At 64.8% G+C, this 57,411-nt stretch carries 49 protein-coding genes and 1 tRNA gene (1 of these 50 only partly in view); 31 read left to right on the top strand and 19 right to left on the bottom strand.

Annotated elements, in window-relative coordinates; translation table 11 throughout:
- The 4 genes in view from phnD to ING15_RS16595 are tightly spaced (at most 11 nt apart) and all read left to right on the top strand, a layout consistent with a single transcriptional unit that may run on beyond the window.
- Window positions 1-791, top strand: partial view of a phosphate/phosphite/phosphonate ABC transporter substrate-binding protein gene (phnD, locus tag ING15_RS16610; RefSeq protein WP_206455959.1) — the 3' portion only. It extends 70 nt beyond the left edge of the window; only the last 791 of its 861 coding nucleotides appear in the window; the start codon falls outside the window, past its left edge; the stop codon is at window positions 789-791.
- Between the two features lie 10 nt (window positions 792-801).
- Window positions 802-1,617, top strand: a complete 816-nt coding sequence (gene phnE, locus ING15_RS16605) for a phosphonate ABC transporter, permease protein PhnE (protein WP_206455958.1) — start codon at window positions 802-804, stop codon at window positions 1,615-1,617.
- A gap of 11 nt (window positions 1,618-1,628) precedes the next feature.
- Complete coding sequence (locus ING15_RS16600) at window positions 1,629-2,627, top strand: phosphonate dehydrogenase (RefSeq protein WP_206455957.1); 999 nt, start codon at window positions 1,629-1,631, stop codon at window positions 2,625-2,627.
- On the top strand, window positions 2,539-3,495 hold the full coding sequence (locus ING15_RS16595) for a LysR family transcriptional regulator (RefSeq protein WP_232845831.1): 957 nt from the start codon (window positions 2,539-2,541) through the stop codon (window positions 3,493-3,495). The genes ING15_RS16600 and ING15_RS16595 overlap by 89 nt, the downstream gene beginning before the upstream one ends.
- A gap of 378 nt (window positions 3,496-3,873) precedes the next feature.
- Here the strand turns inward: ING15_RS16595 and ING15_RS16590 are convergent, their stop codons facing one another.
- Both ING15_RS16590 and ING15_RS16585 read right to left on the bottom strand, forming a co-directional pair.
- Window positions 3,874-4,140, bottom strand: coding sequence for a conjugal transfer protein TraD (locus tag ING15_RS16590; RefSeq protein WP_206455955.1), 267 nt, complete (start codon window positions 4,138-4,140; stop codon window positions 3,874-3,876).
- A gap of 1 nt (window position 4,141) precedes the next feature.
- Window positions 4,142-4,468, bottom strand: coding sequence for a conjugal transfer protein TraD (locus ING15_RS16585; RefSeq protein ID WP_206455954.1), 327 nt, complete (start codon window positions 4,466-4,468; stop codon window positions 4,142-4,144).
- 171 nt (window positions 4,469-4,639) lie between these two features.
- Between ING15_RS16585 and traA the strand changes: the two genes are divergently transcribed.
- The 6 genes from traA (at window position 4,640) to ING15_RS16555 (ending at window position 10,758) form a co-directional block, all read left to right on the top strand.
- Window positions 4,640-7,768 (top strand): Ti-type conjugative transfer relaxase TraA, encoded by a 3,129-nt coding sequence (traA, locus tag ING15_RS16580; protein ID WP_206455953.1) that lies wholly within the window; start codon window positions 4,640-4,642, stop codon window positions 7,766-7,768.
- A gap of 128 nt (window positions 7,769-7,896) precedes the next feature.
- On the top strand, window positions 7,897-8,115 hold the full coding sequence (locus ING15_RS16575) for a helix-turn-helix transcriptional regulator (protein ID WP_206455952.1): 219 nt from the start codon (window positions 7,897-7,899) through the stop codon (window positions 8,113-8,115).
- Window positions 8,116-8,215: 100 nt separating this feature from the next.
- Window positions 8,216-8,362 carry a hypothetical protein gene (locus tag ING15_RS19590; RefSeq protein WP_232845830.1) on the top strand — a complete coding sequence of 49 codons (147 nt, stop codon included), beginning with the start codon at window positions 8,216-8,218 and terminating at the stop codon, window positions 8,360-8,362.
- An 86-nt stretch (window positions 8,363-8,448) separates the two neighbouring features.
- Entirely contained in the window at window positions 8,449-8,745 is a 297-nt protein-coding gene (locus tag ING15_RS16565; RefSeq protein ID WP_206455950.1) for a type II toxin-antitoxin system RelE/ParE family toxin, read from the top strand.
- Window positions 8,746-8,759: 14 nt separating this feature from the next.
- Entirely contained in the window at window positions 8,760-9,068 is a 309-nt protein-coding gene (locus ING15_RS16560) for a HigA family addiction module antitoxin (RefSeq protein WP_206455949.1), read from the top strand.
- A gap of 55 nt (window positions 9,069-9,123) precedes the next feature.
- Complete coding sequence (locus ING15_RS16555) at window positions 9,124-10,758, top strand: recombinase family protein (RefSeq protein ID WP_206455948.1); 1,635 nt, start codon at window positions 9,124-9,126, stop codon at window positions 10,756-10,758.
- Between the two features lie 332 nt (window positions 10,759-11,090).
- On the opposite strand, the gene ING15_RS16550 is transcribed toward ING15_RS16555, so the two are convergent.
- Window positions 11,091-11,714, bottom strand: coding sequence for a hypothetical protein (locus tag ING15_RS16550; protein ID WP_206455947.1), 624 nt, complete (start codon window positions 11,712-11,714; stop codon window positions 11,091-11,093).
- A gap of 341 nt (window positions 11,715-12,055) precedes the next feature.
- Window positions 12,056-12,130: transfer RNA gene (locus ING15_RS16545), tRNA-Gly, on the bottom strand.
- Window positions 12,131-12,844: 714 nt separating this feature from the next.
- Here ING15_RS16545 and ING15_RS16540 point away from each other — a divergent pair.
- The 7 genes from ING15_RS16540 to ING15_RS16510 are packed head-to-tail and all read left to right on the top strand — an operon-like array spanning window position 12,845 to window position 20,897.
- Window positions 12,845-13,972, top strand: a complete 1,128-nt coding sequence (locus tag ING15_RS16540) for a transporter substrate-binding protein (protein WP_206455946.1) — start codon at window positions 12,845-12,847, stop codon at window positions 13,970-13,972.
- Complete coding sequence (locus tag ING15_RS16535) at window positions 13,969-14,589, top strand: ANTAR domain-containing response regulator (RefSeq protein ID WP_206455945.1); 621 nt, start codon at window positions 13,969-13,971, stop codon at window positions 14,587-14,589. The genes ING15_RS16540 and ING15_RS16535 overlap by 4 nt, the downstream gene beginning before the upstream one ends.
- Window positions 14,567-15,478, top strand: a complete 912-nt coding sequence (locus ING15_RS16530) for an ABC transporter permease (RefSeq protein WP_206455944.1) — start codon at window positions 14,567-14,569, stop codon at window positions 15,476-15,478. The genes ING15_RS16535 and ING15_RS16530 overlap by 23 nt, the downstream gene beginning before the upstream one ends.
- Window positions 15,475-16,395, top strand: a complete 921-nt coding sequence (locus ING15_RS16525; RefSeq protein ID WP_206455943.1) for an ABC transporter permease — start codon at window positions 15,475-15,477, stop codon at window positions 16,393-16,395. Before ING15_RS16530 ends, ING15_RS16525 begins: the two co-directional genes overlap by 4 nt.
- A gap of 47 nt (window positions 16,396-16,442) precedes the next feature.
- A complete protein-coding gene (locus ING15_RS16520; protein WP_206455942.1) occupies window positions 16,443-18,143 on the top strand; it encodes an ABC transporter substrate-binding protein in 1,701 nt (566 codons plus the stop codon).
- Window positions 18,133-19,077 (top strand): acetamidase/formamidase family protein, encoded by a 945-nt coding sequence (locus ING15_RS16515; protein ID WP_206455941.1) that lies wholly within the window; start codon window positions 18,133-18,135, stop codon window positions 19,075-19,077. The genes ING15_RS16520 and ING15_RS16515 overlap by 11 nt, the downstream gene beginning before the upstream one ends.
- A gap of 56 nt (window positions 19,078-19,133) precedes the next feature.
- On the top strand, window positions 19,134-20,897 hold the full coding sequence (locus ING15_RS16510; RefSeq protein ID WP_232845829.1) for an ABC transporter ATP-binding protein: 1,764 nt from the start codon (window positions 19,134-19,136) through the stop codon (window positions 20,895-20,897).
- Window positions 20,898-21,107: 210 nt separating this feature from the next.
- Here the strand turns inward: ING15_RS16510 and choV are convergent, their stop codons facing one another.
- The 4 genes from choV to ING15_RS16490 all read right to left on the bottom strand — a co-directional run bounded on the left by choV (window position 21,108) and on the right by ING15_RS16490 (window position 24,899).
- On the bottom strand, window positions 21,108-22,148 hold the full coding sequence (choV, locus tag ING15_RS16505; RefSeq protein ID WP_206455939.1) for a choline ABC transporter ATP-binding protein: 1,041 nt from the start codon (window positions 22,146-22,148) through the stop codon (window positions 21,108-21,110).
- A complete protein-coding gene (choW, locus tag ING15_RS16500; RefSeq protein ID WP_206455938.1) occupies window positions 22,145-22,987 on the bottom strand; it encodes a choline ABC transporter permease subunit in 843 nt (280 codons plus the stop codon). Before choW ends, choV begins: the two co-directional genes overlap by 4 nt.
- A gap of 365 nt (window positions 22,988-23,352) precedes the next feature.
- Window positions 23,353-24,300, bottom strand: a complete 948-nt coding sequence (locus ING15_RS16495; RefSeq protein WP_206455937.1) for a choline ABC transporter substrate-binding protein — start codon at window positions 24,298-24,300, stop codon at window positions 23,353-23,355.
- Between the two features lie 137 nt (window positions 24,301-24,437).
- Window positions 24,438-24,899, bottom strand: a complete 462-nt coding sequence (locus tag ING15_RS16490) for an Lrp/AsnC ligand binding domain-containing protein (protein WP_206455936.1) — start codon at window positions 24,897-24,899, stop codon at window positions 24,438-24,440.
- Between the two features lie 123 nt (window positions 24,900-25,022).
- Between ING15_RS16490 and putA the strand changes: the two genes are divergently transcribed.
- A complete protein-coding gene (gene putA, locus ING15_RS16485) occupies window positions 25,023-28,118 on the top strand; it encodes a bifunctional proline dehydrogenase/L-glutamate gamma-semialdehyde dehydrogenase PutA (RefSeq protein WP_206455935.1) in 3,096 nt (1,031 codons plus the stop codon).
- 226 nt (window positions 28,119-28,344) lie between these two features.
- Here putA and ING15_RS16480 read toward each other — a convergent pair whose 3' ends face one another.
- A complete protein-coding gene (locus tag ING15_RS16480; RefSeq protein WP_206455934.1) occupies window positions 28,345-29,949 on the bottom strand; it encodes a GMC family oxidoreductase in 1,605 nt (534 codons plus the stop codon).
- A 311-nt stretch (window positions 29,950-30,260) separates the two neighbouring features.
- Here ING15_RS16480 and ING15_RS16475 point away from each other — a divergent pair, with 311 nt between their 5' ends.
- From ING15_RS16475 to ING15_RS16445, 7 genes are all read left to right on the top strand, one after another.
- Window positions 30,261-32,450: an anthranilate synthase gene (locus ING15_RS16475; protein ID WP_206455933.1), complete on the top strand. Its 2,190-nt coding sequence runs from the start codon at window positions 30,261-30,263 to the stop codon at window positions 32,448-32,450.
- 64 nt (window positions 32,451-32,514) lie between these two features.
- Window positions 32,515-33,378: a cation diffusion facilitator family transporter gene (locus tag ING15_RS16470; RefSeq protein WP_206455969.1), complete on the top strand. Its 864-nt coding sequence runs from the start codon at window positions 32,515-32,517 to the stop codon at window positions 33,376-33,378.
- Between the two features lie 245 nt (window positions 33,379-33,623).
- Entirely contained in the window at window positions 33,624-34,679 is a 1,056-nt protein-coding gene (locus ING15_RS16465; RefSeq protein ID WP_206455932.1) for a sensor histidine kinase, read from the top strand.
- Window positions 34,680-35,024: 345 nt separating this feature from the next.
- Window positions 35,025-36,746 carry a 2-isopropylmalate synthase gene (gene leuA / locus ING15_RS16460; RefSeq protein WP_232845828.1) on the top strand — a complete coding sequence of 574 codons (1,722 nt, stop codon included), beginning with the start codon at window positions 35,025-35,027 and terminating at the stop codon, window positions 36,744-36,746.
- Entirely contained in the window at window positions 36,743-38,398 is a 1,656-nt protein-coding gene (locus tag ING15_RS16455) for a thiamine pyrophosphate-binding protein (RefSeq protein ID WP_206455931.1), read from the top strand. Before leuA ends, ING15_RS16455 begins: the two co-directional genes overlap by 4 nt.
- Before the next feature lie 12 nt (window positions 38,399-38,410).
- Window positions 38,411-39,205 (top strand): alpha/beta fold hydrolase, encoded by a 795-nt coding sequence (locus ING15_RS16450; RefSeq protein WP_206455930.1) that lies wholly within the window; start codon window positions 38,411-38,413, stop codon window positions 39,203-39,205.
- A 93-nt stretch (window positions 39,206-39,298) separates the two neighbouring features.
- Complete coding sequence (locus ING15_RS16445; protein ID WP_206455929.1) at window positions 39,299-39,916, top strand: hypothetical protein; 618 nt, start codon at window positions 39,299-39,301, stop codon at window positions 39,914-39,916.
- A gap of 40 nt (window positions 39,917-39,956) precedes the next feature.
- Here the strand turns inward: ING15_RS16445 and ING15_RS16440 are convergent, their stop codons facing one another.
- Window positions 39,957-40,907, bottom strand: coding sequence for a metallophosphoesterase family protein (locus tag ING15_RS16440; RefSeq protein ID WP_206455928.1), 951 nt, complete (start codon window positions 40,905-40,907; stop codon window positions 39,957-39,959).
- 58 nt (window positions 40,908-40,965) lie between these two features.
- Here ING15_RS16440 and ING15_RS16435 point away from each other — a divergent pair, with 58 nt between their 5' ends.
- Entirely contained in the window at window positions 40,966-41,427 is a 462-nt protein-coding gene (locus ING15_RS16435; RefSeq protein ID WP_206455927.1) for an NUDIX domain-containing protein, read from the top strand.
- Here the strand turns inward: ING15_RS16435 and ING15_RS16430 are convergent.
- Window positions 41,418-42,410 (bottom strand): glutathione S-transferase family protein, encoded by a 993-nt coding sequence (locus ING15_RS16430; RefSeq protein ID WP_206455926.1) that lies wholly within the window; start codon window positions 42,408-42,410, stop codon window positions 41,418-41,420. The genes ING15_RS16435 and ING15_RS16430 overlap by 10 nt on opposite strands.
- A gap of 385 nt (window positions 42,411-42,795) precedes the next feature.
- On the opposite strand from ING15_RS16430, the gene ING15_RS16425 reads away from it, so the two are divergent.
- A complete protein-coding gene (locus ING15_RS16425; RefSeq protein ID WP_206455925.1) occupies window positions 42,796-43,302 on the top strand; it encodes a GNAT family N-acetyltransferase in 507 nt (168 codons plus the stop codon).
- A gap of 66 nt (window positions 43,303-43,368) precedes the next feature.
- Here ING15_RS16425 and ING15_RS16420 read toward each other — a convergent pair whose 3' ends face one another.
- The 5 genes from ING15_RS16420 to ING15_RS16400 all read right to left on the bottom strand — a co-directional run bounded on the left by ING15_RS16420 (window position 43,369) and on the right by ING15_RS16400 (window position 50,882).
- The gene (locus tag ING15_RS16420; protein WP_206455924.1) at window positions 43,369-43,779 is read right to left on the bottom strand and encodes a hypothetical protein; all 411 of its coding nucleotides are present in this window, start codon (window positions 43,777-43,779) and stop codon (window positions 43,369-43,371) included.
- 210 nt (window positions 43,780-43,989) lie between these two features.
- Window positions 43,990-46,071, bottom strand: coding sequence for a hypothetical protein (locus ING15_RS16415; protein ID WP_206455923.1), 2,082 nt, complete (start codon window positions 46,069-46,071; stop codon window positions 43,990-43,992).
- Window positions 46,068-48,935: a DUF4159 domain-containing protein gene (locus ING15_RS16410; protein ID WP_210348926.1), complete on the bottom strand. Its 2,868-nt coding sequence runs from the start codon at window positions 48,933-48,935 to the stop codon at window positions 46,068-46,070. The genes ING15_RS16415 and ING15_RS16410 overlap by 4 nt, the downstream gene beginning before the upstream one ends.
- Window positions 48,932-49,858: a DUF58 domain-containing protein gene (locus ING15_RS16405; protein WP_206455922.1), complete on the bottom strand. Its 927-nt coding sequence runs from the start codon at window positions 49,856-49,858 to the stop codon at window positions 48,932-48,934. The genes ING15_RS16410 and ING15_RS16405 overlap by 4 nt, the downstream gene beginning before the upstream one ends.
- Window positions 49,859-49,871: 13 nt before the next feature.
- Window positions 49,872-50,882, bottom strand: coding sequence for an AAA family ATPase (locus ING15_RS16400; RefSeq protein WP_206455921.1), 1,011 nt, complete (start codon window positions 50,880-50,882; stop codon window positions 49,872-49,874).
- A gap of 194 nt (window positions 50,883-51,076) precedes the next feature.
- On the opposite strand from ING15_RS16400, the gene ING15_RS16395 reads away from it, so the two are divergent.
- The 3 genes from ING15_RS16395 to ING15_RS16385 are packed head-to-tail and all read left to right on the top strand — an operon-like array spanning window position 51,077 to window position 53,552.
- Window positions 51,077-51,664, top strand: coding sequence for a DUF1285 domain-containing protein (locus ING15_RS16395; RefSeq protein ID WP_206455920.1), 588 nt, complete (start codon window positions 51,077-51,079; stop codon window positions 51,662-51,664).
- The gene (locus tag ING15_RS16390; RefSeq protein WP_408628702.1) at window positions 51,661-52,314 is read left to right on the top strand and encodes a CoA pyrophosphatase; all 654 of its coding nucleotides are present in this window, start codon (window positions 51,661-51,663) and stop codon (window positions 52,312-52,314) included. Before ING15_RS16395 ends, ING15_RS16390 begins: the two co-directional genes overlap by 4 nt.
- Window positions 52,311-53,552: a CCA tRNA nucleotidyltransferase gene (locus ING15_RS16385; protein ID WP_206455919.1), complete on the top strand. Its 1,242-nt coding sequence runs from the start codon at window positions 52,311-52,313 to the stop codon at window positions 53,550-53,552. Before ING15_RS16390 ends, ING15_RS16385 begins: the two co-directional genes overlap by 4 nt.
- Window positions 53,553-53,644: 92 nt before the next feature.
- Here the strand turns inward: ING15_RS16385 and ING15_RS16380 are convergent, their stop codons facing one another.
- The gene (locus tag ING15_RS16380) at window positions 53,645-53,821 is read right to left on the bottom strand and encodes a DUF1059 domain-containing protein (protein ID WP_206455918.1); all 177 of its coding nucleotides are present in this window, start codon (window positions 53,819-53,821) and stop codon (window positions 53,645-53,647) included.
- A gap of 87 nt (window positions 53,822-53,908) precedes the next feature.
- Complete coding sequence (hemF, locus tag ING15_RS16375) at window positions 53,909-54,817, bottom strand: oxygen-dependent coproporphyrinogen oxidase (protein WP_206455917.1); 909 nt, start codon at window positions 54,815-54,817, stop codon at window positions 53,909-53,911.
- Between the two features lie 298 nt (window positions 54,818-55,115).
- On the opposite strand from hemF, the gene ING15_RS16370 reads away from it, so the two are divergent.
- Window positions 55,116-55,388: a hypothetical protein gene (locus ING15_RS16370; RefSeq protein ID WP_206455916.1), complete on the top strand. Its 273-nt coding sequence runs from the start codon at window positions 55,116-55,118 to the stop codon at window positions 55,386-55,388.
- 26 nt (window positions 55,389-55,414) lie between these two features.
- Here the strand turns inward: ING15_RS16370 and ING15_RS16365 are convergent, their stop codons facing one another.
- Window positions 55,415-57,229, bottom strand: coding sequence for a mechanosensitive ion channel family protein (locus ING15_RS16365; RefSeq protein ID WP_206455915.1), 1,815 nt, complete (start codon window positions 57,227-57,229; stop codon window positions 55,415-55,417).
- Window positions 57,230-57,411 lie beyond the last annotated feature (182 nt).

Below are 57,411 nucleotides of genomic sequence, written 5' to 3'. Positions count from 1 at the left end.
CCGAGGCCAATCCCGACACGCTGAAGGTGGCCCTGCTGCCGGATGAGAATGCGTCCGAACTGATCAAGCGCAACCAGCCGCTCAAGGATCACCTTGAGCGTGAGCTCGGGAAGGAGATTGAGCTGATCGTGACGACCGACTACTCGTCGATGATCGAGGCGATGCGCTTCGGCCGGATCGATATCGCCTATTTCGGCCCGCTCTCTTACGTGCTGGCCAAGACGAAAGCCGAAATCGAACCGTTCGCGGCGATGGTCAGCGACGGCAAGGCGACCTATCGGGCCGTGGTGATCGCCAACGCCGAAGCCGGCGTGAACACCATCGGCGACATCAAGGGCAAGAAGGTCGCCTTCGGCGATCGCGCCTCCACCTCCAGCCATCTGATCCCGAAGTCGATGATGGCGGAAGCAGGGCTGGTGCACGAGCGCGACTATCAGCAACATTTCGTCGGCAGCCACGACGCCGTGGCTATGAACGTGGCCAACGGCAATGCCGACGCCGGCGGCCTTTCCGAGGTGATCTGGAATACGCTGATCGAACGAAAGCTGGTCGACGCGAGCAAGGTCAAGGTCCTCGGCTACAGCAAGGACTACCCGCAATATCCTTGGACGATGCGGTCCGACCTCGACCCGGCGCTGAAGGACAAGATTCGCGGTTCCTTTGTCAACCTGAAGGACGCGACGGTGCTGAAGAACTTCAAGGCGGACGGTTTCGCGCCGATCGCCGACACGGACTACGACGTCATCCGCGAATTGGGCAAGCTGCTCAATCTCGACTTCGCGACGATGTGAGGGGGCGAAGATGTCGACCGCAACCGCCGAATCCCGCACGAGTCACTACTATCTGGATCAATACGGTCGGGCATGGATCCGCCAGACCGCCCAGGGTGCCGCCGTCCTCGGGATCGTGCTGATAGCGTTCTGGTATGTCGGCATCCTGGATTTCGGAGTGCTGGCCGACGGGATCCCGGCCATTCTGACGCTCGGCGGCGAAGCGATGCCGCCGGACTTCACCAATGCGTGGGACTGGATCAGGCCGCTGGTGGATACCCTGGCGATGAGCGTTGCCGGGACGGCGATGGCGGTGATCCTTTCCTTTCCGCTGGCTTTCCTGGCCGCCCGGAACACGGCCCCGCATCCGGCCGTGTTCCACCTCGCCCGCACGCTGCTCAACGCGCTCCGCTCGGTACCCGAGCTTATCATGGGCATCATCTTCGTGGCGGCGGTCGGCTTCGGCGCCCTTCCGGGCGTCCTGGCGCTCGGGCTGCACTCGGTGGGCATGGTGGGCAAGTTCTTCGCCGAGTCGATCGAGCATATGGATGAAGCACCGGTCGAGGCGGCGCGAGCGGCGGGCGCCACCCCGCTCCAGGTGCTGTTTCACGCCGTGCTGCCGCAGGTCCTACCGCAATTTGCCGACGTCTCCATCTATCGCTGGGAGTACAATTTCAGGGCGTCCACGGTAATGGGCATGGTGGGCGCGGGCGGCATCGGCTTCGAGTTGATGGGGTCGCTGCGCATCATGCAATATCAGGAAGTCAGCGCCATCCTGCTCGTCATCCTTGCGATGGTCACGCTTGTCGACGGGATGAGCGGCTACCTCCGCAAGAAGTTCAAATAAGGTTGGCTGGTGTGAAACCACGTGTCGTCATTACCCATGCAGTTCATCAGGAGGTCCTTGACCTGCTCGGGGCCGAGTGTGACCTCGACGCCAATCAGACGCCCGAGACCCTGCCCGCGGAAGAAGTCGTTCGCCGCGTCAGCCAAGCCGATGCCATGATGGCCTTCATGCCGGATCGGGTGGATGCCGCCTTTCTGGACGCCTGCCCGAAATTGAGGGTCATCGGTGCGGCGCTCAAGGGTTATGACAATTTCGATGTTGCCGCCTGTACTGCCCGGGGTGTGTGGCTGAGCTTCGTGCCCGACCTCCTGACCGTTCCGACGGCCGAACTGGCGGTCGGCCTCACGATCGGGTTGACGCGGAAGATGATCCCGGCCGACGCCAAGGTGCGCGGCGGCAAGTTCGCCGGCTGGCGGCCGGAATTCTACGGTCTGGGCATCAGCGGCTCAACCATCGGCATTGTCGGGATGGGCGCGATCGGGATGGCGCTCGCTGAGCGGTTGAACGGTTGGGGCGCGGTGCTGCTCTACGCCGACCGGACGCCGGCTTCAGACACCGTCGCGGCCCGCCTCGGGATCGCTCGGCGCAGCCTGGACGGTTTGCTGGCAGAATCCGATATCGTGATCCTCGCGCTGTCGCTCGCCGCAGACACTGTCCACGTCATCAATGAGAGGACCTTGAGGCTAATGAAACCGGGCGCCTACCTCGTCAATCCGTGCCGCGGCTCCGTCGTGAGCGAGGCGGCCGTGCTGACGGCGCTGAGCAGCGGTCGGCTGGGCGGCTACGCTGCTGACGTATTCGAGTTTGAAGATCGCTCGCGCGAGGATCGGCCCCGCGAGATCCAGGCTGGGCTGCTAAACCATCCAGATACGATATTCAGTCCGCATATCGGCTCGGCCGTGCAAAAGGTCCGTCTGGCGATTGAGTTGCGCGCGGCGGAAAACATCCTTCAAGTGTTCTCCGGCAAGAGGCCGATGGATGCCGCCAACGAACCGGGACAGGTGGCATAGTGCTGCAATGCTGAATCCCGTATGGGTCCGGACATTTCTGGCTCTCATTGACCACAGGAGCTTTCAAGCGGCGGCCGAGCAGCTTCACATTGCTCAGCCGACAGCCTCGCTGCACATCCAGAAGCTGGAAGAACAGCTTGGCGCCTCGCTGTTTCATCGATCCCGGACCGGCTGCGACCCGACGCGCGAGGCGCTGAACTTTCTGCCCTATGCCCAGAGCATCCGCCGAGCAAACGAGCGTGCGCTCGCCGCGATTTCTGGGGAACGGCTCCGAGTCGGCGCCAGTTCGAACATCGGCATCTACCTTCTCCAGCCCCACATCCGATCCTATCTTCAGGCCCGTCACCCCTCCGCTTTCGAAATCGTGATCGACCGCAACCCAAGCATCGCAGCGAAGCTGGAACACGGCGAGGTGGATGTGGCCGTAATGGAGTGGTGGGACAACCGCTCAGGATTCCGCTCCAAGCATTGGCGACGCGAACCGGTCGTGGTGATCGTTCCACCGGACCATCCGCTGGCGGCTCGGTCCAAAATCGACCGAGAGTGCCTGGCGGGATTCGAGCTTCTCGGCGGCGAATCCGGCACCGGGACGGGAAGGCTACTCGCCAAGTTCTTCGGCGACAGTCCCCAGATGCCGCGGATTTCCCTTGAGTTGGGCAGTACGGAAGCCGTCAAGCAGGCGGTGAAGGCCGGGATCGGCATTTCCCTGGTTCTGGCCTCGGCCGTTACCGATGAAGTGACGGCCGGAACCTTGCGGGCCATTCCCTTCCTCGAACCACCGCTGCACAAGGACTTGTTCGTCATTTGGCGCATTGCGGTTTCAGGCGCGCCCGTCCCGACCTTCGCCGGACATCTCCTGGGTGTTTGATCCCATGCTTTGATGGTTCATTCTTGCTTGTCGTCCGACTCAAAGGATGCGCTATGGGCCAGATTTTGCATGGGAGTTGAGGTTAAGCTGTTCCTGTCTGTCTTCCTTTCCGGCCGTTCCGCGGGTCACGCGCTTCTCTTCGCTGTCAGCGCAAGGCTGCCGCATGACGGGGGTCAGGAGAGCGAGACGTCTCAGTGCCTAAACCCAACCGCCGACTGTCCGGCGAAACGGGGTCCACTCCAGCCACGTAGTAATGGCAAGATCGCACAAGCGACCGCAGAAGCACAACGTCCTGACGTTCGCCGTCTTTGCGCGGCGGTGCCGCGCGATGGCGGGCAGCGCTGCGATATGTGGAGTCTTCGCGCCGCCCGCCATCGGTCACGCCCGAACCTGCTGCAACTGCGAGGTGGTCGGCGTTTTAGTCTCCTGTTCCGCCGCGAACGCCTGTTTTCCCTTTTCGGCCCAGAGCGTTCGCGCTCGTTGTCCATCGTCGCTCTTGAGCTTTTCGGCGACCCAGATCATCGCGCCGTAGATCATGGCGCGATCATCGCCGGTCAGGTCCGCAATGCCGGACTTGACGACGAGGCCGCCGAGTTCAATCAGATGCCGCGTGCGTTTGCGGCGTTCGACCTGCCAGGTGCGCATGTCATGCCGCGCCCGCGCCGCCTGATGCCGATTGCGCGCTGCCCGATTGCGTCGGAGCGCCGCCAATGTCGCGGTCAGATGCTTTTGCAGATCGCCGCGATTTGCTGCGAAAGAACGCGGCCCCGCGCTTGGCCCAGGACTCCTTCCTTCCGGCATCCGTTGTTTCGGCCAGCACGATCAGCGCGCTCGCCAGTTCCTCGGGGCTGAACGCATCGGCGCCGGTGGCGATCACCAATTCGCCGAGTTGTTGCACCTTGCGGGTTTTCAGTTCCCGCGCCTTGTCTTCGAGAGCTTTCAGTTCCGCGTCATAGTCCCGTGGCTTGCGCATGGCATCCCCCATAAGCTGTCGATGCAGCGATGTTAGTTGAGCGCCTGCCGCAATGCTGTAAGGTTATCGGGACGGTCTGGCACGCGCCGGTCCATCCCGATATTTTTTCGAGGGAGGGCGCGCTTATACGTCGTTCCGACGTGCGCTTGACCGTGCCAATGCTTGATCGCGATGGCGATCTATCATCTTCACGTCAAGGTCATTGGCCGCAAGGCCGGGAGCAGCGCGGTTGCCTCCGCCGCTTACCGTTCCGCCTCGCGGATGCGCGACGAGCGGATTGACCGCGTTCAGGACTTTTCCGCCAAGCGCGGCGTCGTCCATTCCGAGGTGCTGCTGCCGGAAAACGCGCCTGAGGCATGGAGCGACCGCGAACGACTGTGGAACGACGTCGAAGCCTTCGAGGTCCGCAAGGACGCACAGCTTGCCCGCGAGGTGGAATTCGCCATCCCGCGTGAGATGAGCAAGGCTCAGGGCATCGAGCTCGCCCGCGACTTCGCGCAATCGGAATTCGTCGACCAGGGCATGATCGCCGACCTCAATGTGCATTGGGACATGGGCGAGGACAGCACGCCCAAGCCCCATGCCCATGTCATGCTTACCATGCGCTCGGTGGACGAGAACGGCTTTGGCCGGAAGGTCCGCGACTGGAACCGCACCGAGATGGTCGAGCGGTGGCGCGAACGCTGGGCGGAACTCGCCAACGAGCGGCTGGTCGAACTCGACATCGACGCGCGCATCGATCATCGCAGCCTTGAAGCGCAGGGCATCGGGCTTGAGCCGCAAAGCCAGATCGGCGCACCCGCGCAGCGCATCGAGACACATCGTGCCGAGTCACATCGCATCGAGACACATCGTGCCGAGACACGTCGTGCCGAGACACGTCGTGCCGAGGACGACGGCATCAAGACACGACGTGTCAAAGGCGAAGGGATCGAGGCGGCCGCCACCGTTGCGGATCGGGCCGAGATGCACCGGCAGATCGCCCGCGACAATGGCCAACGCATCATCGCCGATCCATCCCTTGCATTGGATGCGATCACGCATCAGCAATCGACCTTCACGCGGCGCGAGATGGCGCGGTTCGCGCATCGGCACAGCGACGGCATCGTCCAGTTCAATGCGGTGACACATGCCATAGGAAACGCGCCCGATCTGGTCGAACTGGGAGGGGACCGACGCGGCGAGGACCGGTTCACCACCCGCGACATGATCGAAGCCGAACAGCGCCTGCACCGTGCCGCCGAACTCATGGCCGGGGCCGAACGCCACGAGGTCGATGACAGGTACACAGTGGCCGCACTGGCGCATGCCGAACAGCGCGGCCTTGTCCTCTCCGGCGAGCAGGCCGATGCGCTGGCGCATGTCACCGACGGGCGCGGTCTGGGCAGCGTGGTCGGCCATGCCGGGACGGGAAAGAGCGCGATGCTGGGCGTCGCGCGGGAAGCCTGGGAAGCGGCGGGATATGACGTTCGCGGCATCGCTCTGTCCGGCATCGCTGCGGAAGCCCTCCAGAGCGGATCGGGCATAGCATCGCGCACCATCGCCAGCATGGAACATGGCTGGCGGAACGGCCGCGATCTGCTCACCAGCGGTGACGTGCTGGTGATCGATGAGGCCGGCATGGTCGGCACGCGCCAGATGGAGCGCGTGCTGTCCCATGCCGCCGACGCCGGCGCGAAGATTGTCCTGGTCGGTGATCCGCAGCAGCTACAGTCCATCGAAGCGGGCGCAGCCTTCCGCTCGATCCACGAACGCCACGGCGGCGCCGAGATCGGCGAAGTTCGCCGCCAGCGCAAGGACTGGCAGCGCGACGCCACGCGCGATCTGGCGACCGGCAGAACCGGCAATGCGATCCATGCCTATGACAGTCATGACATGGTCCATGAGGCCCAAACGCGGGAACAGGCGCGCGATGATCTGATCGACCGCTGGGACCGCGACCGGCAGGCCGAACCGCATCGCAGCCGGATCATCCTCACCCATACCAATGCCGAGGTGCGCGAACTCAATGAAGGGGCGCGGGAGCGAATGCGGAACGCAGGCGATCTGGGCGATGACGTGCGTGTCATGGTCGAGCGCGGAGAGCGTAGCTTCGCCAGTGGAGACCGCGTCATGTTCCTGCAGAACGAACGCGGCCTTGGCGTGAAGAACGGCACGCTCGGCACCATCGTTGAGGTCAGCCCGCAGAGCATGTCGGTGCACGCCGATGACGGGCGCAGTATCTCATTCGACCTGAAGGACTACGACCGCATCGACCACGGCTATGCGGCGACGATCCACAAGGCGCAGGGCATGACCGTGGACCGCACCCATATGCTGGCGACACCGGGGATGGACGCCCACGGCAGCTATGTCGCCCTGTCCCGGCACCGCGACGGCATGGATCTGCATTATGGCCACGACGACTTCGCCGGTCAGGACCGGCTCGCTCGCACCCTGTCGCGCGACCGGGCCAAGGACATGGCATCCGACTACGAGCAGATCGACCCGGCGCGGGATTACGCCGAACGACGCGGCATCACTTTCCGCGCCCGGGTTGCCGAGATCGTGCGTAAGGTCGTGCCGGAAAAGGTGCGCGGCATGTTCGACGGGTTGCGCCTGCCCGCCGATGGCGGACAGGGGCCGGAACGGGCAGCGCCGTCGCCGGGCGCTGGCGAAGCGCAGGGGCCGGTACGGGAAAGCGCTGCGGCGGAGGTCCGGCGGACGACGGATGCGCCTGAAAGAGCCGTGGCGGCGGACCGGGAGGCGGCGCTGCGCAAGGCCCGCACCGATGCGCTCATCCGTCATGCCCGCGCGGTGGACGCGATATTCGGCGCCGAAGATGCGGGCGGCAAGCGAAGCCCGGACCAGATGCGGAAACTTTCCGACGCTCGCAAGGCTTTCGAGGGCGTGCGGCCTCATGGCTGGCGCGATGCCGAAGCCGCCTACGTGAAAGAGCCCCGCCTCGCCCGAGAGGCAGGTGCACGCAAGGTCAACCGCGCCATCCGGGCGCTCCAGCTTGAAACCGAACTGCGCACCGATCCGCAACGCCGCGCCGACCGCTTTGTCGAGCGCTGGCGGAAGCTCGACCGCGCCAGCCAGCATCAATACCAGGCGGGCGACATGGCGGGCTACAAAGCCACCCGGTCGGCAATGGGCGACATGGCCAAGAGCCTCGAACGCGATCCGCAGATGGAATCTCTGCTCGCCAACCGCAAGGCCGCACTAGGCATCGACATGGAGGCTGGCCGCCGACTCGGCGCGGCCCTCGCCCTCTCTCACGGTCTCGACCTCGGGAGAGGGCGCGGACTTGGGCTGTAATCTTTCCTATGTGCCGCCGTTTCCATCCGGCGCCGCGACGATTCCCCGAGCCCTCTTGCGCCCCGGCAAGGGCCTGTCCTGACTGGCCAAAGAGCCGTCAGAAACCGCCAGCCGGAGGCATCGCATCCATGCCCGCACCAGACCGTATCGTCCGCCTGACCACCGTTCTCTCCCGGACGGGCCTGTCTCGCTCCACCATCTATCGAAAGATCGCTGAGAGTACTTTTCCGGCCCAGATCAGGATCAGCATCAACGGCGCCGGATGGCGAGAGTCCGATATCGACCGATGGGTCGAAGATCCCGTATCGTGGAGGCCCAACAGCAAGTTCGACTTCGATGACTTCTGATCGAGCGGACGACGGCGCAGGGGCAGCACCCCGTTCCCGGCGCGTCAGGCCGCCGACCGTATCGGAGCAGCTTGAAGACCTGCTCGGATACCATGTGCCCATGGGCCGACCGCCCAAACATGACCTGTCCACATGGACCGTCACCGACGACTGGCCCCATCCCGTTCCGGTCACACAGGCCGAGGTCGAAGTGTTCGAGCAATGGTTCGGTGATCTCTTCGACGAACTCTTCCGTCCCGGCGGCTGACCCGACGCTGAGCGATGGGAGATCAACAGGAAGCATTGCAATATGAGTTACAGTGTGGTACATCTGCTCAGACTTGGGGGAAGCGAATGATCGTCGGCTTTCGGGATGACTGGTTGCGGGCCTTTTTTGTGGATGATGTTCGCTCCCGCAATATCCCGTCCGATCTTGAAGCCCGGTTGTTCCGCAAGCTCCAGATGATTGACGACGCCGTAACCGATCAGGACCTGCGCGTTCCGCCCAGCAATCACTTCGAGAAGTTGCGCGGTAATCTGACGGGGTTCCATTCAATCCGCGTCAACCAGCAATGGCGGCTGATCTTTCGCTGGAATGGCAAGCGCGGGGAGGCGGACGGGATTTATCTGGACGATCACAGTTACCGATGAGAGCGAGGCAGACCATGTTGACCACGAAGCGCAAGCCGGCCACTGTCGGTGAAATCCTGACCGAAGAGTTCATGCAGCCGATGGGCCTGACCCAGGGCGCGCTCGCCGAGGCGATGGGCGTTCAGCGCAAGCATGTCAACGAGTTGTGCGGCAACCGCAGGAATGTGACTGCCGCGACCGCGCTTATCCTCGCGCGCGTGTTCGGCAACAGTCCCGACTTCTGGCTCAACGTGCAGCGGCGCAACGATCTCTGGGAAATCATGAACACGCCAGGGGAGCGCGAGCGTATCGAACGCGCCCGCCCGTTGAAGCGCGCCGCCTGAGCCTCATACGACCGGATTGTTCGGTCCCGACACTCGTTTGAGAAGGAGACCGGACATGCCCGTCGCCTCTTCCACGATCCCCCAGCGCGCCGCGCTCTATCTCCGCGTCTCGACGGCGCGGCAGGCCGAGCATGACGTGTCCATCCCAGACCAGAAGCGGCAGGGCGAAGCTTACTGCGCTTCGCGCGGCTACCAGCTTGTCGAGACCTTCATTGAACCCGGCGCATCGGCGACCACTGACCGCCGCCCCGAGTTCCAGCGCATGATCGAGGCGGGCACCAGCAAGCCGTCACCCTTCGATATCGTCGTGGTCCATTCGTTCAGCCGCTTTTTCCGCGACCACTTCGAGCTTGAGTTCTATGTCCGCAAGCTCGCCAAGAACGGCATCAAGCTCATCTCCATCACGCAGGAGATGGGCGACGATCCGATGCACGTCATGATGCGCCAGATCATGGCGCTGTTCGACGAGTATCAGTCCAAGGAGAACGCCAAGCATGTGATGCGGGCCTTGAAGGAGAATGCCCGGCAGGGCTTCTGGAACGGCTCGCTGCCGCCTATCGGCTACCGTGTCGCCGCAGCCGAGCAGCGTGGAGCCAAGACCAAGAAGAAGCTGGAGATCGACCCGCTACACGCCGACACGGTGCGGCTGATCTATCGACTCGCGTTGGAAGGTGACGGCACCAGAGGCCAGATGGGCGTCAAGAACATCGTCTCCTACCTCAACAGCCGCCGCATCCTCACCCGCGACGGCGGACGCTGGGGTATCGGGCAGGTCCACCGCATTCTGACGCGCCGCACCTATATGGGCGAGCATGAGTTCAACAAGCGTAGCAAGTCCAAGGAACTGAAGCCGGTCAGCGAGATCGTGACGGTTCCGGTCCCGCCGATCATCGACCGGGAGACGTTCGACGCGGTGCAGGCGCGGCTCAAGGCGCGCAATCCCAAGGTCATGCCCGCCCGCGTCATCAGCGGGCCGACCATGCTCACCGGCCTGATCCATTGCGCCAAATGCGGTGGGGCCATGACGATCCGCACCGGCAAGGGCGGGCGCTACCGCTATTACGCCTGCTCGATGAAGGCGCGGCAGGGACCAACCGCCTGCGAGGGCATGGCCGTGCCGATGGAGAAGCTGGACGATCTGGTCGCCGATCACCTTGAGAGCCAGCTTCTTCAGCCCGAGCGGCTGGAAACCATCCTCGCAAGCGTGCTCGACCGGCGGCAGGAGCAATCCGAGCGCCGCAGCGACCATATCGCCGAACTGAATAAGCGGGCCGCCGAATCGGAACTGCGGCTCAAGCGTCTCTACGACGCCATAGAGGCGGGCGTGGCCGACATCGACGATCCCGCGCTCAAAGACCGCATCGACGGGCTCAAGGCCATCCGGGATCAGGCCAAGGCCGACGCAGAGCGAGCGCAGGCCATGCTCGACAACTCCGGCAGCAAGGCCGTCACCCCGCAGTTGGTCCGCGCTTTCGCTAAAACCGCCCGCCAGCGCATCCGGCTCGAAGGCGGCGGCTACCGCCGCGACCACCTGCGTGCGCTTGCCCAGCGTGTCGAAGTCGCCGATGGCGAGGTTCGGATCATGGGATCGAAGTCTCAGCTGCTACGGGCGCTGATCGGAAAAAATGGCGTAAATTCAGTGCCCACTCAGGGACTGAAGTGGCGGACCGAGCGGGATTCGAACTTGTGATGTCGATGAACACATTCGCTATACCCAGTGCAAGAAATCGGAGATTGAACGCAAAGCAGCCGCCCAGAGAGCGGCCTAAATGCTTGTTATATTTGCGTGACCAGCAATTGATGATGGAACCTATTGCGGGGACAGGACTCGCACCTAAAAGTTCTCGTAACCAAGCAAATGTAGCTCAGCAAACGAATTTGGTCATAGCACTGTAATGGCGGCAACGCTCCTCCGCTACCATTTTCCGCTTTTATGTCCGAATTCCTGCACCTAAAACTTCTGCGCGGTGATCGACGCGGGAGCGTCTTGGACGTCGTTGCGACTGGGCGCCGGTTGCATCGCTATTTCGCGAAGCAGTAGAGCAAGCCGTCCCCGCCAGTGCCTTGCAACGCCTCTTGGCCGCAACCGCGCGAGGGATGCGACGAGTTCCAGGATTTGGCCTCGGCGGAATCGTCGAGCCCCGTGCGATCGTGATGGCCGACCATGGCGCTGCCTTCGCCACTCGACATCCAGTTCTCGCAGGTCGCTTCGTGCGCGGTGCCGTCCGGGAGCGATCCGGTCAGGATATCATGGCGGTTCGGCTGATCGCCGCGGCCGTTCACCACCTCGCCGTTTTCGTCTAGCGCGGTTGTCTTGGTAATGTTGTTCGCTTCGCTGTGCAGCGCGTCGAGGTTCTCGGCGATGGTTTCGCCCTGCGCGTTGACCCAAGGGCCCGTGCCAATGCGATCACGTGCGTCGGTGTCGCTCGTGCTCAGATAGGCCGCCCAGGTTTTTCCTGTTACGCCGGCAGCTTCGGCGAGATTGGTGCAATGGGTGTCGGCTCCTTCCAGTCCGCCGAGATCGGCGCCGTCGCCCGGCCCCTGGCTGGTGACGAAGAAGCTCATGGGACTGTCTTGAGCCATGGCGGGAAAAACAGCGCCCCCTGCGATAAGAGTAGCGACAAACAACACGGACGAACGCGTCATGGCTTCCTCCTCTAATGAGTCCAAAGCCAGATTAAGACAAGTCGCCGAGATAAGGGATCAAAATGTCGTGCGCCAGCATCGCGAGAAACACGCCCACCACACTGGGGCGGCGGTGACCCCGCAGATCCGAACGAGACAGGATGATGCTGCGGGTGGTATCTGGCTCCGTCGAGTTGAACACTTCAAGAAGCTTGTTCCTGCCACACTTGTAACCGGGAGGTAACCACCACCGTCCGGCGACACGAATCAGCGCCTCGCCCGGCCTCGGTTTCAACCGCTGCTAAAACGCGAGAAGCCCCGGTAAGACAGGGTCTTGAACCAGCGCTTACAATGGGAAAAATTGGAGCGGGCGATGGGATTCGAACCCACGACCCCAACCTTGGCAAGGTTGTGCTCTACCCCTGAGCTACGCCCGCCCGCTCCGGGCGGCACTTCGGTGCCGCGGACGGGCGGTATATGGCGGAAAGCGCGATCGATTGCAACAGGGAAATGACGGTCGCCCCGGATCGCGCGCGGTCGTTCGCAAGCGGCTCGCGAATGGCCATCCGCGCCCCTCGCCATGGGAGAAACTGACATGGCGCGTGCCGACGCAGATGAAGCCGCGCTCGAGGATCTCCAGCACCCACAGCGTCCTGGTTTCGAAGTAAACGATGCCATTGCAGCGTTGGCGGTCGGAAGTGACCAAGTCGAATGTCCGAAAAAGGCAACGACGTCCGTGCAGCCGAGCTTGGTGATCGAGGCCCTCCTGTCCGACTCAAGGCGCGGTCGAGATGATGCAGCCGGCAATTCGCGAGCTCGGCGCTCAACTTGATCCAAGCCGCCTTGGCCGCCACGAGGGATACGGGCTCGCTGCCCTGGCGAAGAAGATCTGCGCGACCTCGCGCATGCATCTACGAATGCGGCAATCGGCGTTACCGGCTCTCCGCAGGGAGCGGCATGGAGACTACCAAGTGCTCTCTGCTTAAAAATCATGCATGTAAAAAATAGATGCAGGTCGATTGACATTGGAAGACGCGCTGATACGCTTCTCGCTCAAATACCGGCCCTGACCGCCGGACGGCATCCGAGCCCCGCGCGCCAAGATCGACTGATCGACCTTGGCGCGCGGGGTTTTTTGTTTGAGGCTTGTGGTGAAGCAGCGGATCGAAATCGGCATCTTGTACTCACGCTCGGGCAATTACCGCCTGTTGTCGGAGGCATGTCGTGACGGTGCGATGCACGGTATCGCGACCGTTAACGCCGATCCGGCTTCGCGTACGGAATTGGTTCCGATCGAGCGTGATCCCGAAGGGCAGATCGATCGCTACGCGCCGCTCTGCGAGGACATCCTGCGCACCAGTTCGGCCCGGCATGTCGTCGGCTGCATCACGTCCTGGAGCCGCAAGGAGGTGATTCCGGTTCTGGAAAAGACCGGCGGGACGTTGTGGTATGCTTGCCCCTACGAGGGCTTCGAGTCGAACGAACATGTCGTCTACATGAACGCCTGCCCGAACCAGCATCTGGTTCCGCTGCTCGGCTATATCGTGCCGCGCTTCGGCCGCGACGCGTTCCTCGTCGGTTCCAACTACATCTGGGGGTGGGAAACCAACCGAGTAGCGCGCGACCTCGTCAGTGATGCCGGCGGCCAGATTCTCGGCGAACGCTACCTGCCGCTCGGCGATGTCGATGTCGGCCGGCTGATCGACGAAATCCGGGCCACCCGCCCCAGTTTCATCCTCAATCACCTGATCGGGCCGTCCTCTTACGCGTTCTTCGCGGCCTATGAACAACTGACGCGGGACGATCCATGGTTTTCCGCTGCAACCTGCCCGATCCTGTCCTGCAACCTGACCGAGATCGAACTGCCGGCGATCGGCGACGCCGCACAAGGGCACATCGCCGTCGGCCCGTTTTTCGATGACGGGACAACCCGGTGGCCGCAGCGAACGGCGAGTTCGGAACAGCCCGTTCAGCCCCGTCCGTCCTCCTTCTTCGTTTCGGCTTTCAGTTCGGTCATCGTCCTGGCCGACATGATGTCGGCCGGCGAAAACCAAGGCAATCTCGATTTTGCCGGCCGGACTTTTGCGACGCCGTTCGGACCCATCGCGATCGATCCCCAGACGCAGCATGCCAGCCTGCCGGTCAAGATCGGGCGCGTCGCCGGCCAGGCTTTCGAGGTGGTTGAAGAGGTCGCAAAGCGGATCGATCCCGATCCCTATTTGTCGCGCTACGATCCGCTCGCCACCTTCGGCCGCCCGAACCTGAGGGCCGTGTCATGACGCGCCGCGATCGCATTCCCAATCTCGGCGGCGCTACGGCCTACATCCTGCATCGCCCGCATGGCGCGACCGCCGCTCTAGTCCGTCAGTTGATCGCCATCGGCCTGTCGCCGTTCGGGTGCTGGCCGGATCTACCGCCCGAAGCGCTCGGTGCCGATTTCGTGTTCTTCGACGCGGATATGGGCTTCGATGCGCAATTCGCCTGGGCGCCTGGTGAGGCCCCCATGCCGATGATCGCGCTGATTGGCTCGGAAGCGCCGGGCCGGATCGAATGGGCTCTGTCGCACGGTGCCGACTCCCATCTGGTAAAGCCGGTAGGCAATTCCGGCATCTACAGCGCGTTGTTGATCGCCCGTCAGGGCTTCGAGGCCCGCCGCAGCCTCGCCGAAGAGGTGAGGAGCCTCAAGGAACGGGTGGCCGAGCGTCAAACCATCGTCAGGGCGGTGGTTACACTGGCGGCCGATGGCGTCGGCGAGGATCGCGCCTATGCGCAATTGCGGGCCTTGGCGATGAACTGGCAGACGACCATCGAGGAAGCGGCGCGGAAGTTTCTTTCGCTGCAACAGGACCAGGACCCAGCACACGGAGGGCGCGATGAGCGATTTACTCGCCTCTGAGCCGCTGCGGCCGGGGACCGTTTCTGGCGTGAAGCGAAAAGGCATTCTTGCGCAGCTCCTCGCCCGACCACTCGCGGTTGTTGGACTGGCGATCATCGTCCTGACCGTTGCGGGCGCGCTGCTCGCGCCCTGGCTCACTCCCTACGATCCGAACGACCAGCTCTTCGATGGCCTGACGTTGGAAGGTGCCCCGATGGCGCCAGGCGGCGCCTTCGCGCTCGGCACCGACCTCTTGGGGCGCGATCTCCTGACGCGCATTCTCTACGGCGCGCGCACCTCGCTGATCATCGGCATTGCCGCCAACGGCGTTGCGCTGCTGATCGGCACGCTGATCGGGGTCACCGCCGGGTTCTTTCGCGGATGGACAGGGACCATCCTCATGCGCTTCACCGATCTGATGATGGCGTTTCCGGCGCTGCTGCTGGCGATCTGTCTCGCCGCCGTGCTGTCGCCGAGCCTGTGGATCGTCGCGCTGGTGATCGCGTTGGTCAATTGGGTGCAAACCGCCCGCGTCATCTATACCGAGACGAGTTCGCTGGCCCAGCGCGAATTCATCGAGGCCGAACGCTCGATCGGCGCGGGCACGCTACGCATCCTCTTTCACCATATTCTGCCGCATCTCCTGCCGACGATCATCGTCTGGGGAACGCTCGGCATCTCGACCACGGTCCTCCTGGAAGCGACGCTCTCCTATCTCGGCGTCGGCGTGCAGCCGCCGACGCCCTCCTGGGGCAACATCATCTTCGAGAACCAGACCTATTTCCAGGCCGCGCCGTGGCTGGTGTTCTTTCCCGGCGCGGCGATCCTGACACTGGCGCTGGCCTTCAACCTCGTCGGCGACGCGATGCGCGACATCCTCGACCCGACCCAGCGCGGGAGGTTATCGTGATCGCCTACCTCGCCCGGCGTCTCTTCCAATCCATCCTGATTCTGCTCGGCGTGTCGCTGATCACCTTCGCGCTGTTGTATCTGCTACCGGCCGACCCGGTGCGCCAGATCGCCGGGCGTAGCGCGACGCCGCAGACGGTCGCGAACATCCGCCGCGAACTCGGGCTCGACCAGCCCTTCCTCGTGCAGTACGGCCGTTACCTTCTCGGCCTCGTCCAGGGCGATCTCGGCCGGTCCTATCTGCAACGCTCGGAAGTGACCACGCTGGTCATGGCACGGCTGCCGGCGACCCTCTTGCTGATGGCCGGGGCAATCGTCTGCGAACTGGCTCTCGGGCTGACCATGGGGCTGATTGCCGCTGTAAAGCGCGGCACGGCGACCGATCAGGCGCTGATGGTCGGCTCCTTCATCGGGGTCTCCGCGCCGCAATTCGTCGTCGGCCTGCTGCTGCTCTACGTTTTTGCAGTGCGGCTCGGCTGGTTTCCGATCGGCGGCTACGGCACGTTCTCGCATCTCGTCCTGCCCTCGGTGACGCTCGGCATTCTGGGCGCCGGCTGGTACTCGCGGATGATGCGCTCCTCGATGATCGACGTCCTGCGCCAGGACTATATTCGCACCGCCCGCGCAAAGGGCCTGCCACGCGCCACGGTGCTGTTCCGTCACGCGCTGCCCAACGCGATCTTGCCCGTGATCGCCATGATCGGCATCGACATCGGCCTGTTCATGAGCGGCATTGTTGTCGTGGAGAGCGTCTTCGGCTGGCCCGGTATCGGCCAACTGGCCTGGCAGGCGATCCAGCGCGTCGACATCCCGATCATCATGGGTGTGACGCTGGTCTCGGCCTGCGCCATCGTCCTCGGCAATCTGCTTGCCGACATCGTCACGCCCTTCATCGACCCGCGCATCAAGCTGCGCTGACCACGCATTTCAACCCATCCTCTCGAACCAAGAAAAGGATTGACCCGATGAAAGCATGGCTCACCTCCACGGTCGCAGCCTCGGCGCTCAGCCTCGCGCTGGCAACCGTTCCCGCCGCCGCTCAGGATAGTCCCGCCAAAGCGCCGGACGCAACGAACGCCGCAGCGGCAGCCGATGCCGCCTACACGCCCGATCCAGATGCCAAACAGGGCGGCGCGATCGTCATCACCTACAAGGACGACGTCGCGACGCTCGATCCGGCGATCGGCTACGACTGGCAGAACTGGTCGATGATCAAGAGCCTGTTTGGCGCGCTCATGGACTATGTGCCGGGAACGACCACCCTCCGTCCCGGCCTCGCGGAAAGCTACGACATCTCGGAAGACGGAACCGTCTTCACCTTCCACCTGCGCGAAGGTGTCAAGTTCCACAATGGCCGCGAGATGACGGCGGACGACGTGAAATATTCGCTTGATCGCGTGACCAACCCGAAGACCCAGAGCCCCGGCGCCGGCTTCTTCGGCTCGATCAAGGGCTACGCCCAGATGACCGACGGGAGCGCGGAATCGCTCGAAGGCGTGACCACCGTCGATCCCTTGACCGTGAAGATCGAATTGTCTCGGCCGGACGCGACCTTCCTGCATGTCATGGCGCTGAACTTCTCCTCCATCGTGCCGAAGGAGGCGGTAGAGGAATATGGCGCCGATTTCGGTAAGAACCCGGTCGGCACCGGCGCGTTCAAGCTGGCGGAATGGACGCTCGGCCAGCGCCTCGTGTTCCAGAAGAACCCCGACTACTGGCGCGACGGCGTTCCGTATCTTGACCAGATCACCTTCGAAATCGGCCAGGAGCCGATCGTCGCGCTGCTGCGCCTACAGAGCGGCGAGGTCGATATCCCGGGCGACGGCATTCCGCCGGCGAAGTTCCAGGAGGTTATGAACGATCCTGAGCAGAAGGCTCGGGTCGTCGAGGGCGGCCAGTTGCAGACTGGCTACATCACCATGAACACGCAGATGGAGCCCTTCGACAAGAAGGAGGTTCGCGAGGCGGTCAACATGGCAATCAACAAGGACCGCATCGTCCAGATGATCAACAACCGGGCGCTGCCGGCCAACCAGCCGCTTCCGCCGTCGATGCCGGGCTATGACAAGAGCTTCGAAGGCTATCCCTACGATCCGGCGAAGGCCAAGGAGATGCTGGCCGAAGCCGGCCTGGCGAACGGGTTCCAGACCGAACTCTTCGTCATGAACACCGATCCGAACCCACGCATCGCCCAGGCGATCCAACAGGATCTGTCCCAGATCGGCATCAAGGCCGACATCCAGGCTCTGGCCCAGGCGAACGTGATCGCCGCCGGCGGCGAGAAGGACGGCGCGCCGATGATCTGGTCGGGCGGAATGGCCTGGATCGCCGACTTCCCGGATCCGTCGAACTTCTATGGGCCGATCCTGGGCTGCGACGGCGCGGTCCCGGGCGGCTGGAACTGGTCCTGGTACTGCAACGAGGAACTCGACAAGAAGGCCGCGGCGGCGGATGCGATCGTCGACCCCGCTAAAGCTAACGAGCGCGCCCAGATGTGGAGCGAGATCTACGGTGCGATCATGGCCGATGCGCCGTGGGTGCCGGTGTTCAATGAGCAGCGCTTCACCATGAAGTCGAAGCGTATGGGCGGCGCCGACAACCTGTATGTCGATCCCGTCCATATCCCGATCAACTACGATTATGTGTTCGTCACCGATGTGCAGTAACTGCGACTACACGATCCACGCCCGGCAGCATCATTTCGGCTGGGACAATTCGTTCGAACCGGTCGCGCGTGTCGCGCCCGGTTCGACGATCGAATTCGAATGCCTCGACTCATCTGCCGGGCAGCTCACGCCGGATTCGACCGTGGCAGACGTCCGAACTCTCGACTTCGGCAAGATCAACCCCGTCAACGGCCCGATCTTCGTCGAAGGGGCCGAGCCCGGCGACGCGCTGAAGATCACCGTCGAGGCGTTCAAGCCGTCAGGCTTCGGCTGGACGGCCAACATCCCCGGCTTCGGCCTCCTCGCCGACGACTTCAGGGAGCCGGCGCTGACGATCTGGAAATACGATCCGGCCAGTCTCGAACCGGCGCTGTTCGGCAGCCAGGGCAGGGTGCCGCTCAAGCCCTTTGCCGGGACGATCGGCAACGCCCCGGCCGAGGCAGGTCACCACTCGATCGTGCCGCCGCGCCGGGTCGGCGGCAATCTCGACATACGCGATCTTGCCGCGGGCACAGTGCTGTACCTGCCGGTCGAGGTTGCGGGCGCATTGTTCTCCGTCGGCGACACTCACGCCGCACAAGGCGACGGCGAGGTCTGCGGCACCGCCATCGAAAGCCCGATGAACACGGTGCTGACCCTCGATCTGGTCAAGGACGCTCGGCTCAAGATGCCGCGCTTCACGACGCCGGGACCGGTTACCCGTCATCTCGACGCCAAGGGCTACGAGGTGACCACGGGCATCGGCTCCGACTTGATGGAGGGGGCGAAGGCTGCAGTTTCGCAGATGGTCGATCTGCTGGCCGGTCGTTACCGGATGGACCCGGTCGAGGCCTATATGCTGGTCTCGACCTGCGGCGACCTGCGGATCTCGGAGATCGTCGACATGCCCAACTGGGTCGTCTCGTTCTATTTTCCCCGTTGCGTCTTCGAATGATTCTCGCGGGGCGGCACCAACAGTCCGGGGCATCCTTTGCCCCGGCCGGTACGAAAATGGGGAGGGAGGCGCCGGCGGCACCCGTGCTGACCGTCGACGGGCTGACCGTCCTCGTGGGCGGCGAGGCTGGCCCACGGCCTGTGGTATCGGGCCTCGCCTTCACGCTCGGTCGCGGCGAAACATTGTGCATCGCCGGAGAATCCGGCTCGGGCAAATCGATGACGGCGCTGGCGATCATGGGGCTTCTGCCCAAACCGGGGGCGCGGATCGAGGCCGGCGTGATGCGGCTCGACGACACTAACCTGGCGACGCTCGACGAAGTGGCGATGCGGCGCGTGCGCGGCGACCGGATCGCAATGATCTTCCAGGAGCCGATGACGTCGCTTAATCCGGTGCTGACCATCGGACGGCAGCTGACCGAGGCGATCCGGGCCCATGACAATGTCGGGCGCGCCGAAGCCCGGCGTCGCGCGATCGAGGCGCTGAACGCGGTAAGGATACCGGAGGCGGACAGCCGGATGGGGCAGTATCCGCACGAGCTCTCCGGTGGCATGCGCCAGCGTGTGATGATCGCTATGGCGCTGGCGCTCAGGCCCGATGTCCTCATCGCTGACGAGCCGACGACGGCGCTCGACGTGACGGTGCAGGGGGAGGTGCTCGAACTTCTGCGCGAACTTCAGCGGGACCTCGGCACGGCGATCATCCTGATTACCCACGACATGGGCGTCGTCGCCGAGATGGCAGATCGTGTCATCATCATGCGCGAGGGCCGCATGGTGGAAGCGGGATCGGCGGAGGCAATCTTCGCCGAACCCCAGGTTGCCTACACCAAGGAACTGCTGGCGGCCGTGCCCCGGATCGGCGGCGGGACGGGCCGGGTCGCCACGCGGCCGACGAGCATCGCCGGAACGCCGCCGGTGGTCGGCGTGCGCGGTCTCACCGTTCGCTTCGATCTTCACGGCGGTTTTTTTGGCCGGGTTGATCGGCGGGTTCACGCGGTGGAGGGCGTTTCCTTCGATGTCACAGCCGGAGAAACGCTGTCTCTGGTCGGCGAGTCGGGCTGCGGCAAGTCGACCACCGCCAAGGCGCTGGCCGGACTGGTGCCCTATAGCGGCGACATCGTCGTCGGCGGGCGCAATATGGCGGGCCTCGCGCGCAAGGACGCAAAGGCGATCCGTCGCGATATCCAGATGATCTTCCAGGATCCCTTCGCCTCGCTCGATCCGCGCATGAGAGTCGGAGATCTCGTGGCGGAGCCGATGGTGATCCACGGCATCGCGTCGGGCGCAGAGCGCCGCGAGCGGGTGGCCGGATTGTTCGAGCGCGTCGGCCTATCACCCGACCAGATGAGCCGCTACGCGCACGAATTTTCCGGCGGCCAGCGCCAACGGATTTGCATCGCCAGGGCGCTGGCGCTGCGACCGAAGCTGATCATCGCCGACGAGAGCATTTCTGCGCTCGACGTCTCGGTACAGGCACGCGTGCTGGAACTCCTGCGCGAGCTGCAGGCCGACTTCGGGATCGCCTATCTGTTCATTTCCCATGACATGGCGGTGGTCGAGAACATCTCTGACCGCGTCGCCGTCATGTATCTTGGTCAGATCGTCGAGACCGGTACTCGCGATCAGATTTTCTCGGCTCCGCAGCATCCTTACACGCAGCGGCTGATCGAAGCGGTACCGGTGCCGGATCCTACGCGGCGACGGCACCAATTCCCGCGGCTCGACCAGGAGATTCCGAGCCCCGTGAGGAAGCTGGGCGAAGCGCCGGAGCGGTTGGTGCTGACCGATCGCGGCGCCGGCCATCTGGTGGCGGCATGAGCAACGTCGGCGCCATGTGATAGGCAGACACCGCGACTGAGCTCTCGCACGAAAAGTTCTCGTCGCGTTTCCAGTCCGGCAAGAACTTCGTCGACGGCGTCGGCTTGTCCGTAAAGCGCGGCGAGACCTTGACGATCGTCGGCGAATCCGGCTGCGGCAAGAGCGTGGCCGCGCTCGCTGCAACGGGCCCCCGCCAATGCTGTCCGGGTATCAGTGGCGCATTAGCGCGTCGACGATCTCCTGAGCTCCAATCTGACCGACCACCCGTCCGTTGCGGGAGACGACCACCGCGCCATTGCCGCCGGAAATCGATTCCATCACACGTCTCAGCGGCGTGTCGGGTTCGGCCATCGCCGCGACCCGGGCCGGGGCTGAGCCGCTCGATGGGGCTAGCGGCTTCATCACGTTTTCGGCGGTCAGGACATTGAGCGGGTTCATGTGGGCGACGAAGTCGGAGACGTAGTCGTCCGCAGGCCTGAGCACGATGTCCTGTGCGGTGCCGATCTGGACAATGCGGCCGCCCTCCATGATGGCAATACGGTTGCCGATCTTGAAGGCCTCATCGAGATCATGGCTGACGAAGATGATCGTTTTCTTCAGGCGTTGCTGGATTTCCAGAAGTTCGTCCTGCAGCCGCGCCCGGATCAACGGATCGAGCGCCGAGAACGGCTCGTCCATCAAAAGGATCGGCGCGTCGGTGGCAAAGGCGCGGGCGAGACCGACACGTTGCTGCATGCCACCGGATAATTCGCCGACGCGGCTGTCCGCCCAGTCACCAAGGCCCACAAGATCGAGCTGGGCCATGACCCGCTCGCGGCGCTTGGCGCGGGGCTCGCCTGCCAATTCGAGACCGAGACCGACATTCTCGGCGACGCTGCGCCAAGGCAGCAGCGCGAATTGCTGGAAGACCATCGCCACTTCGTGACGGCGCAGTTCGCGCAGGCGTTTCGTTCCGCAATCCTTCGGGTCAACCGTCCCATTGCCGGTATCAATCACCACGCGGCCACGGGTAATGGGAGCAAGGCCATTGACGGCGCGCAGCAAGGTCGACTTGCCCGAACCCGACAGACCCATCAGAACGGCGATCTCGCCGGCACTGATGTCGAGCGAGGCATCGGCAACGCCCAATGTCACACCGGTTGCCTCGCGGATTTCGCTACGGCTCTTGCCCGCATCGACCAGCGGCAGCGCCTGCTCGGGTTTCCTGCCGAAGCAGATCGAGACGTTCTGGAAGGAGACGATCGGACTCATGAGCGCGTCTTTTCGTCGATGCGGAAGAACCGGTCGAGGATGATGGCGAGGAGTACGATCGCCAACCCGGCCTCGAAACCCTGGCCGATATTGATGCTGTTGAGCGCGCGCAGCACCGGAACGCCGAGGCCCGGCGCGCCGACCAGCGCGGCGATCACGACCATCGACAGCGACAGCATGATCGTCTGGGTCAGCCCGGCCATGATCTGCGGAAGCGCGTAGGGAATCTCGATCTTGAACAGCCGTTGCATCCGTGTCGCGCCGAACGCGTCGCCGGCTTCGAGTAGTTGCCGCGGCGTCGAGGCGATGCCGAGGCGGGTCAGCCGGATCGATGAGGGCAGGGCGAAGATTACCGTCGCCACCAGTCCCGGCACCACGCCGAGCCCGAACAGGATCAGCGCCGGGATCAGATAGACGAAGGTCGGGATCGTCTGCATCAGGTCAAGCACGGGTCGAAGACCGGCGTAGAGCCAGTTGCGCCGGGCGGCGGCAACCCCCAGCGGCACGCCGATCAGCATGCAAACGGCGGTCGAGGCGAGCACCAGTGCCAGCGTCTCCGTGGTGTCGTTCCAGAATCCGAGATTGATGATCAGCAGCAGGCCGCCGATGGTGAAGATGACGATCGGGATCGAGCGACGGGCGGCGTAGGCGATGGCTCCGAAGGCTGCGACGACCACAAAGGGATGGGGCCACTGCAGCAGAAAAAGGACAGCGTCGATGAAGGCGCCGAGGCCATTGCTGATCGCGTCGAAGATGAAGGTGAAGTTGGCGGTCAGCCAGTCGACGAAAGCCGAGGCGCCTTCGCCGATCGGCAGAGGATGATTCTGGAGCCATTCCACGGGCCGGGGGTTCCTTCCTGGTCGGGTCTGCTCTTAGAGCATCGGACGACAATATAGATGCGGTTCTGTTTCTCGGCTCGCCGAGGTGATCCACGCGGAGGCTGACGACGAGCGTAGCGGCGCTACGGTCGAGCCGGCCGACAAAGTGGGCGCCCGGCGGCCGGAAACCCAAAGGGCCAGGAGCTTTCGGGCCAATTCCATCGGGTCTCGTCTTGGCCGTAGCGCCGCTACGACCTGCGCCGATCCCCTCGTCCTTGTCCCGAAATCCCTCTGGCAGAACGCGTCCATATTTTCGTTCGATGCTCTAAAGAAGAAGGCCGGGCGAAACCGGCCTTCCAGAAATGTTCCCTGGACGGCGCAACCGGTCAGGAAAGTCCGAGCGAGGCCTTCACCGCCGGCAGGCCGTCTTGTCCGTCCAGCGTCATGACGCCTTCGAGCCATGCATCGAGACGATCCGGATTCGCCTTGATCCATTCGGCCGCGGCCTCGTTCGGCTTCTGCTTGTCGTCGAGAATCTTGCCCATGATCTCGTTTTCCATGGGCAGGTCGAAGGTCAGGTTCTCGAACAGCTTGGAGAGGTTGGGGCAGTCCGTGGCAAAATCCTTGCGCTCGACCGTGTAGACGGTCGCGCCGCCGTAGTCGGGACCGAAGGTGTCGTCGCCGCCGGTCAGATACTCGATGTCGTAGTTCGAGTTCATCGGATGCGGCGCCCAGCCGAGGAACACGATCGGCTTCTCGGCCTTGGTCGCGCGCGCGACCTGGCTGAGCATCCCCTGTTCGGATGACGCGACCAGTTCGAAGCCCTTCAGATCGAACTCGTTCTTCTCGATCATACCGAGGACCAGGCTGTTCCCGTCATTCCCCGGCTCAATGCCGTAGATCTTGCCGCCGAGTTCGTCCTTGAACTTGTGGATGTCGGCGAAGTCCTTGAGACCCTTGTCGTAGAGATATTTCGGCACCGCGAGGGTGTATTTGGCCCCCTCCAGGTTGGCCTTCACCTGCACGATCGAGCCGTCATCGAGATACTTCTTGATCGGTTCGGATTGTGCCGGCATCCAGTTGCCGAGGAAGACGTCGATGTCGCTGTTGGACAGCGAGGCGAAGGTCACCGGCACCGAGAGGATCTTGACGTCGGGCTCGTAGCCGAGTCCCGACAGGATGTTGCTGGCGACAGCCGTCGTGGAGGTGATGTCCGTCCAGCCAACGTCTGAAAGGCGTACGGTCGAACAACTCTCCGCGTCCTGGGCAAGCGCCGGAAAGCTGAGCAGCGATGCGCCAAGGGCGAGGACCGCGAAATTGCGGATATGGATCATCAAGGTCTCCTTGAGTGGACGCGGACGCTGCGGGCAAAACGCGGTCCGGCGGATCGAATGGAAGCTGCCCGACTATCGCGCATCGGCTGGGGCTGCGCAAGCAGCGTTGACGCGCCGTAACGGCCCGAGCAGCGGTGTCAGAACACGATCGAGGTCGTGTTCTTCACCTCTTCCATGACCGCATAGGTATGCGTTTCGCGCACGCCGGGAAGAGCCAGCAGCGCGTTGGATAGAAACGCTCGATAGGCGGTCATGTCCTTCACCCGCGCCTTGATGAGATAGTCGAATCCGCCGGCCACCATGTGGCACTCCATGATGTCGGGCGTGGCTTCAGCGACGCGTTTGAATTCGGAAAACACCGCATCGCTGGTCCGGTCCATCTTGACCTCGACGAAGACGATCATGCCGCGGCCGAGCTTTTCCGGCGAAAGACGCGCTGCATATCCGAGGATATACCCGTCTCGGGTGAGGCGCTTCACCCGTTCGGCCGTCGCGGTCGGCGACAGGTGGACCCGCTCGGCGAGTTCGAGATTGGTGAGGCGGCCGTCACGCTGCAACTCGCGGAGGATGTTCCGGTCTTTTTGATCAAATTCGGTCATTGGAGCCAATGTAAGGAACTTTTGCGAAGCATTCCACTGCAGTCAGGCTACTCTTTGGGGAGAAACACGGCTGCCGGATCTGTTAAATAGCGGCGTCGTCGTCGATCGATCACGGAGTGAACCATGTCGGCCATGCCAGAACCCTTTTCGGCTCCGTTCGCGCCGGACGATACGGCGGCGGTCGCCGCGCTGTTCGAGGCCTCCGAGCGTTGGACCCACGACGAGGAGGCGGTCGATCGGCGGGCGCGCCATCTCATCGAGGAGATTCGCGGCGCGGCCGGCGGCATCGGTGGCGTCGAGGATTTCCTGCGCGAGTTCGGCTTGTCGAGTCGCGAGGGGCTGGCGCTGATGATCCTGGCCGAGGCGCTGCTCAGGGTGCCCGACGCCGAGACGCAGGACCGGCTGATCGAAGACAAGATCGGCGCCGGCGACTGGGCCCATCACGATGGCGACGAGGACCGGATGCTGACCGCTGCCTCGGCCTGGGCGCTCGGCATCTCTGCGCGGATCATCCGGCCGGGCGAAACGCCGCAAGGCGTCATCTCCTCTCTCGTCAAGCGCGTCGGCGCGCCGGCGGTCCGCACCGCGACGCGCCAGGCGATGCGTTTTCTCGGCCGCCATTTCGTCCTCGGCGAGACCATAGCGGACGCGCTTGACCGCGCCCGCGCCTTCGAGAAGAAGGGCTATCGTCATTCCTACGACATGCTGGGGGAGGGCGCGCGCACCAAGGCCGACGCGGAACGCTACTTCCGCTCCTATGCCGATGCGATCGCGGCGATCGGCCGCAAGGCCGGCAACAAGCCGTTGCCCGACCGCCCGGGAATTTCCGTCAAGCTCTCGGCGCTGCATGCGCGCTATCAGCCGACCCACCGCGACACCGTGCTGAAGGAACTCGTGCCCCGCGTCAAAGAGCTGGCGCGTCAGGCGCAAAGCTACGATTTGAACCTGACGATCGATGCCGAGGAAGCCTCGCGGCTGGAACTGTCGCTCGACGTCATCGACGTGGTGGCCAAGGACTTCGACTTTAACGGCTGGAACGGCTTCGGTCTCGCCATCCAGGCCTATCAGAAGCGGACCCTGGCCGTGATCGAGCATGTCGACGCGCTCGCCAAGGCAGCGGGCGTCAAGATGATGGTCCGTCTCGTTAAGGGCGCCTATTGGGACACGGAGATCAAGCAGGCGCAGGAAAAAGGCCTTGCTGGCTATCCGGTCTATTCGCGCAAGCCGGCGACGGATCTATCCTATCTGGTCGCGGCAAAGGCACTTCTCGATCGGCGCGAGCGACTGTATCCGCAATTTGCGACCCACAACGCCCTGACCGTCGCGACCATCGTCGAAATGGCCGGCGCCGATGTCTCCGGATTCGAGTTCCAGCGCCTGCACGGCATGGGCGAAGCGCTTTATGAGACCATGCGCCGCGACTCCGCGTCGGCAATTCCCTGCCGTATCTACGCGCCGGTCGGCGGCTATCGCGATCTGCTCGCCTATCTGGTGCGCCGTCTTCTGGAGAACGGCGCCAATTCGTCCTTCGTCGCGCAGGTCGGCGACGAAGACGTGCCGATCGATTCCTTGATCGAGCGGCCGCGCGACGTCTTGAAGAACGGTCCCGCCCGCCATCCGAAGATAGGATTGCCATCGGAGATTTTCGCGCCGCGCAAGAACTCCGCCGGTATCGAGTTCGGCGACCGGCGTGCGCTCGACCGTTTCCTCGACGCACGCGACCGGACCGGGCGCGAACCGATCGCGGCCACCTGCGGCTTCAAGGGCGCCGACGCCAAAGGGCCGGTCGACGTCCGTTCGCCGGTCGATGGAGCGCTTGTCGGTCGCAGCCATCATTTGAGCGCGAGTGGCGCGAAGGTTCTCGTCACCGAGGCGGCGCGCCATGTGCGGGCAGCCGAGGCAGTGCCGGCCGCAAGCCGCGCCGCCTGGCTGCGCAAGGCCGCCGATCTGATGGAACAGCGGCAGGGCGCGTTCATGGCGCTTCTGGCCCGTGAGGCCGGCAAGACGGTCGACGACGGCATCGCCGAAATCCGCGAGGCGGTGGATTTCCTCCGTTTCTATGCCGCCGAAGCCGAACGACTGTTCGCCGAGCCGACCTTGCTGCCCGGTCCGACCGGCGAGGAAAATCGCCTTCGCTATCGCTCGCGCGGCGTCGCCATCTGCATCTCGCCGTGGAATTTCCCGCTGGCGATCTTCACCGGCCAGGTCGCGGCGGCGCTGGCCGCCGGCAATGTGGTCATCGCCAAGCCGGCCGAGCAGACGCCGCTGGTCGCCTCGCTGGCGGTGGGCCTCCTGCACGAGGCCGGATTTCCAGCGAACGGTCTCTTCCTCGCGCCGGGCGACGGGGAGGTGGGCGCCGCGCTGGTCTCCCATGATGCCACGGCGGTCGTCGCTTTCACCGGCTCGACCGAAACCGCCTTCGCGATCAATCGCGGCCTGGCCGCCCGCAACGCGCCGATCGCGCCGCTGATTGCCGAAACCGGTGGCATCAACGGTCTCGTGGTCGACGCGACGGCGCTGCCGGAACAGGTCGCCGACGACGTCGTGATGTCGGCGTTCCGGTCCGCCGGCCAGCGTTGTTCGGCGTTGCGCGTCCTCTATGTCCAGGAGGACGTCGCCGAGCGCATGATCGAGATGATCGCCGGCGCCGCGGCGGAACTGGTCGTCGGCGACCCGCATGACCCGTCGACCGACATCGGCCCGGTGATCGATGCCGAACAGCACGCCATGCTGACCGCTCACATCGAGCGCATGGAGCGGTCGCAAACGGTCCGATTCGAGGGCCGCCTCCAAGACGGTTTGCCGGCCGAGGGCCACTGGTTCGCGCCGCATATCGTCGAACTGGACAGGCCCGAGGCGCTCGACCGCGAGGTATTCGGCCCGATCCTGCATGTGGTGCGGTGGAAGGCCGGCGAACTCGACAAGGTCTGCGAATCGATCGAGCGGACCGGCTTCGGTCTGACGCTCGGCGTCCACAGTCGCATCGACGAGACGGTCAAGACGATCGCCGAGCGGCTGACCGTCGGCAACATCTACGTCAATCGCAACATCATCGGGGCGATTGTCGGCTCCCAGCCGTTCGGCGGCTCGGGCCTGTCCGGCACCGGGCCGAAGGCGGGCGGGCCGAATTACGTGGCGCGATTCGCCCGCGAACAGGTGACGTCGGTGAATACTGCGGCGGCCGGCGGTAACGCCAGCCTGATTGCCATGGAATCGTAGCAAACGGGTGACAGTCTATTGTCGCGACTTGATGTACAGTCATGATGTTGCGGCAATGGACGATCGGAAAGCCCGCCGACCTCCTCCCAAGCGAACGGGCTTCCACTGTCACCGCGCCTGGGTCGATTGGCGGCATTCCTCCTCCCGATGCCACCAGCCGGCCATTCTCAACGAAGAGCCCGGAGCGCTTGTTTTCCGGGCTCTTTCGTTGTTGCTTCTCCGCACTTTACGCCCGCGCGTCGTCCAGCATCATCCGGGCGGCCTTTTCCGCGATCATGATCGTCGGCGAATTGGTGTTGCCCGAAGTGATCGACGGCATCACCGAAGCGTCGGCGACGCGCAGGCCCCCGATCCCGCGCACGCGCAGCCGCTCGTCGAGCACCGCCATCGGATCGCCTTCGATTCCCATCTTGGCCGTCCCGACCGGGTGGAAGATCGTCGTACCGAGATCGCCGGCGGCGACCAGCATGTCCTCGTCGGAAGTCACATGCGCGCCGGGCTTGTATTCTTCCGGCCGATAGGGCGCGAGGGGCGACTGCTCCACGATCCGCCGGGCCCATTTCAGGCTGTCGATGGCGACCTGCCGGTCCTCGTCGGTGGACAGATAGTTCGGCGCGATGTCCGGCGCATCCTCCGGCCGCGCGCCGGTCAGATGGATGCTGCCGCGGCTGGTCGGCCTGAGGTTGCAGACGCTCGCCGTGAAGGCGGAGAAGGAATGCAGCCCCGCGCCCCAATCGTCGAGCGACAGTGGCTGGAAATGGAATTCCAGATTGGCCGTCGCCTGATCCGGTGAGGATTTGACGAAGGCGCCAACCTGGCTCGGCGCCATCGTCAACGGTCCCCGCCGCCTGAGCGCGTAGTCGACGCCCATCATCGCCCGGCGCAACAGGTTCTTGTATTCGCTGTTCAGCGTCCTGATTCCGTCGACCTTGTAGATCGGGCGGATCTGCAGGTGATCCTGCAAATTCTCGCCGACCCCCGGCAGGTGACGGACGGGCGCAATGCCGTGGTCTTTCAGCCGCTCGGCGTCGCCGACGCCGGAGCGCTCCAGGATCGCCGGCGAGCCGACGGCGCCGGCCGACAGCACGATCTCGCGCGCCGCCAGCGCCTCGAAGCCCTTGCCGTCCTTGCGGTAGTCGAGCGACACCGCGCGCCCATCGCGAAAGCGCACCCGGTCGACCATGACGCCGGTGACCACCTTGAGGTTTGGCCGACCGAGCGCGGGTTTCAGAAAACCGCGCGCCGCGCTCCAACGCCGCCCGCCCTTCTGGTTGACCTGGAAATAGGCCGAGCCTTCGTTGTCGCCGGTGTTGAAGTCGTCGATCTTGGCGACGCCCGCCGCCTCGGCCGCGTCGCGCACGCGGTCGAGAACGTCCCAGCGGATGCGCGGATGCTCGACCCGCCATTCGCCGCCGGTCCCGTGAAAGTCGTCCGGTCCATCGACATGATCCTCGACCGCCTTGAACGCCTCCAGAACGTTGTCCCATCCCCAGCCGGAAAGGCCGAGCTGGCGCCAGTGGTCGTAGTCCGCCGCCTGTCCGCGCATGTAGATCATCGCGTTGATCGCCGACGACCCGCCGAGCGTCTTGCCGCGCGGATAGTTCAGCGCCCGGCCATTGAGCCCCGTCTGGCTGGTGGTCTTGAACATCCAGTCGGCGCGCGGATTGCCGATGGCAAAGAGATAGCCGACCGGAATGTGGAACCAGATCCAGTTGTCCTTGCCGCCGCCTTCTAGCAGCAGCACGCGGTTTTTCGGATCGGCGGACAGCCGGTTGGCCAGGACGCAACCTGCCGAGCCCGCGCCGGCGACGATGTAATCGAACTCTTCCATGCCTTCGATCTACCCGAATGAGCGCCGCTGGCAAATGCCTTTGAACGACATGGGATGGCGATCCGCTGATCGCGGCTTGGACCCGGAGCCGGTGACGGATTATCCACCTAGAGGAGTGTCTTGCTCTCGTCGCCCGGCTCGGTTATCGGTTGCGCATGATGATGACGATCCTTTCGATGAATTGGTGGTGGGCGCGCTGACAGCGGCCGGACCGTCACGCTTGTGATCAAACCCAAAGGCCGCCTCGGATCATCCGGCGGCCTTTTTTGCTATGTCGCCGGGGGTCCGGGCTTGAGACCCGGAGAGAGTTCATGGTGACCGAACAGACCGACGACGGCCGCGAGCGCTACGTGACGGCGGGTGGGGTGACGATCACGCGCAGACGGCGCGCCGTCGCCTATGACGGCGCGATCGAGCCCTATTTCGATCGCCTTGACACCAGCCGCGGTGCCGTCCTGTTTTCCAATTACGAGTATCCGGGCCGCTACACGCGCCAGGATGTGGCCTTCGTCGATCCGCCGCTGGTCGTCTCTTCGACCGGACGGGCGATGCGGATCGCGGCGCTCAATCCGCGCGGCGAGGTGCTGCTCGGTTTCATCGCGGATGCGCTGGCCGGTCATGACGACATCGCCTCGTGCGCTAGCGCGCCGATGGCGCTCGACCTTGTCATCAACGAGCCGGGCGCGGCGGTCACCGAGGAGGAACGCTCGCGCATGCCGAGCGTCTTTTCGGTGCTGCGCGCGATCGTCTCCTTGTTCCGGGCGGAGGAGGACCGAGATCTCGGCCTTTACGGCGCCTTTGGCTATGACCTCGCCTATCAGTTCGACCCGGTCGAGGAAGTGCTGGAGCGTGATCCGGACCGCCGCGACCTTCTGCTCTATCTGCCGGACGAACTGCTCGAGGTCGATCACTACTCGGCCTCGGCCTTCCTGACCCGCTATGAATTCGCCAAGGATGGGGTCTCGACCGAGGGGCTTGCGGGCGGTGGCCTGGATGCGCCCTTTGCGCCCTCCGAACGCATCCCGCCGCGCGGCGATCACAAGCCCGGCGAATATGCCGAACTGGTGCGCGCCGCCAAGGCGAAGTTCATGCGCGGCGACCTCTTCGAGGTGGTTCCCGGCCAGGTGTTCTACGAGCGCGCCGAGCACAAGCCTTCGGAAATCTCGCGTCGGCTGAAGGCGGTCAACCCCTCGCCCTATTCGTTTCTGATCAATCTCGGCGAGAATGAATTTCTGATCGGCGCCTCGCCGGAGATGTTCGTGCGCGTCAACGGCCGGCGGGTCGAGACATGTCCGATTTCCGGCACCATCAAGCGCGGCGAGGACGCCATTTCCGATTCCGAGCAGATCCTGAAGCTGCTCAATTCCAAGAAGGACGAATCGGAGCTGACGATGTGCTCCGATGTCGACCGCAACGACAAGAGCCGGGTCTGCGATCCGGGCTCCGTGCGCGTCATCGGCCGGCGGCAGATCGAGATGTATTCGCGGCTGATCCATACGGTCGACCACATCGAGGGCCGGCTGCGCGACGGCATGGACGCCTTCGACGCCTTCCTGTCCCATGCCTGGGCGGTAACGGTGACCGGCGCGCCGAAGCTGTGGGCGATGCGCTTCATCGAGAACAGCGAGAAGAGCCCGCGCGCCTGGTATGGCGGCGCCGTCGGCATGGTGCATTTCAACGGCGACATGAACACCGGTCTGACGCTGCGCACGATCCGGCTGAAGGACGGCATCGCCGAGGTGCGGGCCGGCGCGACGCTGCTGTACGATTCCAATCCCGAGGAAGAAGAGGCCGAGACCGAGCTGAAAGCCTCGGCGCTGATCGGCGCGATCCGTGAGGCCGGCGCGTCGAACGCCGCCGGCGCGAAACACGACGCGGCGCGGGTCGGGGAGGGGCTGCGAATCCTTTTGGTCGATCACGAGGATTCTTTCGTCCACACGCTCGCCAATTATTTCCGCCAGACTGGCGCCACCGTCTCGACCGTCCGCACGCCGGTGTCCGCCGAGATATTCAACCACGTCGATCCTGATCTCGTGGTGTTGTCGCCGGGGCCGGGCAATCCGTCCGACTTCGACTGCAAGGGCACGATCGCCGCCGCCCGTCAGCGCGGCTGCGCGATCTTCGGCGTCTGCCTCGGGCTGCAGGCACTCGCCGAGGCCTATGGCGGAAGCTTGCGCACCCTGCATGTGCCGGTCCACGGCAAGCCGTCGCGCATTCGCGTCACCACGCCCGGCATCATCTTTTCCGGCCTGCCGGGCGAGGTCACCGTCGGCCGCTATCACTCGATCTTCGCTGACCCGGTCCGCCTGCCGAAGGAGTTCGAGGTGACGGCTGAGACCGAAGACGGCATCGTCATGGCCTTCGAGCACCGGACCGAGCCGGTCGCGGCGGTGCAGTTCCATCCCGAAAGCATCATGAGCCTTGGCGGCGACGCGGGCATGCGCATGATCGAGAACATTGTCGCGCATCTGCCCCGCCGCGCCCGCGAAAAGGCGGCGTGATCCGGTGACGTCAGCGATATCGGAGACAAGCGAGGCAGCGGCACCCCTGGTCAAGCGCATCGCCATGGCGAGCGTTGCGATCGGGGTGATCGTGCTGGCGATCAAATACGCTGCCTATCACGTGACCGGCTCGGTGGCGCTGTTTTCCGATGCGCTGGAATCGATCGTCAACGTCGTAGCTGGGCTGATCGCGCTGTGGGCGGTGACGTTGAGCTACAAGCCGGCTGACAGCGATCACCCTTTCGGACATACCAAGGCGGAGTATTTTTCCGCCGTCGTTGAAGGCGTCCTGATCGTCGTCGCGGCGCTTTTGATTCTGCGCGAGGCCTGGGCGGCCTACCTTGTGCCGCGATCGCTGGACCAACCCCTTGCCGGCATCGCGATCAACGCCGTGGCGACCACCATCAACGCCGGTTGGGCGCTCTATCTCATCCGCCATGGGCGCGACCGTCGCTCGCCGGCACTTGCAGCCGACGGTCAGCATATCATGGCCGATGTCGTCACCTCGGTCGGGGTTCTCGCGGGTCTCCTGCTGGCGACGATGACCGGCTGGACGATTCTCGATCCGCTAATGGCGGCGCTCGTGGCGTTGAACATCCTGCGCGAGGGCTACAAGGTCGTGACCAGTTCGCTCTCCGGCCTGATGGATCAGGCGATCGACCCGGTTGAGGAAGCCAGGGTCCGCGACCTAATCTCGGCCCATGCCGACGGGGCCCTTGAGGTCCACGATTTAAAGACGCGGTTGGCCGGCCGGGCGATGTTCATCGAATTTCACATGGTCGTGCCAGAGGCGATGACGGTGGGCGTCGCCCATGACATCTGTGATCGGATCGAGGATGCGCTTCAGGAGTCCTTCGCCGGGGCCCGCGTGTTGATCCATGTGGAGCCGGAAGACGAGGCGAAACAGACAGGAGTGCCGGTTTTGTAGGCCAGCGGGCGTGAATCCTGCGGGCCATCGCCCGCTCCTCCCACCGTTGTTTGTTGGCCCGTGTCGCCTTGGCAACGCCCGGTGCGAATTCTGCCATGGACCCGGCACCCGCCCTTGATCCGCCACACTTATCGTTTGCGACGGCATCTGTTGCGATATCCAGCTGTGCGATTTGATCGGGCGGTCAGTTTTCCCAGAACGGCGAGGACCGATTATTGATGGTGGAGGGTTTCGCTGAACGACCGATGAGTTCTCCCCTGGTCAATCTGCGCGGCGTACAGGCGCTTCTGTCGAAAACCTCGCTGCGGGATCTGCCGGTCGCGCGTTGGCTGTTCGCTGCTGCATTGCTCGCTCTGTCCTTCGCGGTACGCTATCTCCTCGATGACCGGCTGCCGGTCGGCTTTCCGTATCTCACCTTCTTTCCGGCGGTTATCCTTACCTCCTTTTTCGCCGGCGTGCTTCCAGGCGTTGCCGTTGCCTTTTTCGCCGGCCTTTTCTCCTGGTACTTCTTCATTCCGCCATTCGATTCGTTCGCCCTTACAGGTGGCTCGACGTTGGCGCTGTCGTTCTACGTTTTCATTGTAGCGGTCGACATTCTGCTGATTCACTGGATGCAGCTCGCGCTCGATCGTCTTGAAATCGAAAAGGAAGCGGCCGCGCGCCATGCCGGTGAACGCGATCTGTTGTTTCGCGAATTGCAACACCGGGTCTCGAACAATCTTGCCGTCGTATCGTCTTTGCTCAACGCCCAATCGCGCGGCACGACGAGCCCGGAGGCGGCCGGGGTCCTGCAACAGGCCTCGGCCCGAATTTCCCTGATCTCGAAGATTCAGCGCGAGCTCCACGATCCCGGCCGTCAGAGCCTCGACTTGGGGCCGTATCTCACCCAGCTCGGCCCCGACCTTCTCGAGGCGTCGGGAGTGACCAACATCCGTTACGAGGTCGGCGCGGAAGCGGTGGAAGTCTCGGCGGAGCTTGCCGTGCCGCTGGGTCTCATTGCCACCGAGTTGATTTCGAACTCCATCGAGCACGGCTGCTCCGACGGTCGGGCGGGGCAGATCGTCGTCGAACTCAGGAGCGACCCTGGCGGCGCGGAATCGCGGGAAACGCCGCTTCGTCTGACGGTGTCGGACGACGGCCCCGGTTGGCCCGAGGGTTTTTCCGTGTCCTCCTCGCGCAATCTCGGCATGCGCATCGTCGCATCGCTGGCCGAGCAGATCGGCGGCGTTTTCGAAATATCCAACGCCGGTGGCGCGGTCTCGACGCTGCGTTTTTCCACGCGCGACGAGTTGGCGGACTGAGCGTTCAGCCGGCCGGGGTGAAATTCGGCTTGCAATCGGCCGCGTTCGCAATAATCTGGCGCGCATGATCGCGACGCCATCCTGCTTGTCGACCCGTGCGGCCTCTCGGCGGCCGTATGCGCTGGCGCGTCCGGGCCTTCTCCTCGGTCTACTTAGCCGCGGCCGTCGGACCCGTTGATCGAAGGGGCGTCCGGCGGTCGAGCCGGCGCGCTAGAGGCCTGAGGGCCTCCCCGCTCTGCCCCTTTCGCTTTACAATCCGGTTTCAATTTCGGATGACCCGGCCAGATGCGCGCGCGTTGCCAGCGCCGCCCCGGCATCCGCCCGAGCAATCAAGGTGCAAGAGCAATGTCCGTTACGTCCGCAATCCGACCAGCCGCCGAGACCGAGCCTCCTGGCGCGATGCCCTCTGCCTCCGCCAAATATCAGCCTTACGGCCAGATCGACCTGCCCGACCGAACCTGGCCGGGAAAGACGATTACCACGCCGCCGATCTGGTGCTCGGTCGATCTTCGCGACGGCAACCAGGCGCTGGTCGACCCGATGGGGCACGACCGCAAGGCTCGGTTCTTCGCGCTCCTGAAGGCGATGAATTTCAAGGAGATCGAGATCGGCTTTCCGTCGGCCTCCCAGACCGATTTCGATTTCGCGCGCTGGTGTATCGAGGAGGGAGACGTCGCCGACGACGTGTCGTTGCAGGTGTTGGTCCAGTGCCGACCGGAGCTGATTGCGCGGACGTTCGAGTCGCTTCAGGGTGCGCGTCGGCCGATCGTCCATTTCTATAACTCGACCAGCGAATTGCAGCGGCGCGTCGTCTTCCAGAAGGACCGCGCCGGCATCCGAGAGATTGCTACCGACGCGGCCAAGATGGTCGCCGACATGGCGGCCAAGGCGGGCGGCGACTATCGATTCGAATATTCGCCCGAAAGCTTCACCGGCACCGAACTCGACTTTGCGGTCGAGATCTGCAACGCCGTTGCCGAGATCATCCGACCTACGCCGGACAACAGGCTGATCCTCAACCTGCCTGCGACCGTGGAGATGTCGACGCCGAACATCCATGCCGACCAGATCGAATGGATGTGCCGCAATCTCGACAACCGCGACAACCTCATCGTCTCCCTGCATCCCCACAACGATCGCGGCACCGCCGTCGCGGCGACCGAACTGGGGTTGATGGCCGGCGCCGACCGCGTCGAGGGCACGCTGTTCGGCAATGGCGAGCGCACCGGCAATGTCGACCTCGTCACGCTGGCGCTGAACATGTTCACCCAAGGCGTCGATCCGGGCCTCGACATCACCGACATCAACCACATCAAGGATGTCTACGAATACTGCAACCAGCTCGCGATCGGCGAGCGGCACCCCTATGTCGGCGAGCTCGTCTACACGGCGTTCTCGGGATCGCATCAGGATGCGATCAACAAGGGCATGAAGGCGCGCCGCACCGCCAACAAGGAATTGTGGGAGGTGCCCTATCTGCCGATCGATCCGAAAGACGTCGGTCGCTCCTACGAGGCGATCATCCGCATCAATTCCCAGTCGGGCAAGGGCGGCATCGCCTATGTGCTGCAGGCTGATTACGGGCTGAACTTGCCACGCAACCTCCAGGTCGAGTTCCGCGAGGACGTCCAGGCGATCACGGACGAGGAGGGCAGGGAGCTGCCGGTCAAGCGCATCTACGACCGCTTCATCGAGCGTTATGTCGAGCAGCCGGGAGCCCGCATCAAATTCGTCGATCACTTCACTCGGCCGAACCCGGATGTGAAGGGTGAGCGTATCCTGGAGGCGACCATCGTCGATGGCGGCGTCGAGATCAAAATCGAGGGCCTCGGCACCGGGCCGATCGACGGCTTCATCGACGCGCTGTGCCGCCATCTCGGCATCGCGTTTTCGGTTTTCGACTATTCCGAACACTCGCTCGGCGCGGGCTCCGACGCGCGCGCCATCTGCTACATGGAAGTCGAGCATGACGGTGGCCGATTGTTCGGCGCCGGCATCAACAAGAACATCGTCACGGCCTCGCTCGAGGCCATCGTCGCGGCCGCCAACCGGCTGCTCGCCAAGTGAGGGCTGCCGGTGGCGAACTGCTCGTCGCCGCGCTCGCCGAGCAGGGCGCGAGCCGCGTCTTCTGCGTGCCGGGGGAAAGCTATCTCCCGGTGCTCGACGCCCTCTATGACAGCGCCATCGAGACGATCGTCTGTCGGCAGGAGGGCGGCGCGGCGATGATGGCCGAGGCGGACGGCAAGCTCACCGGCCGGCCCGGCATCTGCTTCGTCACGCGCGGGCCGGGGGCGACCAACGCCGCCTCCGGCATCCATGTCGCCGCCCATGATCTGACGCCAATGATCCTCTTCGTCGGTCAGGTGCCGACGAAATTCCGGGAACGCGGCGCCTTTCAGGAGGTCAATTACGACCGGCTGTTCGGCGACATGGCCAAGGCCGTGTTCGAGGCGAAAACGGCTGCGGAACTGCCGAGTCTCGTCGCCGAAGCCTACCGGATTGCCATGGATGGCGCGCCCGGACCTGTCGTCGTGGCGCTGCCCGAGGACACCTTGTCGGGCAGCGCCGAAGCCGATATTCCGGCGCGCGTCGAAGCCGAGCCGGTGCTGCCGCAAGCCGACGACATGGAGGAACTGTGGACGCTTCTCGGCGCCGCCTCCCGTCCGGTGCTGATCCTCGGCGGGCCCCGGTGGACGGACGGCGCGATCGCCGACATCGTCGCCTTCGCCGAGCACTGGCACTTGCCCGTCGCCTGCTCCTTCCGCCGCCAGGGCCTGTTTCCCAACGACCACCCGAACTACGCGGGCGATCTCGGCATCGGCCCGAATCCCGACCTGAAGGCGCGGATTGCCGAGGCCGATCTCGTGATCGCCGTCGGCGCGCGGCTGGGCGAGATGCCGAGCCAGGGCTATACGCTTTTCGCGGTTCCTGTTCCCACGCAGCGCTTCGTCCATGTCCTGCCGGATGCGGCCGAGATCGGACGCGTCTACACGCCGACGCTCGGCATTCACGCCGACCCGGCGTCCTTCGCCCGCAAGGCGGTACAGTTGCAGGCACCGGCGACCGTTGCCTGGGCCGGACAGGCGGAGGCAGCCCACCGGGAATACCGTCGCTGGTCGACCCCCGCGTCTGAATCCGAGCCGAAGTCCGACTTCGTCGATCCGTTCGCTGTCATGACCATTCTCGGCGAGATGTTGGCGCGTGACGCGATCATGACCAACGGAGCCGGTAACTATGCCGGTTGGCTGCATCGCTATCACCGCTTTTCCGGCCGAACGACGCAGGTCGCCCCGACTTCGGGTTCGATGGGTTACGGCCTGCCGGCCGCCGTCGCCGCGAAGCTGAGGTTCCCTGAGCGAGCGGTCGTCTGCTTCGCCGGCGACGGCTGCTTCCAGATGACCGGCCAGGAATTGTCGACTGCCATTCAGGCCGGGGCGAATATCGTCGTCGTCCTGTTCGATAATGCCCAATACGGCACCATTCGGATGCATCAGGAAAAGTCGTATCCCGGCCGCCAGTCGGCGACGGCGCTGGTCAATCCCGACTTCGCGGCCTTGGCGCGAAGCCTTGGAGGCGTCGGCCTCAGCGTCGCGCGAACGGAGGATTTCGCCGAGGCGATGGCAACCGCGCAGAAGGCGGATCGTCCGGCGCTCATCCATATGAAGATCGATCCGGACCGCATCTCGACCACGGCGCGGCTGCCGTTCGCCGACGTATAAGTAGGAGAAGTAATGGACGATCCACGGCTGTTCGCGATCGAACAGGGCGGCGACGAGAGCGGCGAGAGCGCCACGACGCCGATCGTTTTCCTGCACGGGTTCGACGGCCGGGCTGAGATCTGGGCGCCGTTGCAGGACGCTGTGGCATCGCCGCAACGCCTGACCATCGCCTTCGATCTTCCCGGTCATGGCCGTTCGCGTTATTATCCCGGCTTCGGCCCTCCCAAAGCTGCCGCGCGGGCGGTTATCGCCCAACTCGATGCCCGCGGCATCGGGTCGGCGCACATCGTCGGCCATTCGATGGGCGGGGCCATCGCCGCACTCATCGGCCTGTTCGCCCCCGAGCGGGTCGCATCGCTGACGCTGCTGGCGCCGGGCGGCTTCGGCAAGGAGATCGGCGCCGAGCGGATTCGAGCCGTCATGGACGCCGAGGGGACGGACGCGCTCCGCACGGCACTAGGCGGTATGGGCGCGCCCGGCTGGGTGCCGGATAGCGACACCGTGGCGGCGATCGCTGCGGCGCGAGATCCGGCGGGTCGGGCCGCGATGCGGAAGATCTTCGATCATCTCTTTTCAACCGGCGAGCAGGGTGTCTTGCCGCTCGACGCCATCGCCGCGACCGGCCGGCCCGTGCATGTAATCTGGGGCTCTGAAGATCGGGTCACGCCGACAGCCCGGGCCAGTAGCGTTCCGCCCGAATTCACCGTCACGATGCTTGATGGCTTTGGCCACATGCTGATGCTCGAGGCGCCCGAGGCCTGCATCGCGGCCATTGGCGCGCAAATCGATGAGGTAGAAAAACGTTGAGAAACGCGGGTTGGTGTATCCGCCGGTTCCTTCCAACCGAATTGCCCCGTATGTTAAGACCTCGTTAACGAATTGGATTCGAGGCAATGTCTGATGGGCGAAGGCAAGGATAACGTGGCGTCCCTGATGGGAACGAAGCGTCTGGCCGATGCCGTGCGGCACGCGAAGATCGCCGCCGCGCAACGCGCCGACGTCGTCGTCGACATCCGCGAGGCGGACAGGGCTCGGCTGGAGATCCTGGCAGAAGAACTCCAACCATTGATCGACGAGTTACCCCCTGGCGACGAGCTGTTCGATTTCACCATCTCGGGTGGCATGCATCCGCGGCTTTGGATCGACGGGACGGCCAATGTCATCATGGCGCGCGACCGCCGAACCTATCGCCTCGTCCGTGAAACGCGGCTCGGGCGCGTGACTCTGGTCGAATCGGCCGACACCAGGGTCATGGCCGAGCACGTCACCGAATATGTCGCCGAGCGCATCGTCGAGCGCGACAAGGCCTTCGCTTTGAGTGACGGGCTGAACGAGCGTGTCTCGGAGAATGCCAGCCGGCAGGTTCGCCACGGCGAGGACGCGCCGCTTCGTCAGCCGGACAAGCGCGCGCGCGGCGCCGATTTCGTCATCGCCGCCACCTGGATGACGATCGGCATCGTCATCGGGGCGGCACTGCTTCTGGCAATCGCCTCCTATCAGGGCATGTCGATCGGCTGAATTCCGTTAAGGCCGGCTTCGCCGCGACCGCACGACGGGGCTATGCTGCCGGCTTGGCATCCTCGCGCGGCCTGGCGTCGATCGCGTGCCCTTCCGCCAGGAGTTTGCGCTCCCGGATCCAGCCGAGGCCGTCCCCGTGTGAGCGTGCGCCGCGCTCGCGCTGGATGAGCGACCACGCGCCCGGCTCGCCACTGATTTCGAACAGATTGTAGCGGGCGGCGGGTTTGTCGCCGCCGGGCGCCTGACTCGCGGAGGGAACGCCGACCACCGGCACCTTAAATTCCGGCCCGCGCAGCCAATGCAGCGTGTCGAGATGGGTATGGCCGTGCAGCACCAGCTCGGCCCCGACATCGCGGATCACCTTGGAGAAGAACTGCTTGCCGATCAGGCGTTTGTGCCAGGACGTCGAGCCGGAAATGGGTGGATGATGGATCATCACGACCCGGAAGTGTCCGGTCGCCCGGCAGCTTTCGAGCAGGCGGGCGAGGGCCAGCGCCTGACCCCGGCGAAAGGTGCCGGTGGCGAAGAATGGCGCGGTCGCCTCGGCGCTGGAGACGCCGAAGATCGCCACCTTGCCTCTGACCCGCAGATAGGGAAAGGAATTGCCGATGGCATTCAGCGGGTTGTCGCCGATCATATATTCGTACCACTCGCGATACGAACGCTTCAACGCCCCCGGAACGTAGGCGTCGTGATTGCCGGGAACCACCGAGACGTCGTATGGCGCGCCGAGTTCCTCCAACCACAGCCGGGCCGCCAAGGTCTCCGTCTTGGTCGCCAGATTGACGAGATCACCCGTCACGGCGACATGGTCGGGCGCTTCGTCCTTCATGTCCTGGATGAGGTTGACCAAGGTATCGCCGAACATCGCGCGGCGGCGGTTGCGGTGCCAGTTGACGTAGCCGGTCACCCGCTTGGAGGCGAGTTCGCGAATGGACAGTTCCGGGAGCGGACCCAGATGCACGTCGGAGAGATGGGCAAGTCGGAACATCTGCTTCATCTTAGGCGACACAGCGGCGTTTGGTAGGGCCGTGTTCTTTCGAGGGACCATGTTCTTAGAGAAATTTCTTCTCAGGGCGCTGCACGGTGCGCATCTCGTCGCCCGGCCGTTGACACTGGGCGTGCGCGGCGCCGCGTTCGACGAGGCGGGGCGCATCTTCCTCGTCCGCCACACCTATGTTTCGGGCTGGCATATGCCAGGCGGCGGCGTCGATCCCGGCGAGGCCGCCGCCGATGCCCTCAAGCGCGAGTTCCTCGAGGAAGGCAATCTCGAACTCGTCGATCCGCCCCAACTCGTCGCGGTCTATTTCAACCGCAACGCGTCCAACCGCGATCATGTGCTGTTTTACCGTTGCGGCACCTGTCGCCAGACGACGCCGATGCGGCCGAATGCCGAAATCGCCGAGACCGGGTTTTTCAGGCTCGACGAATTGCCGGACGGCGCGACCGACGCGACGCGCCGACGGCTCGCCGATCTGCGCGGCGAACGCCCGATCGATCTTCACTGGTGAGGTAGCAGCCGCTCGCGGCCGTGCGGAACCGTCAGATCCTGGTCCGGCCCGAGGGGGACGATCCCCGTCGGATTGATCGTCTTGTGGCTGGCATAATAATGCCCCTTGATGTGGCCGAAATCGATGGTCTCGGCAATCCCCGGCGTCTGGTAGAGTTCCAGCATATGGCCGAAGAGGTTCGGATAGTCGGCGATCCGCCGCTGGTTGCACTTGAAATGCCCGTGATAGACGGCATCGAAGCGGACCAGCGTGGTGAACAGCCGCCAGTCGGCCTCGGTCGGCGTAGCGCTGTCGACCAGATAGCGCTGTTTGGATAGCCGCGCCTCGAGCTCATCGAGCGTGTCGAACAGCGCATGGAACGGCGGTTCATAGGCCTCCTGTGTCGTCGCGAAGCCGCATTTGTAGACGCCGTTGTTGATGGCGTCGTAGACGGTGGCGTTGATCGCGTCGATTTCGCCGAGCAACGCTTCGGGCGAGAGATCGACGCCGGAATCGCCCCAGGCGTCGAAGGCGCGGTTGAGAATGCGGATGATCTCGGCGGACTCGTTATTGACGATCGTTCCGGTCTGCTTGTCCCAGAGGACCGGCACGGTGACGCGGCCGGAGTAATCCGGATCGGCTTGGCGATAGACCTCGTAGAGTCGCTGCTTGCCGAGCACCATGTCCGGGATGGCGCCGCGCCGCTCCGAGAAGACCCAGCCCTCTTCGCCCATGTGATAGTCGACCACCGACAGCGAGATGACGTCTTCCAGCTGCTTCAGCTTGCGGGCGATCAGCGTGCGGTGCGCCCAGGGGCAGGCGAGAGAGACGTAGAGATGGTAGCGGCCCGTCTCGGCCTTGAACGCTGTCCGGCCGTCCGGTCCCGGCGAACCATCGGCGGTGATCCAGTTCCGGTAGGTTGTGGTGGTTCGTTTGAAACGGCCTCCGGTCGATTCCGTATCGTACCATTTGTCCTGCCACTGTCCGTCGACCAGAAGTCCCATTCCCTTCACCCTTTCCCGTTTGCCGTCGCTCCAAGGTAGTGCAAGGATCCGGCTCGCCGAGTGCGACGCGGCGTCAATGGAGACGGGACGCATCGCTGGACCTCGGTCGCGGGCAATGCTAATGCGACCGTCGCTTCCTGGAGCATCGGACCAAAACGGGGCATCCGGTTTTGGATCATTCCGATGCTCAGTCGAAGCGGTAGAGCGTCCCTTGTGCGTCCGAATGACCGCACGGCGCTCCAGGAGTGAAGCCGATGATCCTTCGCCGACGACGAGTAAAGGTCCGCGCCCCAGCGCATTGACCGCCGTCGTCCGCCGGATTTCCCCAACCGTATTGGGAGCCTTGCGTGCGGCGCCATCGTCCGCCCGAATTGGTTCTCTTTCGATGTTTCACCTCTCCGATGTCCAGTATCTGCCGGAGCACCCCGACCACGACCCGACCATCGACGCGATCGCCGACGAGGCGTTCGGGCCCGGTCGCTTCGCGCGTGCCGCCGAGCGCGTCCGCGAGATGGCACCGCACGACCGGGCGCTCTCGTTTGTCGCCCTCTTTGAAGAAGAGATCATCGGATCGGTCCGGCTGACGCCGATCGCGATTGGGGCGACTCCGTCGCTGATGCTGGGACCGCTCGCCGTCAGACCCACCTTCAAGAACAAGGGCGCGGGCAGGGCGCTGATGCGCCTCGCCGCCGAGGCAGCGCGGGAAAAGGGCGAGGGGTCGATCATCCTGGTCGGCGATCCGCCCTATTACGCGCCGCTCGGCTATCGTCCGCTTCAGCGCGGCTCCGTGTTTATGCCGGGCCCGGTCGATCCGGCGCGTCTGCTCGGACTGGAGCTGGAGGAAGGAGCGTTGGCGGAAGTGAGCGGGCGGGTGGGCGCGCGGCGGAGTTGATCGTAGCGCGACTGCGGCGGTCCGAAGCGCAATAAGCATTCCGAACCGCCGGCCCGAGCCACTGACCTATTTGATCGCCTTCTGCGCCGCCGGGTCGATGAAGTAGAGATGCACGTCGTAATGCGGTACCTCGAAGCCCTCATGGCCGTTGGCTTCGAAATCGATATTGACGTGATCCACCGGGGGCAGTCCCTCGACGCCGGCAAGGTCGGTCCAGGACTTGCCGGAGTTGAACTCCTCCTGCGACATCATGAACTCGAGGCAGACGACATTGCCCTCGTGAACGCAGTAGATGGGACCGAGCGGAAGGTCGCCCGGATTGGCCCAGTGCTCGCCCATGCCTGGGATCACAGGTGATACCTGGATCGTGCCCTTCGGCAGGATATCGGTTCCCGGAAGCCTGTCACGGGCATCCTGAGCGTAAGCGGAAAGGGAAGATGCCGCCAACAGGCCGGCGGCGATCAGAAGCGTTCTCATCGCCTTCTCACAACAAGGCTTGCCGACGGAACAAGTCGAGGTGGTTGGGACTGCTGACCCTTGCCGTCGCGCGGCTGCATACGCCACGGGAGCAGTTCGCGGCGTCCTGCCGCAGGGTAAGTTTCCGCGCGAAACTCAGGAAAAGCAAGAGCCGCACATCCGGCTGACCGGTACCGTCTCGGTCGATGTCTCAAAGGCCGTAGATGGCCGCTACCGCCCCTCGCGATACCAGGTCGCCGACAGCGCCAGGAGCAGCACCGCCAAGCCGAGGAAGCCGGCGAAGAGCGGCGTGCGGTCGACGCCGCGCAGCACCGTCTCCTCGGTCTTCCGCAGCCCGATCCAGTCACGGCCGTCGGCGCTCGCCCGTCCGCTGACCGGCACGATGCGCGGCACGTCGATGTCGCCGGACGCTCCGGCCAGCCGGCGAACGCTGCCGCGCGTCGCGTCGGTAATCGGCTCCAGCTTGTCCGTCGTCGAGATCGCCTCGCGATACTCGCGCGGATTGACCGGCCCGACATTGGCCAGAGCGCGAAGGTCGCCATTCGCCGCCTGGAACAGCCCCAATTCGTCGGTCTCCAGGACGCCCTCGTAGCGGCCGGCGCCGGCTTCGACCATCGGCACGCTGACCGCCTCGCCGGACGGCGTCAAAACGGTCGCGGGTCCGGGCGTCTCGCCGATCGTCTGGCGGGTGACGAGAAGATCGGAGCCGCGTGCCTCGGCGTCCAGCGCCTCTTCCTCCAGCTCCGGCTCCTTCATCAGCCAGTGGGCAAGGCGCCGGAACAGCGCCACATGCGGGCCGCCACCCTCGAAGCCGCGCGACCACAGCCACTCGTGATCGGACAGAAGCAGCGCGATGCGGCCTTCCTCGACCCGGTTGAGGACGAGGAGCGGCTTGCCGTCCGGCCCGTTCATCACCGTCTCGCCCTCGGGCTCGCCGACGTCGATCGAGCGGAACCAGGGGCTCCAGTCCGGCGGTTCGCTGTTCGAGCCAGGCAGGTTCCGGGTGACCGGATGCTTGCGGCCGAGGTCGGAGATTTGCGGATAGAATGCCCGCTTTTCGATGCCGCCGGTCGGCATCGCCGGCAGCACCGCCTGCAGCGGCGTGGTCGCGACGCTTTCATTGCCGGCATATTCCGGCCCGGCGGCGATCAGCATCGCCCCGCCGTTTTCGACATATTGGGCGATGTAGTCGAAATACAGCGCCGGTAGCACGCCGCGCTCCTGATAGCGGTCGAAGATGATCAGGTCGAAATCGTCGATCTTTTCCACGAACAGCTCGCGGGTCGGGAAGGCGATCAGTGACAGCTGGTCGATCGGCGTGCCGTCCTGCTTCTCGGGTGGGCGCAGGATGGTGAAATGCACGAGATCGACGGCTGCATCCGACTTCAACAAATTGCGCCAGGTGCGCTCGCCCGCATGCGGCTCGCCGGAAACCAGCAACACCCGCAAATTCTCGCGGATGCCGTCGACGACCGCGATCGCCCGATTGTTGACCGGCGTGATTTCGCCCGGATCGCGCGCGGCGGAGAGTTCAAGGATGTTCTTGCCGGACCGAGGCAGCTGGAAGGCGAATTCGGCCTCGCTGCCGGGGCGGGCCTGCTCGCGGGCGATCAGGTCGCCATTGAGGAAGATCTGCACCTCGACCGGCGCGTCCGAGGCTTTCGGGCCTTCCTCGATGACCCGGTAGCGCAGGCGCTGGTCCTCGTCGACGAGACCGAAGCGCGGGCTGGTCGTCACCTCGATGCGGCGGTCGAACCCGTCCGGCCGGCCGGTGACGAGGCCGTGGACCGGTGCGTCGAAGCCGAGCGCCTGCGCGTCAGTGGGAATGTCGTGGATCTGGCCGTCGGTGACCATGATCGCGCCGGCCACCCGCGCCGGCGCGACGTCCTTGAGCGCGCCGGCGAGCGCGCCGAACAGCGCGGTGGTCGCGTCACTGGACGGCGCGTTGCCGGACCGCGCTTCCACCGTGCGGACCTCGAACTCCGGATAGCGGGCGAGACTCTCCTTCAGCGCAGCCTCGGCGGCGTCGGTCTGGGCGGTGCGCTCGCCGATGGTCTGGCTCTGGCTGCGGTCGAGGACGAGCGCGACGACGCTCTTCAACGGATCGCGCTGTTCGCGCAGGACGACAGGGTTGAGCAACGCCAGCAACAGTGCGGCGATGGCCAGGATGCGGATGACCGCGCCGCGCATCCGGGCAAAGATCAGCGCCAGCGCCAGCAAGACCGCTGGCACCGCCAGGATGGCGATCACCGTCCAGGAGAAGAAGGGCGCGAAGTCGATCGACCAGCTCATTGGCCGAGCCTTTCCAGCAGCGCCGGCACATGCACCTGATCGGCCTTGTAGTTGCCGGTGAGCACATACATCACGATGTTGACCCCCGCCCGGTAGGCATATTCACGCTGCGAGGGGTCGGACGAATCCGTCGGAAACAGGAACAGGCCCTGTTCGTCGACCGCCCAAGCGCTGGCGAGATCGTTGGCGGTGATCATGATCGAGGACACGCCGTCACCGCCGCGCGCCGGCCGCGAGGCCCCGTCCGCGTCGCGCACCAGCGATTCCACCCACAGCTCGGACCCGGTGTGCCGGCCGGGAAAGTCGCTCATGATGTAGAATGCCTTGGTCAGCACGTGGTCCGAGGGCACCGGCTCCAGCGGCGGGATGTCGAGATCGGCGAGGATGTCGCGCAGCCGTCGCTGGCCGGCCGACACGCCGCCGCCGGACAGGCCCGCCAGCGTGTCGTCGGCGACGTCGAACAGCACGGTCCCGCCCTGTTTCATATAGGCATCGATGCGGCTCACGGCGGCCTGGTCCGGCATCGGCGCGGCGGGATCGATCGGCCAGTAGATGATCGGATAGAACGCCAATTCGTCGGCGGCGATGTCGATTCCGATCGGTTCGCCGGGCTCCAGCGCGGTCTTGGCGGCGATGTATTGCGTCAGGCCCGAGAGACCGGCGCGGGAAATGCCGTCGGTCGCCGGATCGCCGGTCTCCACATAGGCGAGATGGGTGGTTTCGGTGGCTTCGATCGCCTTTTCGACGTCGAAGGTGAAGTCCGGGGCATTCGTCGCCACCGCAGTCTCCGCCACCTGCGCCAAGCCGGGGGTGGCGGACGCGGCGAGCGCCACGGCCGCCAGCAGGGCGATCACCGGCAGCGCGGTCGAGCGGCGGTTGGCGAAAGCCGTCCCGATCCGCGAGAAAGCTCCGTTCAGCCACAACAGCGCCAACGCGTCGAGCGCGAACAACATCAGCGCGGCGGCGAACAGCCAGGGCGTCAGATCGACGGCGTCTTCGCCGCCATAGCCGCGCGACTGCAGAGGCGCGCCGAGATCGAGCGGCGGCAGGGGTTTCAGTTCAGTGCCTGCCGGCAAGAGATTGTGGGCGATATAGCCGTCCTCGGTGCCGTAAAGGCCCGGCGGGTTTTGCAGCGTCACCGGCTGCGGTCCGTCCGCGACGAGCTGCAGCGGTTGCACATCGGCGCCCGGACCAACCAGACGGCCCTGACCGTCGAGAACGCGATACGGCGGCAGGCTGTCGGCCGCCGTGCGTCCGTCGGTCGTGTTCGCGCTCGCCCGCGACAGGGTGACGATCCGGCGCAGCATGTCGACGAAGGCGCCCGAGATCGGCAGGTTCGACCAGGTTGCCTCGGCGGTGACGTGAAACAGGACAATCGTTCCGGCGCCGAGTGACTCGGCGGTCACGAGCGGCGTGCCGTCGACAAGGCTCGCCCATGTCTTGTCGGCGAGGTTGACGGAGGGTTCGGCGAGGATCTGCCGCGTGACGGTGACGTCATCGGGAACCTTGATTCCGGCGAACGGGCTTTCGGCCGCCAGCGGCGCGATCTTTTGCGGCTCCGACCAGGACATGGCGCCGCCGAGCTGGCGCTCGCCGGTGCGCAGCCGCACCGGCACCAGCGGGTCTTCACCGGTGGTCGCCGCCAGCCGCGGGCCGGCGAAGCGCACCAGATAGCCGCCGTCCTCGACAAATTTTTGCAGGGCGGTTTCGGCCGTCTCGGGCAGGACGCCGATGTCGGCCAGAACCACCACCGAGGGTCGACGCTCCAGAAGCGACGGAATGGCCTCGGCAAGGTCCGCGCTATCGGGGCGTGCGAGGTCGGCGAAGGGCTCCAGCGCGCGGGTGATGTAGTAGAGCGGCGACAAGAGCGGCTGCGCGACGTCAGCAGATTCGCCCGACACCAGTGCCACACGGCGTCGCCGGAAACTGTCGTCGACCAGCCGCACGGCGCCGGCGTCGCTCACCCCGTCGACTTCCAGCCGCGCGATGTCGTTGCGCAACTCCACCGGGATCGCGAAGCGCGCTTCGGCGGCGCTGTCTCCGGCGGCGAATTCCAGTGGCGCGCGGCCGATCTCGCGGCCTTGCGCGTCGACGGCACGCAAAGCGAACGTTCTCGCTTCCGCGCCGCCGCTCGGCCGCACGGCTTTGACGACCAGCGCCTCGGTCGAGTTATCGGCCCCCGTCAGCCCGACGAGCCCGTCGATGCCGGGGGCATAAACGATCGCCTGACTGGGTGCGAGAGCCGCCAAGGTCCGCGCCGCCGAAGCGGTCTCCGCGCTGTCCAACCCGTCGGCAAGAAAGACCAGCGAGCCCGCGCTGTTGCCGGCGAGCGCCGTCGCCATCCGCTCGGCCGCCGCCGCGCGGTCGGTCGGGATCGGGTGCGGTGCCGCAGCGGCCAACCGTTCGAGCGCCGTCGTCGCCTCGACCGGCGTCGCGTCGTCGCTCGGGCCTTCCGCCGTGAAGGCGAGCGAAATCGGCCGGCCGGCGTCGCCCGCCTCGCGGATCAGGCCTTCGGCAGCCGCGCGCCGCGCGTCCCAGTCGCCGCCGCTCGCCCAGCCATTGTCGATCAGCAGCGCCAACAGGCCATCGCCCGACAGCTGGTTTTCGCGCGGATTCAGCGTTGGCGCGGCGAGCGCGAAAATGATCAGCGCAGCCAGCAGCAACCGCAGCAGCGTCAGCCACCACGGGCTCTTCGATGGCGTTTCCTCGCTCTTCAAAATCTCTTGCAAAATCCGCAGCGGCGGGAAGGTCTCCGTCTGCGGACGCGGTGGGGTCAGCTTCAGCAGCCACCAGATCACCGGCAGCGCCAGAAGGCCGAACAGCACCAGCGGTGCGCCGAAGGACAAAGCGAGACCGCCAATCATGCCGCGGGCTCCTTCGATCGCGGTCCCATGACCTGCGGCGCACCGCTCAGCCGGCCGTGGACGGCGACGAGCGCTTCCGAAGCCAGACGGTCGGTGCGGTGGGCGATGAAGCTCCAGCCCAGCCGTCGGCAATGTTCGGCGATGTGCTCGCGCCGGGCCTTGTAAAGCGTCGTGTAGTCCTCGCGCAGGGTCTCGGCCCGGCCGGCGGTCAGCTTCACCCCGGTCTCCGGATCGCGGAACTCGGTGCGCCCGGCATAGGGAAAGACTTCCTCGGCCGGATCCGCGACCATGATCACGTGACCCTTGACGCCGCGCCGGCCGAGGCGATCGATACGGGCGATGATGTCGTCGACCGGATCGAGCAGATCGCTGACGATGACGAGTTCGGTGAAGCGCTTCAGCCGATCGTCCGGTGGGAACGGGTCGTCCGGCCGGCTGTTGAGCAGCGCCGCGGCGATCCGCTCGGCGGCGTTGCGCGCCGAAATCGGATCGATGACACCCGGATAGCCGATCCGCTCGCCGGAGCGCGCCAGGATTTCGGCGAGCGCGAGGACGATCACCAGGGCGCGGGATTCCTTCGAGACCGGCGCGTCCTTCGACTGGTAGCGCATCGACGGCGACGGGTCCGCCCACAGCCAGACGGTCTGGGCCGCCTCCCATTCGCGATCACGCAGATAGACATGGTCGTCGCGGGCCGAGCGCCGCCAGTCGATGCGCGAGACCTGTTCGCCGTCGACGAAGGGGCGGAACTGCCAGAAATTCTCGCCGACGCCGCGCCGGCGCCGTCCGTGCCATCCGGCGATGACCGTCGCGACCACGCGCCGTGCCTCGACCAGAAGGTCGGGCATCAGCGCTGCGCGCTGGCGTGCCCGCACGAGGGCTTCCGGCGCATTGGTGAGGTCGACGCTCGAGCCGATCGGCATCGCGGCGGCCGCCCTAGGCCGCGTCGCGCTTCAGCGCGCCGATGACGTCGCGCACGCTCATACCCTCGGCCCGAGCCGCGAAATTAAGTGCCATGCGGTGCTGTAGAATCGGCTCGGCCAGCGCCATGACGTCGTCGATCGAGGGGGCGAGGCGGCCGTCATAGAGCGCTCGCGCCCTGACGCAGGTCATCAGCGCCTGCGACGCGCGCGGGCCAGGACCCCAGGCGACATGGGTGTCGGCGTGGCTGCTGCCATTGCCCGGACGCGCCGAACGCACCAGTTGGAGAATCGCCTCGACGACGCTCTCGGCGACCGGCATGCGGCGGATGAGCGACTGGATTTCGCGCAGGCGCTCGGCGGTCATCACCGGCTCGGCCGACTGGTCGGCGTTGCCGGTCGTCTCCACGAGGATGCGGCGCTCGGCCGCGATGTCGGGATAATACACGTCGACCTGCATCAGGAAGCGGTCGAGTTGGGCTTCCGGCAGCGGATAGGTGCCTTCCTGCTCAAGCGGGTTTTGCGTGGCGAGCACGTGGAACGGCGCCGGAAGGTCGTGGCGCTCGCCGGCGACCGTGACGTGATACTCCTGCATCGCCTGCAATAGCGCCGACTGGGTGCGCGGCGAGGCGCGATTGATTTCGTCGGCCATCAGGAGTTGAGCGAAGACTGGACCTTTTACATAGCGGAAGGACCGGCGTCCGGTTTCGTCCTGGTCCATCACCTCGGTGCCGACAATGTCCGACGGCATCAGATCCGGCGTGAACTGGATGCGCCGCGCGTCGAGGCCAAGGGCGACGCCGAGCGTGTCGACGAGCTTGGTCTTGGCAAGGCCCGGCACGCCGACGAGCAGCGCGTGGCCGCCGGCGAGGATGGCGACGAGGCATTGTTCGACGACGCTTTCCTGGCCGAAGATGACCCGGCCGACCGAATCGCGCACCTTGGCGATATCGGCGAGCGCGGTTTCCGCCATGGCGATGACCGCGTCGTTGCTGAGGGTCGCCTCCTGGGGCTGCATCATCGTCATCAGGAGTTCTCCGTCGAGGAATTGTCGCTGGGCGCCGCGTCCGGAGGGCGCGAAGCCACAACGGAATCGTAACATGGAAACGGCTTCCGCCGCTCCTGGCAAGCCACCGCGCCGCAACTATTTCGTGACTGCGAAGCCCGGCCAAAATAAGACCGGTCCTTTCCTGGGACCGATTGACGCGGAAGGGGATAAACATGCAAGAGGCGACATCGAATGCCGGCGGCATCAGCCTTGCGGCGCTCATCTCCCGCGCCGAGCGTGCCGGCAAGGGAGCGCCGCCCGTGGACCGCTGGAACCCGGCCTATTGCGGCGACATCGACATGGTGATCCGCGCCGACGGCAGCTGGACCTATATGGGATCGTTGATCGGCCGGCCTGCCTTGGTGCAGCTGTTCTCCACGGTGCTGCGCAAGGACGCGGATGGCCGGACCTATCTCGTGACCCCGGTGGAAAAGCTGGGGATCACGGTCGAGGACGCGCATTTCCAGGCGGTCGAGATGAACCGCGAGATGAACGACGGTGAGCCGGTGCTGACCTTCCGTACAAATGTCGGCGATCTCGTCGAAGCCGGTTCCGATCATCCGCTGCGCTTTGCCATCGGCGAAAACGGCGAATTTCGCCCCTATGTGACGGTGCGGGGCCGGCTGGAGGCGCGGCTGACACGGGCGCTGGCCTTCGAGCTTGTCGACTTCGTCGAGCCGGTGGCGGCGGGTGGCGAGCGCCAGGTCGTCCGCTCCGGAGGTGCGCTGTTCGACATCCCGGCCGAGGCGCACGATAGATGACGGCGATGCAAGCGGACATGTCACATCACACCCCCCGGTTTACCGCAGCGGATCTGCGCGTGCGAATGGAAGGGCTTGTGGGGGGCGGCGAGGAAACGCGTGAATATGGCGACCACCTCCTCAATCCCGATCTCGTCCAGCTGATGGAACGGGCCGAGGCGCGCGAGGCCGCGGTTCTCGTTCCCATCGTCGAGCGTGCCGACGGGGCAACGGTGATCCTGACCAAGCGCGCCGACCATTTGCGCAAGCATTCCGGCCAGATCGCCTTTCCGGGCGGCTCCGTCGATCCCGAAGATGTTTCGCCGGAAGCGGCGGCAATTCGCGAGAGCACCGAGGAGATCGCCCTCGATCCGGATCATGTCCAGCCGATCGGTCGATTGCCGCGCTATCTGACGACCACCGGCTTTCGCATCACACCGGTCGTTGCGATCGTGCGCCCGGGATTCCGCCTCGTCGCCAATCCGGCCGAGGTCGAGGACGTGTTCGAGGTGCCGCTCGGATTCCTGATGACGGAAGCCAATCACAGCCAGGAAAGCCGCATCTGGCAGGGCACGGAGCGGCGATACTATGTGATGCCCTTCGGTGAACGCTTCATCTGGGGCGTCACCGCCGGCATCATCCGTACCCTCTACGAAAGGCTTTATGCATGACCATGACGACGATCGACGCGCCCTGGCTGACATCCTCGTCGCTGCAATCGCTCCTGTCGGCGCTGTCGCATGACGGCGAAGAAGCGCGTGTCGTAGGGGGCGCGGTGCGCAACTGGATCCTCGATCAACCGGTCACCGACGTCGATGTGGCGACGACCACTGTTCCCGAAGAAACGGTTCGGCGCGTCGAGGCGGCGGGCTTTCGCGCCGTGCCTACCGGCTTCGAGCATGGTACGGTGACGGTGGTCACGCCCAAGCGGGCCTACGAGGTGACGACGCTGCGCAAGGACGTCGAAACCGATGGCCGCCGCGCCACCGTCAGCTTCGGCCGCGATTGGCAGGCCGACGCCGAACGTCGGGACTTCACCATCAACGCGCTGTATTGCCAGGCGGATGGAACCGTCGTCGACCTCGTGGGCGGCATTCCCGATATCACCAGCCAGACGCTGCGCTTCATCGGCGACGCCGAGACACGCATTCGCGAGGATTATCTGCGCATATTGCGGTTCTTCCGGTTCTTCGCCTTTTACGGCAAGGGCCGGCCGGACGCCGAAGGAATCAGGGCGTCGACGCGGCTGAAAGACGGGTTGGCGGGGCTGTCGCCGGAGCGGATCTGGTCGGAGTTGCGCAAGCTCTTGTCAGCACCCGACCCGTCGCGCGCGCTACTGTGGATGCGCCAGACCGGCGTGCTGACGGCTGTATTGCCGGAGACCGAGCGCTGGGGGATCGACGCCATTCATCCGCTGGTCGACGCCGAACGGGCTCTCGGTTGGGCTGCCGATCCGATGCTGCGGCTGGCCGCGATCGTGCCGCCCGATGCCGAGCGGCTGACCGAAATGGCCAGGCGGTTGCGCTTTTCCAACGCCGAGCGCGACCGTATCGTTGCCTTCGCGCACGCCGAGCCGGCGCGGCCGGACGAGAGCGAGGCGGCATTGCGCACGCGGCTGTATTTTGGCGATCGATCGTCGATCGTCGATCGGCTGCGCCTGGGTCTAGCGGCGGCGCGAGCCAAGGCGGAAGGCACGCAACAATCGCTGACGGCGGTGGCGACGCTAGCCCGCCAGCTGAACGCCGCAGAACGTTTCGACCCGCCCGAATTTCCGGTCAATGGCGAGGATCTGAAACGGGCGGGCATCGCGCCGGGACCCGACATGGGCGAGGCACTGAACCGGCTTCGTCGGCTCTGGGCGGAGAGCGGCTTCGTGCTCGACGGCGAGACCTTGATGTCCCGCCTTTGAAAGAGCGGCGGTCGGTACGATCCCTGCAACAAAAAAGCGGGCCGCCGGCCCGCTTCGCAGTTTCACATCGCCCCAATTCGAACGGCTGAAGCCTAGTTCAACAGCTCGTGGGTCTTCATCCGGAACGAATCCAGCATCATCGGCGAAATCCGGTCGACCCCGAGCTGCTTAGCCTGAACGACAGCCCGCCGAACCACCTCGGCCTGGCTCTCCGCTCGGATAACCCGTTGGCAGCCGGGAATGATGCCGGCACAATCTAGTTCGTACATGAATGATCCTCCCTGATCAGTTACACATACGATTCGTGAAACGCCGAATCAATTAAACAGATTTACATTTCGTTAAAAAATTACAAGTCAGGGCCACTTTACGATCGGCGGCATCGACGACAGGATCGAGGCGACGTTGCCGCCGGTCTTGAGGCCGAACAGCGTGCCACGGTCGTAAAGGAGATTATACTCGACATAGCGGCCGCGGCGGATCAGCTGCTCTTCACGGTCCGCCTCTGTATAGGGCTGAAGAACGTTCTGGCGCACGATGTGCGGATAGACCACCAGAAACGCCTTGCCGACGTCGCGGGTAAAGGCGAAGTCCGCGTCCCAGCCGCCTTGCTCCTCTGACGAGTGCAGCCAATCATAGAAGATGCCGCCGACGCCGCGTGCCTCGCCCCGGTGCGGAAGGTAGAAATATTCGTCGCACCATTCCTTGAAGCGGCCGTAGTCGGCGACACCGGCGTGCCGGTCGCAGACGAATTTCAGAGCCTTGTGGAAGGCGAGGGTATCGCGATCGTCGTCGGTGCGCCGCCGATCGAGCGTCGGGGTGAGGTCGGCGCCGCCGCCGAACCACTGCCGGGTCGTCACGACCATGCGTGTGTTCATGTGGACCGCCGGCACATTGGGATTGCGCATATGGGCGATCAGCGAGATGCCCGACGCCCAGAAGGTCGGGTCTTCCTCGGCACCGGGGATCTGCTTGCGGAATTCCGGCGAGAACTCGCCATGGACCGTCGAGGTATGGACGCCGACTTTCTCGAACACCCGGCCGTGCATCATCGACATCAGGCCACCGCCGCCGTCGCCCTCCCGCGACCATGCGGTGCGCTCGAACCGGCCGGCTGGGAGCCCGGTCTCCTCTCCGAACCCGTCCTCGAGTTCTTCGAAGGCGGCACAGAGGCGGTCGCGTAGTACCTCGAACCAGGCCTGCGCCGTCGCCTTTTTTGCGTCGATGTCGTTCGGCAGCCCCTCGGGCAGGTTCGGCTTTTCCATGCGGCAGTCACTCTCATGTGCCGGGGGCTACCCGGCGATTTGTCTGTCCGGCGCGGCAGGGTAAAGCCTCGCGGCGCCAACTATTTCGCGGCAATCGCATCTGAGGACGGCGAGCGCAATGCCAAGTTCGACACGTGGCAAACGGGTCTCGCGTGCATGGTAGCATAGCTGCTTGAGGGCTTGTCCGCATTATGATCGGTTCGGCTCTTCATTGGCGGCGCGGGCGGCGATTCGCAAAAGTCGTGCCGGGAGGCTATCTTTTTTCGACCGTGCCCGATCGCGATCATTAAGAAAGTCCATGTCCCGGCTCACCCGCCCGCCGCTCGACGGCCTTGCCAGACGCCTGCACGAAACCCGCGACGATCGCGCGGCCGGACGAATCCGCGGACAGGGCGGCGACAGCTTCGTGCGCGAAACCTTCAAGCTGCCGCGCGAAGCGGCTCGCATGAAGGCACGTGAGTGGTTCGACCGTTACCCCAAGGCCGCCTATTGGACCTCGGTGGAAAGCTGGCGGCAGCTGCCCGAGGACGAAATCGAGTTCACCATGCGCCGGCTGCCCAGCGCCGATTGAATCGGCGGCAACGAAGCGCAACGTCGTCATGCCTCGACCGATGCCGCTTCGGCGCCGGCGTCCGTGGCTGCGCCGGCCTGTGCCGCATCCGCGCCGTCGCCGACGCTGGCGACCCGCTGACGCGGCAGGAACGAGTTGTCCGACCGCGTGCCGATATGGTGGATCAGCTTTTCGCGGATGCGGCAGTGAAGGTTCCAGGCAGCGGAGGAATCCCGGGCGCTCATGTAAAAGCGCACCGTCATCGCCTCGGCGTCCTGGGCGATCACCAGGATTTTCGGTTCCTGCGCCTCGTCCCAGTCCTCGTCCTCGCGCAGCATCGCCTCGAACACCTGACGCAACTCGGCGATGTCGGCTCGGTAGTCGAGCTGCAGTTCGACCGGCTTGACGATGCCGGGATTGCGGATCGACCAGTTCTCGAACGGGTTGGAGACGAAATACTGCACCGGCACGACTAGACGCCTCTCGTCCCAGATGCGGATCAACACATAGGTGTAGTTGATCTCCTCGACATAGCCCCAGGCGCCCTCATACGACACCGAGTCGCCGATGCGGATCGGTTTGGCGAGCGCGATCTGGATCGAGGCCAGGATGTTACCGAGCACGGTCTGGGCGGCGAAGCCGAAGATCAGCGTGATGACGCCGGCCGAAGCGAGCAGCGATACGCCCAGTGTCTGAGACAGATTGAGCTGGATGATCAGCGCGCCGGCGCCGACCAGGAAGGCGAGCAGGATGATCAACCGGCGCATCACCGAGAGATTGGTCAACAGCCGGCGCGATTCGGCGTTCTTCTCCTGGCTGACGTCTTCGACGTAGCGCGATGCGAAGACGTCGAGCAGAATGTCGAGGACGCGCAATACACCCAAGGTGACCGCGAGGACGATCAGCGCGAGGAGGAGCGGCGCGAGCAAGGCGTTGAGCGGTCCGATGAACGGCAGGAGCGACGACGTCAGCCACCAGACCAGTCCGGCTCCGACGAGCAGCGCCGACGGTAGCCGGGCTCGCTCGACCACGCGGTTCAGCCAGGCATGTTCGCGAACGGGACGCTGGGCGCTGCCGACCAGCCGATAGGTGGCCCAGCCGGCGAGGCCGGCGCCGATCAGGATCAGCGGAAAGCCGGCGAGCTGCCAAAGCGGCAGGCCGAAGGCGGAGGGTTGCCGCGACCAGTCGGGCAGGCTGCGCTCGAAGTCCTTGGGGCCGTGGCGGGCATAGAGCGCCTCGATGCGCGCGACGCTTTCGCCGGCGATCAGCCAGACCGGCTCGCCGTCGGTCGGTTTCAGCCGCTCGAGCCAGATCGATATCGGCCGGCCATCCAGATCGAGGAGGCCGAGCTGAAGCGCTCGGCGTGGTTCGCCGGCGAAGGGGGAATCGCCTGAAGCGACAACATCGACGGCGTCGGGCCGATCGGGCAGACCCGCCCAATCGATCCAGATCTTGCGGTCGATCACCTCGTAAAGCTGACTGGCCAACGTCGCCGCGCGCCCGGCCGTCGGGGGGTCGGGCAGCAGCGCGAAATTTAGTAAGTGGGACGCGGTGGCGAAGTCCTTTCGTTCGGCCGCATCGATGAAGCCTTCGAGGACGATGCGCGGCGTGTCGCGCCGCAGGGTCGCGGGCGGGGCGGGCAGAGACGGATTCAGTGCGTCGACCCGCCACCAGTAGCGGCTCGGTTCATCGGGACCGCCGCCCTCGCCCGAACCCTCGCCAGACTCGGTCGCCGAACCGCCGCCGGGCAGCAGTTGCGCCGCTGCCGGAAGCGCGGCGAGGCCGGCGAACAGCATCATGGCCAGCGCCGCCAGCCCCGGCGTCCAGCGCCGTGTTCCCATCATGTCGGTGGGTCTGATCATATCCGTCCGCCTCGCCATTGCTCGCGTCAACGGTGGAGGCGTGGATTCAAAGATCAAGGATGCGAAGCATCTTCGGCATGGACGACACTACGTGGCCGCTCCGGCTGCGGTCATTCCCGGCTGTCACGCCCGGGAGAGAACCGCGTCGTCGACCGTGTTGATCTCCCGTGGTTCGTTTACGG

The organism is Aurantimonas marina, assembly GCF_017183135.1.
Taxonomy (GTDB): Bacteria; Pseudomonadota; Alphaproteobacteria; order Rhizobiales; family Rhizobiaceae; genus Aurantimonas; species Aurantimonas marina.
Note: the sequence above shows the minus strand (reverse complement) of the source record. Positions and strands in the feature narration are given on the sequence as shown.

Excerpts from the sequence above, each read along its gene's own strand:
- phnE (WP_206455958.1), top strand. The coding sequence starts at position 802 with ATGTCGACCGCAACCGCCGAATCCCGCACGAGTCACTACTATCTGGAT.
- ING15_RS16590 (WP_206455955.1), bottom strand. The coding sequence starts at position 4,140 with ATGCGCACCTGGCAGGTCGAACGCCGCAAACGCACGCGGCATCTGATT.
- ING15_RS16585 (WP_206455954.1), bottom strand. The coding sequence starts at position 4,468 with ATGCGCAAGCCACGGGACTATGACGCGGAACTGAAAGCTCTCGAAGAC.
- traA (WP_206455953.1), top strand. The coding sequence starts at position 4,640 with ATGGCGATCTATCATCTTCACGTCAAGGTCATTGGCCGCAAGGCCGGG.
- ING15_RS16575 (WP_206455952.1), top strand. The coding sequence starts at position 7,897 with ATGCCCGCACCAGACCGTATCGTCCGCCTGACCACCGTTCTCTCCCGG.
- ING15_RS19590 (WP_232845830.1), top strand. The coding sequence starts at position 8,216 with ATGGGCCGACCGCCCAAACATGACCTGTCCACATGGACCGTCACCGAC.
- ING15_RS16565 (WP_206455950.1), top strand. The coding sequence starts at position 8,449 with ATGATCGTCGGCTTTCGGGATGACTGGTTGCGGGCCTTTTTTGTGGAT.
- ING15_RS16560 (WP_206455949.1), top strand. The coding sequence starts at position 8,760 with ATGTTGACCACGAAGCGCAAGCCGGCCACTGTCGGTGAAATCCTGACC.
- ING15_RS16555 (WP_206455948.1), top strand. The coding sequence starts at position 9,124 with ATGCCCGTCGCCTCTTCCACGATCCCCCAGCGCGCCGCGCTCTATCTC.
- ING15_RS16550 (WP_206455947.1), bottom strand. The coding sequence starts at position 11,714 with ATGACGCGTTCGTCCGTGTTGTTTGTCGCTACTCTTATCGCAGGGGGC.
- ING15_RS16535 (WP_206455945.1), top strand. The coding sequence starts at position 13,969 with ATGACGCGCCGCGATCGCATTCCCAATCTCGGCGGCGCTACGGCCTAC.
- ING15_RS16530 (WP_206455944.1), top strand. The coding sequence starts at position 14,567 with ATGAGCGATTTACTCGCCTCTGAGCCGCTGCGGCCGGGGACCGTTTCT.
- ING15_RS16520 (WP_206455942.1), top strand. The coding sequence starts at position 16,443 with ATGAAAGCATGGCTCACCTCCACGGTCGCAGCCTCGGCGCTCAGCCTC.
- ING15_RS16515 (WP_206455941.1), top strand. The coding sequence starts at position 18,133 with ATGTGCAGTAACTGCGACTACACGATCCACGCCCGGCAGCATCATTTC.
- ING15_RS16510 (WP_232845829.1), top strand. The coding sequence starts at position 19,134 with ATGGGGAGGGAGGCGCCGGCGGCACCCGTGCTGACCGTCGACGGGCTG.
- choV (WP_206455939.1), bottom strand. The coding sequence starts at position 22,148 with ATGAGTCCGATCGTCTCCTTCCAGAACGTCTCGATCTGCTTCGGCAGG.
- ING15_RS16495 (WP_206455937.1), bottom strand. The coding sequence starts at position 24,300 with ATGATCCATATCCGCAATTTCGCGGTCCTCGCCCTTGGCGCATCGCTG.
- ING15_RS16490 (WP_206455936.1), bottom strand. The coding sequence starts at position 24,899 with ATGACCGAATTTGATCAAAAAGACCGGAACATCCTCCGCGAGTTGCAG.
- putA (WP_206455935.1), top strand. The coding sequence starts at position 25,023 with ATGTCGGCCATGCCAGAACCCTTTTCGGCTCCGTTCGCGCCGGACGAT.
- ING15_RS16480 (WP_206455934.1), bottom strand. The coding sequence starts at position 29,949 with ATGGAAGAGTTCGATTACATCGTCGCCGGCGCGGGCTCGGCAGGTTGC.
- ING15_RS16475 (WP_206455933.1), top strand. The coding sequence starts at position 30,261 with ATGGTGACCGAACAGACCGACGACGGCCGCGAGCGCTACGTGACGGCG.
- ING15_RS16470 (WP_206455969.1), top strand. The coding sequence starts at position 32,515 with ATGGCGAGCGTTGCGATCGGGGTGATCGTGCTGGCGATCAAATACGCT.
- ING15_RS16465 (WP_206455932.1), top strand. The coding sequence starts at position 33,624 with ATGAGTTCTCCCCTGGTCAATCTGCGCGGCGTACAGGCGCTTCTGTCG.
- leuA (WP_232845828.1), top strand. The coding sequence starts at position 35,025 with ATGTCCGTTACGTCCGCAATCCGACCAGCCGCCGAGACCGAGCCTCCT.
- ING15_RS16450 (WP_206455930.1), top strand. The coding sequence starts at position 38,411 with ATGGACGATCCACGGCTGTTCGCGATCGAACAGGGCGGCGACGAGAGC.
- ING15_RS16445 (WP_206455929.1), top strand. The coding sequence starts at position 39,299 with ATGGGCGAAGGCAAGGATAACGTGGCGTCCCTGATGGGAACGAAGCGT.
- ING15_RS16440 (WP_206455928.1), bottom strand. The coding sequence starts at position 40,907 with ATGTTCCGACTTGCCCATCTCTCCGACGTGCATCTGGGTCCGCTCCCG.
- ING15_RS16435 (WP_206455927.1), top strand. The coding sequence starts at position 40,966 with ATGTTCTTAGAGAAATTTCTTCTCAGGGCGCTGCACGGTGCGCATCTC.
- ING15_RS16430 (WP_206455926.1), bottom strand. The coding sequence starts at position 42,410 with ATGGGACTTCTGGTCGACGGACAGTGGCAGGACAAATGGTACGATACG.
- ING15_RS16425 (WP_206455925.1), top strand. The coding sequence starts at position 42,796 with ATGTTTCACCTCTCCGATGTCCAGTATCTGCCGGAGCACCCCGACCAC.
- ING15_RS16420 (WP_206455924.1), bottom strand. The coding sequence starts at position 43,779 with ATGAGAACGCTTCTGATCGCCGCCGGCCTGTTGGCGGCATCTTCCCTT.
- ING15_RS16415 (WP_206455923.1), bottom strand. The coding sequence starts at position 46,071 with ATGAGCTGGTCGATCGACTTCGCGCCCTTCTTCTCCTGGACGGTGATC.
- ING15_RS16410 (WP_210348926.1), bottom strand. The coding sequence starts at position 48,935 with ATGATTGGCGGTCTCGCTTTGTCCTTCGGCGCACCGCTGGTGCTGTTC.
- ING15_RS16405 (WP_206455922.1), bottom strand. The coding sequence starts at position 49,858 with ATGCCGATCGGCTCGAGCGTCGACCTCACCAATGCGCCGGAAGCCCTC.
- ING15_RS16400 (WP_206455921.1), bottom strand. The coding sequence starts at position 50,882 with ATGACGATGATGCAGCCCCAGGAGGCGACCCTCAGCAACGACGCGGTC.
- ING15_RS16395 (WP_206455920.1), top strand. The coding sequence starts at position 51,077 with ATGCAAGAGGCGACATCGAATGCCGGCGGCATCAGCCTTGCGGCGCTC.
- ING15_RS16390 (WP_408628702.1), top strand. The coding sequence starts at position 51,661 with ATGACGGCGATGCAAGCGGACATGTCACATCACACCCCCCGGTTTACC.
- ING15_RS16385 (WP_206455919.1), top strand. The coding sequence starts at position 52,311 with ATGACCATGACGACGATCGACGCGCCCTGGCTGACATCCTCGTCGCTG.
- ING15_RS16380 (WP_206455918.1), bottom strand. The coding sequence starts at position 53,821 with ATGTACGAACTAGATTGTGCCGGCATCATTCCCGGCTGCCAACGGGTT.
- hemF (WP_206455917.1), bottom strand. The coding sequence starts at position 54,817 with ATGGAAAAGCCGAACCTGCCCGAGGGGCTGCCGAACGACATCGACGCA.
- ING15_RS16370 (WP_206455916.1), top strand. The coding sequence starts at position 55,116 with ATGTCCCGGCTCACCCGCCCGCCGCTCGACGGCCTTGCCAGACGCCTG.
- ING15_RS16365 (WP_206455915.1), bottom strand. The coding sequence starts at position 57,229 with ATGATCAGACCCACCGACATGATGGGAACACGGCGCTGGACGCCGGGG.